Raw genomic sequence first — 57,671 nt, 5'->3', positions numbered from 1 at the left:
GCCGAACAGCGGGGCGTCGAGCACTGCCTGAATCAGCAGATGCTCGGCGCTATTGCTGTGCAGGTAGCGCCACACATCATCGAGTTCAAAACTGTGGCTGGTGGACAGCGACAACACGATCGCATCTTCGCTCGCAGCGGCCTGCAATTCGAAGTTGAACGTGCGGCAGAAACGCTTGCGCAGCGCCAGGCCCCAGGCACGGTTGATGCGACTGCCGAACGGCGTATGGATGATCAGTTGTGTGCCGCCGGATTCGTCGAAAAACCGCTCCATCAGCAGGGTGTCCTGGGACGGCAAGGCACCCAGGGTCAGGCGCGCACGGGCCAGGTAATCCACCAACTGTTCGGCGCTGTCGAGGTTCAAGCCGAGGGTGTCGGTCAGCCAGTCGAGGGCCGGTTGCAAGTCGCCCGGTGTGGCGCTGAGCAAGTCATCGAGTTGCGCTTGCAGTCGGGCCACGGCGAATGACAATTCGGCACTGCGCCCCGGGGCCTCGCCGAGCCAGAACGGAATGGTCGGCGGCATGCCCTGGGCGTCTTCGACGCGTACTTTACCGCTATCGACTCGCAGGATCCGATAGGACGTATTGCCCAACTGGAATACATCGCCGGCGATGCTCTCCACCGCGAAGTCTTCATTGACGCTGCCGATGTTCAGCCCCTGAGGCTCCAGCAGCACGCTGTAGTCCGCGTTGTCGGGAATGGTCCCGCCGCTGGTCACGGCTGTCAGCTTGCTGCCACGGCGACCGCGCAGGGTGCGGGTCACGGCGTCGCGATGCAGGTAAGCGCTGCGGATGCCCTGACTGCCGTTGTAACCCTCGGCGAGCATTTGCAGCAGTGCCTGATAATGTTTTTCGTCGAGTTCGGCGTAGGGCGAGGCTTGGCGGAACATGTCCAGCAGTGCCTGTTCCGGCCATTCCTGGCAACTGACCTCGGCGATGATCTGTTGGGCCAGGACGTCTAGCGGCGCCTTGGGAATCTGCAAGGTGTCGAGCTCACCGCGACGTACACAGTCGAGCAGGGCGGTGCATTCGATCAAGTCGTCGCGCGTGGTGACGAACAACCGGCCTTTGGGCGTGCCACCGACCTGGTGACCGGAGCGCCCGACCCTTTGCAGAAATCCGGCGATCGAGCGCGGCGAGGCGATCTGGCACACCAGGTCGACGTCACCGATATCGATCCCCAATTCCAGGGATGCCGTGGCGATCAGCACTTGCAGTTCGCCGCGCTTGAGCCGTTGCTCGGCATCCAGACGAAACTCCTTGGCCAGGCTGCCGTGGTGGGCGGCCACCGCGTCTTTACCCAGGCGTTCGCTCAGGTGTCGGCTCACGCGCTCGGCCAGGCGTCGGGTGTTGACGAAGATCAGTGTGGTGCGATGTTCGCGGGCCAGCGCGGCGAGGCGGTCGTAGACCAGTTCCCAGACGTCGTTGGCCATGACTGCCGACAGCGGCACGGGCGGCACTTCGATGCCCAGATCCCGTGGACGGGCGTGCCCGATGTCGATGATTTCGCATGCGCGATCCCGGCCAACCAGATAGCGCGACACGGCTTCGATGGGTTTTTGCGTGGCGGACAAGCCGATGCGTGTCAGGGGTTCAGCGCACAGCGCCTGCAACCGCTCGAGGCTGAGCGCTAAATGACTGCCGCGTTTGCTGGCGGCGATGGCATGGATTTCATCGACGATCACCGTGCGTGCGGTACTGAGCATTTTTCTGCCCGAGTCGGAACCGAGCAGCACGTACAAGGATTCCGGCGTCGTCACGAGAATGTGTGGCGCTGTCTTGCGCATTGCCGTGCGTTCTTTTTGCGGCGTATCGCCGGTGCGTACGGCGGTGTTGATGTGCAAGGGGGGCAAGCCCATGGCGCGCAATTGTTCGGTGATGCCGGCCAGCGGATTTTGCAGGTTGATCTGGATGTCGTTGGACAGTGCTTTCAGCGGCGATATGTAGACCACCAGGGTTTCATCGGGCAGCCCGCCTTCAGTCTCCAGGCCTCGGTGGACCAGATCGTCGATCACCGCTAGAAACGCAGTGAGGGTTTTGCCGGAACCGGTGGGCGCGGCAGTCAACGTCGAGCGGCGCTGGCGAATCAACGGCCAAGCCCGTGCCTGGGCGGCGGTGACCGTCGGGAACGTAGCGCGGAACCAGGCGCTGACGGCAGGGTGAAAGCCTGCCAGAGCAGCGTCCGGGGGAATGGGCAGATTCATGGGTGATTTATGCGGGTGGGGTGGCGAAGATGCAAGTACCGCTCAAGACCTTCGCAGATGCTACTGGCTCCATCGCGGCAAGCCCGCTCCCACATTATTCTCTGTTGTTCACCGATATTGCATTCACAGAAGATCCCTGTGGGAGCGGGCTTGCCCGCGATGGGGCCATAAGCAACACCACAAATCCCGGGGATCTACACTTTACGGATGACGGTTGCGCACTAAACCCGCAAAATGCAACGATTCCGGCAACTATCAACGACATCGCCTACGGGTACTGTCGATACAGCCATCGTTCCAATCAGACTGGGCCTGCTGACTCTATGCGAATGCGCCTTATGTTACTGGGCGGCGGAAATGCCCTTGGGCAGGCGCTGATTCGCCTCGGTGCGGAGGAAGACATCGGCTTCCTCGCCCCCCGCCCACCGCAAGACGGCTGGGATGCCGCGAGCTTGACGCAATTGCTCGACGACACCCGCCCGGACGCGCTGATCAACCTCGCCTATTACTTCGACTGGTTTCAGGCGGAGACGGTCAGCGAACAGCGTCTGGCCGGGCAGGAGCGCGCGATCGAGCGACTGGCCGAACTGTGCCAGCACCACAACATCGTGCTGGTGCAACCATCGAGCTATCGCGTATTCGATGGCTCCCGGGCGACCGCCTACAGCGAAAAAGATGAACCCGTACCCCTGGGCTTGCGCGGTCAGGCCTTGTGGCGCATCGAACAAAGCGTCCGTGCCACGTGCCCGCAGCATGTGCTGCTGCGTTTCGGCTGGCTGCTCGATGACAGCCCCGATGGCGCACTGGGGCGTTTCCTCGCTCGGGCGGAAAAGCCCGAAGCGCTGTTGATGGCCGACGACCGCCGGGGCAACCCGACGCCGGTCGATGATGCGGCCCGTGTGATTATTTCGGTGCTCAAGCAACTCGATTGTGCAGCACCGCTGTGGGGCACCTATCATTACGCCGGGCATGAGGCGACCACGCCGCTGGCATTGGGGCAGGCTATCCTCACCGAAGCCCGTAACCTGCATCCGCTGGCCATCGAAGCACCGACCGCCCAGGCTCATGCTGCGCGCCCGGATGCTGGCGAAGAACCGCAACACGCGGTGCTGGCTTGCAAGAAAATTCTGCACACGTTCGGGATCAAACCACGCGCCTGGCGTGCGGCACTCCCGGGCTTACTGGATAGGTTCTATCGCCATGGCTGACGGCCCAGTTTTGATCACCGGCGGTGCCGGTTTCATCGGTTCGCACTTGACCGACGCATTGCTTGCCAAGGGGCATTCGGTGCGAATTCTCGACGACCTCTCCACCGGCAAACGCAGCAACCTGCCGCTGGACAATCCCAAGGTCGAGTTGATCCTAGGCGACGTCGCCGACGCCGATCTGGTGGCCAGGGCGATGGCTGGATGCAGCGCGGTGGCGCACCTGGCGGCGGTCGCTTCGGTACAGGCGTCGGTCGATGATCCGGTCAAAACCCATCAGAGCAACTTCATCGGTTCGCTCAACGTCTGCGAAGCCATGCGGCAGGCCGGCGTCAAACGCGTGTTGTTTGCCTCCAGTGCAGCGGTCTATGGCAACAACGGTGAGGGCGAGTCGATTGACGAGGACACGCCAAAAGCGCCGCTGACGCCGTACGCTTCGGACAAGTTGGCGAGCGAGCACTATTTCGATTTTTACCGCCGCCAGCATGGACTGGAACCGGTGATTTTCCGCTTCTTCAACATCTTCGGACCGCGTCAGGATCCCTCCTCGCCGTACTCCGGGGTCATCAGTATTTTTAGCGAACGAGCCCAGAAAGGCCTGCCGATCACCGTGTTTGGGGATGGCGAGCAGACGCGGGATTTTGTTTACGTCGAAGATCTGGTCGACTTGCTGGTGCAAGCCATCGAGAAACCGCAGGTTGAAGTAGGCGCCGTCAATGTCGGCTGGAATCAGGCCACCACGCTCAAGCAGATGCTTGAGGCGCTGGAAGCGGTGGTGGGAGAGTTGCCGCCAGTGAGCTACGGCCCGGCGCGCTCCGGTGACATTCGTCATTCGCGGGCGAACAACCGTCGGTTGCTGGAGCGCTTTACCTATCCAGAGCAGACACCCATGAGCGTCGGTCTGGCGCGATTGTTGGGACGCTGATTGTCCCGGCCAAAAAAAGGCGCCTTTCGAGGCGCCTTTTTTTTTGATCGTTCCCTGTGGCGCGGGAGCAAGCTCCCTCGCCACAAAAGCAGTCCACGTCTGTATTAAAACTTGTAACCCAGACCCACCATGTACACGAACGGGTCCACATCCACATTGACTTTGGCCCGGGTGCCCGGCGCCACAGCGTTGTTTTCCACGGTCGCCGTCGTGTCGATATCGATGTAACGCGCCTGGGCGTTGAGCATGATGTTGTCGGTAATCATGTAGTCGGCACCGATCTGGAACGCCATGCCCCAGGAGTTCTCCGCCTTGAAGTTGCTGAAGCCGTTGGCGCTGGCTTCGCTGCCGACGTGCTCGTCGTAGATCCAGGTGTAGTTGATACCGGCACCGACGTAAGGCTGGAACGCGGACTTATGGTCCAGCGGGTAGTACACGATGCTCAAGGTGGGCGGCAGGTGTTTCAGGGTGCCGAGTTTGCCGTTGGCCGCGCCCAGGGCGGTGCCTTTGAGCTTCACGTCATGCTCGAACGGCGAGGCTGCGAGCAACTCGATGCCCCAGTTATTGTTGAGCATGTAAGCGAAGTTCAAACCCAGCTGCGTGTCGCTGCTCATGGTGGCCTTGCCGCCCAGATCGGCACCTGCCAACGGGCCTTGGTCGACCTTGACGCTGGAGCTGTCAGCTTTCGGGTTAACGGTGATCGCACCGGCACGAACGATGATGTCACCCGCTTCGTGGGCGTAGGCGAGCGGGGCTGCGAGCGCGAGGGCAAACAGCGAAGCGCTGAGCAAGGACTTGTGCATGTGGGCTCCAAAGGACGTTAAAAGTTTTCGATGTCCAATGGTAAGGCGGCTAACAATCCGGTCTTTTGATACAGCTCAATGAAACGATGATGTCCTTGGTTTTTGTGGAACCTTTGTGAGCCCTATCGCGAGCAGGCTCACTCCTGCATTGGTCCTGCGCATCAACACAAATCCCCTGTGGGAGTGAGCCTGCTCCAGGCGCCGCTCCGACGATAGCTATCGACCCCTCAACACAAGACCACCTGATTCACTCCGGCAGCTCATACACATAAATCTTGTCCGCCTCCATCTGATACCCCGCATCCGCCAATTCGCTGGTGGAGGCTTTGACCTGCAACGCCCCCTCGATCCAGTACGGTTGGTACAGCTCATCCAGCTTCACGCCCACCTCGCTTTTCACATGCACGATCTGGTTCGACGGCGGTGGCGGGACGTGGATGCACGCGCCGAAATACGGCACCAGCAAAAACTCGGTGGTGCGCCCGTCTTCATTGACTTCCAGTGGCACGATATAGCCGGGCAGCCGGATGCTCTGACCGTCGAGACCTTTCACCACCGGCGCATTGGGCATGTCCTGCTTCGCCGCTGGTGCCGATTCGGCGGACAGCGCGTTGCTCATCTGCGACAGGTCGTGCAACGGCGTCATGTTGGGTACTTCAGGCGCGGCGTCCGGCGGGATCATTTCCGACCAGGTCAGGTCTTTCGGCTCGGCCGCCCACAGGGGCAGGGCGACCAGCATCAACAGCGCAAGCAGAGCGCGGGGCATATTCAGTCTCTTCATGGAGCATTCATAATCGGATCGACAGGCCATCGGCCAGAGATTGGCGATACGCACACCAGGCCGGCACGCTGCCCATCAACAACGCGGCGCCCAGAATGCCACCGAGCAGCGTCCATTCATATTCGCTTGGCCACGCCAATGGCAGAAACAACCCGTAATTTGCCTGCACGTAACCCTGGGCCGCCGCGATGCAGACGTACAGTAGCGCCACGCCGGCAATCACCCCGGACAAGGCGAGAGCAAACGCCTCCAGTACCAGCAACGATGCGATATGCCACGGCCGAGCGCCCACCGAACGCAAGATGGCCATCTCTCGACGGCGCTCGTTGAGGCTGGTGAGAATCGCCGTGAGCATCCCGATCAATCCAGTCAACACCACGAACAGCGAGACCACGAACAAGGCTTTTTCCGCCGTGCTCATCAAGCTCCACAATTCCTGCAACGCGACGCCGGGCAGGATGGCGAGCATCGGTTCACCGCGGAATTCGTTGATCTCCCGTTGCACGGCGAAGGTCGAAATCTTGCTGTTGAGACCCAGCATGAACGCCGTGATCGCTTGCGGTGTGAGGTCCATGTTGCGCGCCTGATCGGCACTGATCCGGCCTTTGCCCTGGGCCGGCACGCCGTTGTGCCAATCGACGTGAATCGCTTCCATACCGCCGAGGCTGATGTGCAACGTGCGGTCAACCGGGGTACCCGTGCGTTTGAGAATGCCGACGACAGTGAAGGGCTTGTCGTCATGTTTTACCAGGCTGATCACCGCCACGCCGTGGGCCAGCACCAGTTTGTCACCGAGCTTGTAGTGCAGCGCATCGGCCACTTCGGCGCCGAGTACCACTTCAAAAGGGTCGGTGGCGAACGCACGGCCATCCGCCAATTCCAGATGCTGTTGGCGACCGTATTGATAATGTTCGAAGTACGCGTCGGTGGTGCCCATCACTCGATAGCCGCGGTGAGAATCGCCCAGCGACATCGGGATGGCCCACTTCACTTTCGGGTTGTTGGCGAAGTGCTCGAAGCTGTCCCAGCGGATGTTGTTGGTTGCATTGCCGATGCGAAACACCGAATACAGCAACAGGTTTACTGAACCCGAGCGTGCGCCGACGATCAGGTCGGTACCGCTGATGGTGCTGGCAAAACTGGCCTTGGCTTCGGTACGAACGCGTTCGACGGCCAGCAACAGGCACACCGACAGGGCGATGGCGAAAGCGGTGAGGATTGCGGTGAAACGGCGGTTAGCCAGGCTGGCCATGGCCAGACGAAACAAATACATCTCAAACCTCTTCGGGCGTGGCGGCGCGATTGAGTTCGGCCAGCGACAGATGACGGTCAAACAGCGGCGCGAGGCTTTGGTCGTGGCTGACGAACAACAGGCTGGAGCCCGCTTCACGGCATTCGGCGAACAGCAGGCGAATGAAATTCTCGCGGGCGTCGTAATCCAGGGCTGACGTCGGTTCGTCAGCGATGACCAGCTCGGGCTGACCGATCAACGCGCGTGCGGCCGCCACGCGTTGTTGCTGTCCGATCGACAGGGAATCGGCACGACGGCTGAGCAGGTTTTGATCCTTCAGGCCCAAGTGGGCGAGGAGGGTGGCCGCCGCCTGATCGACGCTGCCGTGGCGCTGGATCGCCCGTTCGGCGCGCAGTCTGGAGAAGTGGCAGGGCAGTTCGACGTTCTCCCGTACCGAGAGAAACGGCAGCAGGTTGAACTGCTGAAAAATGTAGCCGGTGTGATCAACGCGGAACGTGTCGCGGGCGCCGGCACCGAGCTCGGTCAGTTCCTGGCCAAGCAAGCGGATGCTGCCGCGATCTGGTTTCTGCACGCCGCCGAGCAAGCCCAGCAGGGTGGTTTTGCCACTGCCACTGGGGCCTTTGAGGAACAGGGTTTCGCCCGGTTCCAGGCGAAAAGCCGGGATGTCCAGCAGCAGCGGATGACCGGGCCAGCTGAAGCCCAGGTCGGATAGTTCTATCAGTGGTTTAGTCATAACACCCATTTCATGAACGCAGATAACCCTGTAGGAGCAAGGGTGGAGTCAGAATTTCAGCGCAGCCGCCTTGGCCGTCACTTCAACACCTTGCTGCCCGCTCGGGCCGATCAGTTGTACCTGAATTTTCTGGGTGGCCGGGAATGTGTTGAAGATGTTCGCCAGGTCCAGAGATGTCAGCGCGCCCGGTGCCGAGCACGTGAAGTGGTAATGGGCGTGAATTTCGCTGTGGTCGTGATGATGCTCGTCTTTCGCATCTTTATCGTGGCCATCTTCATCGTGATCATCATTGGCGTGCGGCTTGTCACCAAACAGCGGGCTTTCCAGTTTCTGTGTCGCGACCACGCAGCCGGCAGCTTTTGGCAGGTTGAACAGGGTCAGCGGTTTTTCCAGTTGCGCCCGAGCGGCGGCGACTTTGGCCTTGTCAGCGTCGGTGGTGGCAACGTGTTCGAAGCCCACCAGATTCATTGCCGGGCTTTCGAGCTCCAGATCCAGGGTCTGACCATCCAGCGCCGCGTTCAAGCGACCGACGCCGTGCTCATGGGCGGCGAGGCTGCCGTGTTCATGGTCGTGATCATGTTCTTGCGCCGCATGGGCGACAGCCAGCGGTAACAGGGCAAACGGCAGAGCGAGCAGCAGACGACGCATGTGAGGATCCCCGGATAGAAAGATGAAGATATTGTTATGTAATCTTATAACGTAAGTGCGGAGAGTTTGCCCGGCTGCTTGGCGTTGCACAAGCCCCATGGGAGCATGCAGGGAAGAAATGTGCAGGAGCGAGCTTATGTTGCGTATACGCGGAAGCATCGGCGATTGGCCGGTGGATTTGACGCTGGAAATGGATGACGGCGATTGGGCGCGGCTTGGCGCGCAGTTCCAGGTCACCCAGCCCGAGGCCAGTGCAGCTGCGGCCACGGCGAAACCGGTCAATCAGGACGATGCGCTTTGGCAGATCACCAAGGATCTGCTGCGCAAGGCCGGGCAATTGAGCGGGCCGGACTTGCTTGAGCAACTGGAAGGGCTGACCGGGAGCGCCGCATCGGGCAAACGCCTGTTGGTGCGCTTGCGCCACTGTGCGGAGGTGAAGGTGACAAGCGGCGGGGATACGCCGCTTTATAGCTGGATCGAGCACCTGTAGGCGCACAGCTTGCTGGCGATGGTGATCTGAAGTACGCCATCGCCGGCAAGCTGTGCTCCCACAAAATCAATACAGCGCGGCAAACAACTTGCGGCGGTACGTGGTCACCAGCGGATGGTCATTGCCGAGCAGTTCGAACACTTGCAGCAACGTCTTGTGCGGCAGACCTTCGTTGTAACTGCGATTGCGGATGAACAGCTTGAGCAGTGCATCCAGCGCCGCGTCGTACTGCTGGCGGGCCAACTGCTGAATCGCCAGTTGATAGACGGCTTCGTCGTCCTGAGGATTTTTCGCCAGTCGGGCTTTCAGGTCCGCCGCATCGGGAAGGTCCTTGGCCTGGCCGAGGAACTGGATCTGCGCCTTGGCACCGGCCAGGGCGGCCTTGTGTTCATCGCTCTTCACTGCGTCGAGCACGGTTTGGGCTTCACCCAGTTCGCCACGCTCGGTCAGGCAACGGGCATACAGGATCAGCGCCTTGGCGTTGGTGTTGTCTTCGCCCAACAGCACAGCCAGCACCGCTTCTGCATCGGCAAAGCGACTGTCGTCGAACATCACCTGGGCTTGTTCGAACGGGTCGGCCGCAGCCGGTGGCGGCATCTGCACGTGAGGCTCCAGCATCGCGCGCACGGCGGATTCCGGCTGCGCACCGGCAAAGCCATCGACCGGTTGGCCATCCTTGAACAGCACCACGGTCGGCAGGCTTTGAATGCCGAAACGGGCGACGATGTCCTGTTCCAGATCGCAGTTGACCTTGGCCAGCAGCAACTCGCCCTGATAGCTCTCGGCAATGGTCTGCAGCATCGGCATCAGCACTTTGCAGGGCGCGCACCATTCGGCCCAGAAATCCACCAGCACGGGCTTGTGGAAGGAGTTCTCGATCACCGACTGTTGGAAATCGGCAGTCGTGGCGTCGAAGATGTACGGCGTTTCCTGACTCATGGGGGATCTCGTAAAAGCGTGGATGGGGCAACTATAAGGCTTGGCGGGGGGTGGCCGGAAGCGGGGGGTGACCGGGAGCGTTGTGTCGCCTGATCTGACGCTTCGCCGGCAGGCTGGCTCCCACCATGAATGCGGCCAACTGTGGGAGCCAGCCTGCTGGCGATGGCGTCAGACAGGGCGCCGCGCGTGGTACAGGCTCACATGCCGGAACTCCTCCGGCTCGGCCAGATCCGGCAGTGTCATGGCTTCCAGCATTTCGATGCGCTGATACAGAGGATGCCTGAAATCACGCACCCGCGAATCCGCGACCAATGCGTCCCGCCCGCGCGTCAGGAACTCGTCGAGCAGCGGCAGGTTCGCCCGGTCGTACAACACGTCGGCGACAAGGATCAGGTCGAAGCGATCGGCCTCGGCGAAAAAGTCCGTCGAGTAGCTGAGCTCTACGTCATTGAGTTCGGCATTCGCCCGACAGGCGGCAATCGCCAGTGGGTCGAGATCGCAAGCCACCACTTCGAGTGCCCCGGCCTTGAGTGCCGCAATCCCTGCCACGCCGGAACCCGCACCGAAGTCCAGCACACGCTTGCCCTCGACCCACCGCGGGTTTTGCGCAAGGTAGCGGGCCACGGCCAGGCCACTGGCCCAGCAGAAACTCCAGTACGGCGGCTCGTGCAGAATCCGTCGGGTTTCTTCCGGGCTGAAGGCTCGGTCCATCTTGTCACCGTCGATCAACCAGAGCTGCAGTTCAGTCCCGGGCAATGCGACCGGAACAAGCTGCGCATCACCGAGCAGTTCACCCAACGCGTGTTGCAGGTCGAGCGGTGCAATCATGGCGCTTTGACGAATTGCAGCTGACCCACGGTCTGAGTCGTTGGCTGCGTAATGACTTGCGACGGCAGATGCAGGATCAGCTGTCCGGACTGGCTGGCGCGGCCTCGCAGTTCCACCCGTTGACCTGCCGGAAAGGAATCCGGATTGAAGCGCAGGTGAAACGGCAGGATCTGGTTGGTGCCGATCAGGCTGGAACTGGCGAGCAATTGCTGCGGGCGATCCTTGCTGTCGATCACCAGCAGTGCCAGTTCGACTTCGGCGCCGGCCGGCACGCCTTGCAGGGTACCGCTCAGTTCACGCTGGTACGCCGGTAGCGGGCCGAGGTTGGCCGACTCCTGGGCTTTTTTCTGCGCAGCCTGCGGCGCCGGGCCTGGTGTCGGAGGCTGAGGCTTGGGCGCATCGCTGCTGCAGGCCACCAGCAGGCTGAAAAGACTGAGCAAAACGAGCGGTCTGAGTGACATTTGCGGCTCCAGCAAGGTGAAATCCATGGATCGATCTATATAGCCAGTCTGTATACCGCAAACCCTATGGCTTGTCTTGCCACCGGGATGCGCTACCATGGCCCTCCCTTTTTTTGTTGCCTGCCACCATGCACTGTCCCTTCTGCGGTGCCAACGACACCAAGGTCATCGACTCGCGTCTGGTCGCCGAGGGCGAACAGGTGCGCCGCCGGCGTGAATGCCTGGCCTGCGGCGAACGTTTCACGACGTTCGAGACGGCTGAACTGGTGTTGCCGCGCCTGATCAAAACCGACGGCAGTCGTCAGCCGTTCGACGAAGAAAAACTTCGCGCCGGCATGCAGCGCGCCCTCGAGAAACGCCCGGTCAGTGTCGAGCGCCTCGAATCGTCGCTGGTGCACATCAAACACAAACTGCGAGCCACCGGTGAGCGCGAGGTCAAATCCCTCGTGGTCGGTGAACTGGTGATGGCCGAGCTGCAAAAGCTCGACGAAGTCGCCTATATCCGCTTCGCTTCGGTGTATCGCCGCTTCCAGGACCTCAACGAGTTCCGCGAAGAGATCGATCGCCTGGCCCGTGAACCGGTAAAAGAATGACCACCTCTCCCGAACAGACCATCCTCGACGCTCACTACATGGCCCGTGCCCTGGAACTGGCGCGCAAAGGTCACTACACGACGCACCCCAACCCGCGGGTGGGTTGTGTGATCGTGAGTGACGGGCAGATCGTCGGCGAAGGCTGGCATGTGCGCACCGGTGAGCCCCACGCCGAAGTCCACGCCCTGCGTGCCGCCGGTGACAAGGCCCGTGGCGCCACCGCCTACGTGACCCTCGAACCGTGCAGCCACCATGGGCGTACGCCGCCCTGCGCCGATGCGCTGGTCAACGCCGGTGTGGCACGTGTGGTCGCCGCGATGCAGGACCCGAATCCGTCAGTCGCCGGTCGTGGCATGCAGCGTTTGGCCCAGGCCGGAATATCCGTCGAAAGCGGTGTGCTGGAAGGTGAGGCCCGAAAGCTTAATCAGGGTTTCCTGAAACGCATGGAACACGGCTTGCCGTTCGTGCGGGTCAAACTGGCCATGAGCCTCGACGGTCGCACGGCGATGGAAAGCGGCGAAAGCCAATGGATCACCGGTCCGGCGGCACGCTCTGCGGTTCAGCGTCTGCGCGCGGAGGCCAGTGTGGTTCTGACCGGCGCTGACACCGTGCTGGCAGACAATGCGCGTTTGACCGTGCGCGCCGATGAATTGGGTCTGGATGCCGAGCAAACCGCGCAGGTGATGAGCCGTCTGCCCTTACGTGTGTTGATCGATGGCCGCCTGCGCGTGCCGCTCGATGCGCCGTTCTTCAAGGCGGGCCCGGCCCTGGTGGCCACCTGCATGGCCATCGAAGAGCAATATGCCAACGGGCCGGAATGTCTGATCGTGGCCGGCAGCGATGGCCAGGTCGACCTGCGCAAACTGCTGGTTGAACTGGCGGCGCGCGGTGTCAACGATGTGCTGGTGGAAGCCGGCCCGCGACTGGCGGGTGCTTTTGCCCAGCAAGGCCTGGTCGATGAATTCCAGATTTTCATCGCTGGCAAGTTCCTGGGCTCTTCGGCACGCCCGCTGCTGGACTGGCCGCTCGCGCAAATGAAAGACGCGCCCGAGCTCAAAATCACCGAAATTCGCGCGGTTGGCGATGACTGGCGGGTCACTGCCATTCCTGTGCCAGCAGCGAGCGTATAATTCCCGGCCATCGCCACAGCGCTGGCCTGTTCTCGAGGAGGACTCCATGTTTACCGGCATCATCGAATCCATCGGCAGTATTCGTGCATTGACCCCAAAAGGCGGAGATGTGCGGGTACACGTAGAAACCGGCAAGCTCGATCTGAGCGACGTCAAACTGGGCGACAGCATTGCGGTCAACGGCGTCTGCCTGACTGCGGTTGAACTGCCAGGTAACGGTTTTGCGGCGGACGTCAGTCGCGAAACCCTCGACTGCACCGCCATGAATGATCTGAAAAGCGGCAGCCCGGTCAACCTGGAGAAAGCCCTGACCCCGACCACTCGCCTGGGTGGGCATCTGGTCAGCGGTCACGTCGATGGCGTGGGTGAAGTAGTGACCCGCACCGAGAATGCCCGGGCTGTGGAGTTTCGCATCCGCGCACCGAAAGAACTGGCCAAGTACATCGCCCATAAAGGCTCGATCACCGTCGACGGCACCAGCCTGACCGTGAACGCGGTCGATGGCGCCGAATTCCTGCTGACGATCATTCCGCACACCCTGAGCGAGACCATCATGGCGTCGTATCAGCCGGGTCGCCGGGTAAACCTGGAAGTGGACTTGCTGGCCCGTTACCTGGAGCGCTTGCTGCTGGGCGACAAGGCCGCAGAGCCAGCCGCCGGCAGCAACATTACTGAAAGCTTCCTGGCCCAAAACGGCTACCTCAAATCCTGACTCAAGGGGGTGCCTTGTGGCGCTCAATAGCATCGAAGAACTGGTTGAAGACATCCGCCAAGGCAAGATGGTCATCCTCATGGATGACGAAGATCGCGAGAATGAAGGCGACCTGATCATGGCCGCCGAGTGCTGCCAGCCCGAACACATCAACTTCATGGCCAAGCACGCCCGTGGCCTGATCTGCATGCCGATGAGCCGTGAGCGTTGCGAACTGCTGAAGCTGCCTTTGATGGCGCCGCGCAACGGTTCCGGTTTTGGCACCAAGTTCACTGTGTCCATCGAAGCCGCTACGGGCGTGACCACCGGTATCTCCGCCGCCGACCGTGCGCGCACCGTGCAAGCGGCTGCCGCGAAGGATGCGAAGGCTGAAGACATTGTCAGCCCCGGTCACATCTTCCCGCTGATGGCCCAGGCCGGCGGCACCCTGGCTCGTGCCGGTCACACCGAAGCAGCGTGCGACCTGGCGCGCATGGCCGGTTTCGAGCCAAGCGGCGTGATCTGCGAAGTGATGAACGACGACGGCACCATGTCCCGTCGCGCCGAACTGGAAGCGTTTGCCGCTGAACACAACATCAAGATCGGCACCATTGCCGACCTGATCCACTATCGGATGATCCACGAACGTACCGTTCAGCGGATTGCCGAGCAGCCGCTGGACAGCGAACTGGGCCAATTCAACCTGGTGACCTATCGTGATTCCGTGGAAGGCGACGTGCACATGGCACTGACCCTGGGCACCGTGTGCGCCGATGAACCGACACTGGTTCGCGTGCACAACATGGACCCGCTGCGCGACCTGCTGATGGTCAAACAGCCCGGCCGCTGGAGCCTGCGTGCCGCGATGGCTGCGGTCGCCGAGGCCGGCAGTGGCGTGGTGCTGTTGCTCGGGCATCCGCTCGATGGCGACGTGTTGCTCGCGCACATTCGCGAAACCGCCGATCAGACGGTCGTGAAAAAACCGACCACCTACAGCATTGTCGGTGCCGGTTCGCAGATCCTTCGGGACCTGGGCGTGCGAAAAATGCGCCTGATGAGTGCACCAATGAAATTTAATGCGATATCCGGTTTCGATCTGGAAGTTGTAGAATACGTGCCCTCCGAATAATGACCCGGAGATTCGTATTGCTGGCGTGTACCCGTTGTGGCGAGGGGATTCATCCCCGTTGGACTGCGTAGCAGTCCAAAAATAGGGGCCGCTGCGCAGCCCAACGGGGATAAATCCCCTCGCCACGGGGTGCATTTGAACAGCAATGCGGATTTTTCCGGCTGCGTATTCGTGGCTAATATCACTGAGGGATGCGTAAAAAACGCGTCCCGGCTCTTTAAGAGATCTAACGAATGACCCTGAAGACCATCGAAGGTACCTTCATCGCCCCTAAAGGCCGCTACGCTTTGGTAGTAGGCCGTTTCAACAGCTTCGTCGTTGAAAGTCTGGTCAGCGGTGCAGTTGATGCCCTGGTTCGCCATGGCGTGAGCGAAAGCGACATCACCATCATCCGCGCGCCTGGCGCCTTCGAAATTCCGCTGGTTGCGCAGAAAGTTGCTCAGAAAGGCGAATATGCAGCAATTATCGCCCTGGGCGCAGTCATTCGTGGCGGTACTCCGCACTTCGAATACGTGGCTGGCGAATGCACCAAGGGCCTGGCCCAGGTGTCCATGGAGTTTGGCGTACCGGTTGCCTTCGGCGTGCTGACCGTTGACTCCATCGAACAAGCCATCGAACGTTCCGGCACCAAGGCCGGTAACAAAGGTGCTGAAGCTGCCTTGTCCGCTCTGGAAATGGTCAGCCTGCTGGCGCAGTTGGAGGCCAAGTGATTAGCGACGAAAGCGATCGTTTCAACCCGCGCGATCCAAAGCCTGCGGATGCTGGTAAACCATCGAAAAGCGTCAAGCGTCGCGAAGCCCGTCAGCTCGCGACTCAAGCGCTGTACCAATGGCACATGGCCCGGCAATCGCTGAACGAGATCGAAGCGCAGTTCAGGGTCGATAACGATTTCAGTGATGTCGACGGTGCCTACTTCCGTGAAATCCTCCACGGGGTTCCGGCACAGAGAGACCGCATCGACGCCGCACTGGCGCCGTGCCTGGACATCACGATCGAAGAGCTGGACCCGGTTGAGCTGGCCGTACTGCGCCTCTCCACCTGGGAGCTGCTCGAGCGCGTCGATGTGCCGTACCGCGTTGTGATCAACGAAGGTATCGAGCTGGCGAAAGTCTTCGGTTCCACTGACGGCCACAAGTTCGTCAATGGTGTACTGGACAAGCTGGCTCCGCGTCTGCGTGAAGCTGAAGTGAAGGCGTACAAGCGCTAATCGGCGCTTGTACTGTCGGCACACAGCCATGGGCGAGTTTGAGCTGATCCGCAATTTCTTCGCCGCCGCGCCCTGTGCGCAAGGCGGCGAGGGCGTTGCTCTCGGCATCGGCGACGATTGCGCCTTGCTGGCTGTTCCCCCAGGGGAGCAGTTGGCCATTTCTACCGACACCCTCGTGGCCGGTGTGCATTTCGCAGATCCTTGCGACCCTTTTCTACTCGGCCAGCGTTCGCTTGCCGTCGCAGTCAGCGATCTGGCTGCCATGGGCGCCACGCCCGTTGCCTTTACCCTCGCCCTGACTGTGCCCACGGTAACCGCCGATTGGCTGGATGCGTATGCCCGTGGTTTAAACCTCATGGCCCAACGCTGCGGCGTGGCGCTGGTGGGCGGCGATACGACCCGTGGACCGCTGAGCCTGACCGTGACCGTATTGGGTCGCGTGCCAGCTGGCCGGGCTCACGTGCGCAGTGGCGCGAAGCCGGGTGACTTGTTGTGCGTCGGCGGTGAGCTGGGCAATGCCGCAGGCGCCTTGCCGCTGGTGCTTGGCCAGCGAACGGCCGAGGCAGCCATCGCCGATCCGCTGCTGGCGCACTATTGGTCACCACAACCGCAGCTTGAGTTGGGCAAAGCGCTACGGGGCAAGGCCACGTCGGCGCTGGATATCTCCGATGGCCTGCTGGCCGATTGCGGGCATATCGCCCTCGCGTCAAAGGTCGGCATTGAGGTCGTGAAGGACAAGTTGCCGTTGTCCAAAGCCCTGGTCGCCTTCCTCGGCCAATCGGGTGCCGAAGCCGCAGCCTTGAGCGGCGGTGACGATTATGTGCTGGCTTTCACGTTACCGTCCGTCGAGTTGCCGGCATTGCTGGCCGACGGCTGGCCCATCCATGTGGTCGGACGTGTAGTAACGGGGCATGGCGTCATGCTGCTGGATGCCGATGGACAAGACATCACCCCGCAAACCCGGGGCTACCAACATTTTCGGGAGACACCGTGACAGATCATCCCAAACAGGTCCCGGCGGAATTCGTACCGCCGTCGGTCTGGCGCAATCCATGGCATTTCCTGGCGTTCGGCTTCGGCTCGGGCACCCTGCCAAAAGCACCGGGCACCTGGGGGTCGTTGGTCGCGCTACCCTTTATCCCGCTATGGCAGATGCTGCCCGACTGGGGTTACTGGCTGATGCTGGGCATCACCATGCTGTTCGGCTTTTGGCTGTGCGGCAAGGTGGCCGACGATTTACGGGTACACGACCACGAAGGTATCGTCTGGGACGAGATGGTCGGCATGTGGATCACCCTGTGGCTGGTGCCCGAAGGCTGGTACTGGTTGCTCGCGGGGTTCCTGATGTTCCGGTTCTTCGACATCCTCAAGCCATGGCCGATTCGCTGGATCGACCGGCATGTGCACGGTGGCGTAGGGATCATGCTTGACGATGTATTGGCCGGTGTATTTGCCTGGCTGGGGATGCAAGGCCTGGTGTGGATTTTTGCTTGAGGGACTGATCAGGGGGACAAGGGATGGCTCGACGCGGTTTGGCGATGATTATTTTCGCACTGTTTTGCTCGCTGGTTCAGGCGGGCGAAACACCGACACCCTCTGTGATTCATCTGGCCAGCGAAGAATGGGAAGACTACACCGCTGCCGATGGCCACGGCCTGGCCTGGGACGTGTTGCGTGAAGTTTTCGAGCCCGCCGGCGTCAAACTGGACATCCGCTCCGAACCTTACACACGCTCTATCGGCCTGGCACAGCGCGGCGAAGTGGACGCTTGCGTCGGCGGTTATCGGGATGAAGTGAGCGACCTGCTTTATCCGCGCTGGAATTACGATACCGACCACATTTACGCCCTGGGGCTGGCGAGTAACCCGGCGCCGACGCTGGAAACCTTGGGCAATTACCGGCTGGCCTGGGTCCGGGGTTACCAATACCAGGCTTACCTGCCCAACGTGCATCGGTACAACGAAGTCATCCGTCGTACCGGGATCCTGTCGATGCTCACCCACGACCGCGCGGACTACTACATCGACGCGCTGACCGAGGTGGACTATGTGGTCAGTCGGGCCAAGGATCCGTCGCAGTTCCGCCGGACACATATCGCGGAATTGCCGCTTTACCTCTGTTTCGCCAATACACCTCAGGCGCGCTCCTTGATGGCGCTGTTCGATCGACGCATGGAACTGCTGGTCAATAGCGGCCAGCTGAAACCGATCTTCGAACGCTGGAAACAACCCTATCCATTCAACTCGAATTAACCCGTACCTGTAGCAGCTGGCGTTCGGTGGCCCCGTGGCGAGGGGATTTAGCGAAACGTCGCACCGCCCCGTTAGGCTGCACAGCAGTCGTAAATATTTTTAGGGCCGCTGCGCGACCCAACGGGGATAAATCCCCTCGCCACACGGCCGCCGAACGCAGGCTTCGCCAGCGGCTAAGGGGTTGTGCTGTATAGGTGTTGGGCGAGTGAGATCGAACATTTTGATTGTTATGCCCCATAATTCAGCCTAAGCGTCTGCTGGAACCTGCTGTTACAATGCCGCGTCTGCGAATCTCCAGTACCTTTAGATCAGGAGCACACCGGTGCCTGTCGTTTTTGTCGCCGCTTCCAAGCTGCCAACGCCTTTTGCGCAATTCACCATGCACGGCTTTCTCGATGAGGAAAACGGCCGCGAGCACGTCGTGCTGAGTCTGGGTGAATTCGACGATGGTGCCCCGGTACTCGGCCGGCTGCACTCTGAATGCCTGACGGGCGATGCCTTGTTCAGCCAGCGTTGCGACTGCGGTTCGCAGCTTGAGGCGGCGTTGCAAGCCATCGCCCGTGAAGGCCGTGGCGTATTGCTCTACTTGCGTCAGGAAGGCCGTGGTATTGGCCTGCTGAACAAGATCCGCGCCTACGAGTTGCAGGACGGCGGTGCCGATACTGTTGAAGCCAACGAACGCCTGGGCTTTGCCGCCGACCAGCGTGATTACGCCATGTGCCTGCCGATGCTTGAGCATCTGGGCGTGAAGTCCCTGCGACTGATGACGAACAACCCACGCAAGGTCAAAGCCTTGACCGACATGGGCATCGTGGTCGCCGAGCGCGTGCCGCTGCACACCGGGCACAACCCGCACAACAAACTTTACCTGGCTACCAAGGCCAGCAAGCTCGACCACATGATGGGCAACGAGCATCAGGGCGAGGTGGGTCGGGCGTGACGCGCGGTCAGGTCCGGCGGCGACTGTCCGTCAACTGGTGGCAATACCTGGCGCTGGCCTTGTTGCCACTGTTCGTGATCAACGGCGTCTTCGGACAAAGCGAGGCGATCCTCCCGGTGCTGGCAATGCCGATGTTCATTGCCGGTGTTGCCTCGATGTTTGTCAGCCTGAAATTTTTTGGTGGCTACAAGCACGGGCTGATCGCCACCCAGAAAGCCCTGGATACGCCTGAAGAGCCCGCCGCCTGGATTGCATTGGCCGCCAAGCGTCGTGTGGCGTTCCTGGCTGCATCGTTGCCCGCCTGGATCGGTGCCCTGGCGGTTTTCGTCGGTCTGGAAGCCGTGCCGCTGATGTTGCTGGCGCTGTCGACGATGGTGCTGTTCTACCTTTACCGTATTCCGCGTCAACTCGGCTGATGCTGCGTCATTGGCTGGCGGTTGTGTTGCTGACCGTCAGTGGCTCAGCTATTGCGGTAGAGCGGGTTGTCAGCCTTGCCCCATCCCTCTCGGAAATCGTCGTTGAACTGCATTCTGCCGACCTGCTGGTAGGCGTGCTGGATGCCGGCGAGCGTCCTGTCGAGATCGCGAACCTTGCTTCCGTAGGTCGCTACGGCCAGTTGGACATGGAGCGCCTGCTCAGTCTGAAACCTGACTTGCTGCTGCTCTGGCCCGGCAGCGTCGGCCCGGCGCAACGTGAACAGCTTGCGCGGTTGAACATCCCCACTTACGTAGCCGAACCCCATAACCTGGAGCAACTCACTCGGCAGATCGAGGCGATTGCCACACAACTTGGGCGACCCGAACGGGGCGTGGTGTTGGCAGCGAACCTGCGCCAGCGACTGGACTCCTTGCGTCAGCGCTACCGGCGGGATGAGCCGTTAAGAGTTTTTTATCAGGTATGGGATCGGCCGCTGTATACGGTCGGTGGCGGGCAGGTCATCAGCGATGCGCTGCAAGTGTGCGGGGCACGCAATGTGTTTGCCGACCTGGCGCTGCCTGCACCTCAGGTCAGCGTCGAGGCGGTCCTGCAGCGAAATCCCGACGTGATCCTGGCCAGTGATCAGGCGCAACTCGATGTGTGGAAAGCCTGGCCTCAGGTAGCCGCGGTGGCGCACGGGCAGTTGCTGCTCGTCACGGACAAAGGCCTGGAGCGACCGAGCGGCCAGATGATTGAAGCGACAGCGAAGCTGTGTAAGCTGATTGCGCCTGATCGCTGACCTGTGGCGAGGGGATTTATCCCCGTTGGGCTGCGAAGCAGCCCCAATATCTGACTACTCAATTTTCCTGTTAAACCGCATTTGCCGGTTTTGCGTCTGCTGCGCAGCCGAGCGGGAGCAAGCTCCCTCACCACAGGTGACTGCGCCAGTTTTTATATTTCCGGCGTCCAGGTCACCCCAAACATCCACGCCCGACCTTCCTCGTGATACCCATACTGACTGCCGTCATAGCTGTACAGCGCACGGCTGTACCCCTTGTCCAGCAGGTTATCCACCTTCAGCTCCAGCTGGATCTCGCGATTCAACGCCCAACTGCTGCGCAACCCTACCAACGCATATCCTCCCAGCGGCTGCAGGTTGTTTTCATCGTCATAGCTGCTGCTCACCGCCTGCCAGCTCGCGCCAAGACCCAGCCGATCAAACTGCCGATCCAGATCCAGGCTCAAGGTGCGCCGCGCCCGACGTGCGAGCGTGTGTCCACTGTCGCGGTCCCGAGGGTCGATGATCGCCACACCCAGGTTGCTCTGCCAGCCGAACAATTGCTGCTTTAATGCCGCCTCGAAACCGTTGATGCGTGCCGAGGCGACGTTCTGCGGTCGTGAATTGCTGCCGAAAATAATCGCGTCTTCAAGGTCCGTGCGATACAGCGAAGCTTCCAGGCGACTGGTCTCGGTCAACTGACTACGCCATTGCAGTTCGTAACTCTTCGAGGTTTCCGGCTTGAGATCGGGGTTGCTGAAATCCGGGTAATACAGGTCGTTGAAGGTCGGCGCGCGGAAGCCTTCGCTGTAGGTCAACAGCACATCGTTGTCCGGGTTCAGCGGCAGGGTGAGCGTGCCGCTCCAGCTGTTCTGGCCGCCGAATTGCTGGTTCTGGTCGCGGCGCAGTCCCAGTTCCGTCGAGAAACTGTCCGCCTGATAGCGATGCTGGATAAACGCCGCGCGGTTCCAGCGACTGTCTTCGTCGAACGGCGTGCTGCTGTTGATACGGTCTTCGTACCAGTCGCCGCCAAGGATCAGGCTGTTGCGATCGTCGAGCGTCAGGTCGTTCTGCCAGTTCACCGAATCGCGGTAGGTGTTGAACACGCTGCGCTCATCGCTGAGTTTATCGAGGGTCTTTTCGCGGTTTTCGCTGTGTCCGAACTCGATGCGGGTTTTCCACAGGTCATTAACCCGAGCGTCCACGTAGCTGCTAATGCTGCTCACGGCAAAATCGCTGTAGGGCTGCTGCTGGACTGACTCGAACGTGTCCAAGTCGAAGCGGCCGAACGGATTGTCGAACTCACTTTTTCCACGGTTATCCAGCACGTTGGCGCCAATTTCGATGTCATCGGTGAGGGCGTGACTCAGGCTCAAACTGACCGATCTATTGCGGTACTCATCGTGATCACCATCGCTGGGATACGACTCGTGGGTGCGATTGATCCCGGCCGTTTCATCGAGGCTAGCCCCAAGATTGAAGCGGGTCTTTTCATCGCCCCCGGACAGTCCGAGGCTGCGCTCCCAGGTCTGGTTGCTGCCAAAACCAATGTGCAGGCGCGGTTGCAGGCCTGGTTCGGTGCCCCGGCGGGTGAAAATCTGAATCACCCCGCCAATCGCATCGCTGCCATAAATCACCGAGCGGGAGCCGCGCAGTACTTCCACGCGCTCGACCTGTTCGATGTTGATGTGCTGCAGGTTACTATCGCCGGAGGTCGAGTTGCCGATGCGTTGGCCGTCCACCAGTACCAGGCTCTGCGCCGATTTGGTGCCGCGGAGGTAAATCCCCGGCAGGCTGCCGCGCCCACCGGTTTGTCCGACTTGTACGCCCGGCACGCGACGCAGCAAGTCCGTGACGCTGTTCGGTTGCAGGCGGTCGATGTCTTCGCGGGTGAACACGGTGTTGGCGGCGCTGCTGTCGTTACGGGCCTCGACCTGGCGATTGGCGCTGATCAGCACATCAGGCAGTTTAAGGGTCTGGTCGCGTTCGAAGGTATCGGCCAAGAGTTGACCGGCCGGCAGCAGCGTCAGCGTCAGAGCGAGGCGGGAAAGTTTCATAGGTAATCCGTTGGTATTTTTCGATGCGCGCAAATCAAATGTGGGAGCGAGCCTGCTCGCGATGACGGTGTGTCAGTCAACATCTGAGTCGACTGACAGTCCGCCATCGCGAGCAGGTTCGCTCCCACAGGGTGTTGCATGTATCCAGAGATTCAGATGTTCAGCAGCGCCAGGCGCTGACGCACCGAAGCCTCGATCCCGGCCTCATCCAGCCCACACTCAGCCAGCATCTGCGCCGGCTTCGCGTGCTCGACGTAGATGTCCGGCAAGCCCAGGTGCAGCATCGACTTGAGGATATTCTCGCGCGCCAGGAATTCGCTGACCGCACCACCGGCGCCGCCCATGATCGCGTTCTCTTCGATGGTCACCAGCAACTCGTGACTGCCGGCGATCTCGCGGACCAGCGCTTCATCCAGTGGCTTGACGAAACGCATGTCGACCACGGTGGCGTCCAGGGTCTCGGCAACTTTCAACGCTTCGGCCAGTTGGACGCCGAACACCAGCAAGGCGACTTTACTGCCCTGACGGCGAACAATGCCTTTGCCGATTTCAATCGGTTCGAGGTCTTTTTCGATGGTGGCATTCGGACCGTTGCCGCGCGGATAACGCACGGCTGCCGGACCGTTGTACAGGTGGCCGGTGCTGAGCATCTTGCGCAGCTCGTTCTCGTCGCTCGGGGTCATGACCAGCATGCCGGGGATGCAACGCAGGAACGACAGATCGAAACTGCCCGCATGGGTCGGACCGTCTTCGCCCACCAGACCGGCACGGTCGATGGCGAACAATACGTCGAGGTTTTGCACCGCGACGTCATGAATTAGCTGGTCGTAGCCCCGTTGCAGGAACGTCGAGTAGATCGCCACGACGGGCTTGGCGCCCTCGCACGCCATGCCGGCGGCCAGGGTCACGGCGTGTTGTTCGGCAATCGCCACATCGAAATAGCGCAGCGGGAAGCGTTCGCTGAACGCCACCAGGTCGGAACCTTCCTTCATGGCCGGTGTGATGCCGACCAGACGCGGATCGGCAGCGGCCATGTCGCACAGCCATTCACCAAACACGCCTGAGTACTTTGGTCCGCCGGCTTTCTTCGGCGCAGCGGCCGGGGCATCGACCGGTTCGAGTTTGGTGATGGCGTGGTAACCAATCGGATCGACTTCCGCCGGGGCGAAGCCTTTGCCTTTTTTGGTGACGACGTGCAGAAACTGCGGGCCTTTCAGATCGCGCATGTTGCGCAGGGTGGCGATCAGGGTCGGCAGGTCGTGGCCATCGATCGGGCCGATGTAGTTCCAGCCCAGTTCTTCGAACAGCGTGCCGGGAACCAGCATGCCTTTGGCATATTCTTCTGTACGGCGGGCGATTTCCCAGGCGCCCGGCAGGCGCGACAGGACCTTTTTGCTGCCCTCTCGCATGCTGGCGTAGGTGCGGCTGGAAAGGATTTTCGCCAGGTAGTTCGACAGTCCGCCGACATTGCGCGAGATCGACATGTCGTTGTCGTTGAGGATCACCAGCATGTCGGCGTTCACTTCCGGCGCATGGTTCAGCGCCTCGAACGCCATACCCGCGGTCAACGCGCCGTCGCCGATCACGGCGATCGCCTTGCGATCACTGTTCTGCAGGCGGGCGGCAATGGCCATGCCCAGCGCTGCGCTGATCGAGGTGCTTGAATGGCCGACGCCAAAGGTGTCGTACTCGCTCTCGGAACGACGCGGGAAAGCAGCGACGCCGTCCTTCTGGCGCAGGGTGCCCATGCGCTCGCGACGGCCGGTGAGGATTTTGTGCGGATAAGCCTGATGACCCACGTCCCACACCAGCCGGTCATCCGGGGTGTCGAAAACGTAATGCAACGCGATAGTCAGCTCGATGACACCCAGGCCGGCACCGAAATGCCCGCCGGTCTGACCGACCGTATAGAGCAATTCCAGGCGCAACTCATCAGCCAGGGTTTCCAGCTCGGCTTCGCCTAACCGGCGCAGGCCGTCCGGCGTGTTGGCACGGTCGAGCAGGGGCGTGGTCGGGCGCTTGCGGGGAATCTCATGAAACGTCGTGGGCATCAGGCGAATCGTTATAGGTATAAAAGATGCGGCAGTTTACCTGATGCATCGCCCCCTGCCCACGCGTTGGTTTTAACTTGGCGGATACGCCTTCAGCTGCGCCGCTCGACGATATAGCGCGCCAGGTCGCGTAACGGCTCTGCATCCGCGTCAAACGGTCGCAGTGCGTGCAGCGCCTGATCGCGCAATTCCAGGGCGTAGGCCTTGGCTGCATCGAGGCCCAGCAGGGCCGGGTAGGTCGGTTTGTCGCGGGCGATGTCCGCTCCCTGGCGTTTGCCCAGGGTTTCGGTATCGCTTTCGACGTCGAGAATGTCGTCCTGAACCTGAAAAGCCAGGCCGATGGCCTGTGCATAAGTCTGCAAGGACTTCAGTTCGCTCTTCTCGGCACGGCCGCTGGCCAGGGCGCCGAGTTTGACGCTGGCCTCGATCAATGCCCCGGTTTTGTGCCGATGCATATATTCGAGGGCCTTCTGATCGAGCTTCAGGCCTACCGAACCGAGGTCAATGGCTTGCCCGCCGACCATGCCCTCGGGACCGGCTGCCAATGCCAGGGCGCTGACCATTTGCAGGCGGATCTCGGCATCGAGCGTGCTCAAACGCGGGTCGAGCAGGGCGCTGAAGGCCAGGCTCTGCAAACCGTCACCGGCAAGGATCGCGCACGCTTCGTCGAATTTTTTGTGGGTCGTCGGCTGGCCACGACGCAGATCGTCGTCGTCCATGGCCGGCAAATCGTCGTGAACCAGGGAATAAGCGTGAATCAGTTCGACCGCACAGGCTGCGCCATTGGCTTGTTCTGCCGGACCTCCCAATGCTTCGCACGCGGCATAGGCCAGCAGCGGGCGAACGCGTTTGCCGCCATTCATCACGCTGTAGCGCATCGCTTCGTAAAGGCGTGCAAGCTCAGGGCTCGGCGCGTTGAACAGGAGTTCCAGTGCTGCGTTGACCCGAGCCTGGCTGGTCGCCGAATACGCTGCAATCATTCTGGTTGTTCCGCGTCGAAGGGTTCCTCGGCGAGCTCGCCATCGCGCTCGAGCAGCACTTGAACCTTTTGTTCAGCCTGGGCCAGCGCTGCCTGGCAATCGCGGGTCAGACCGATGCCTTGCTCGAAAGCCGTCAGCGAGTCTTCCAGCGACAACTCGCCGTTCTCCAGTCGCTCTACCAGCGTTTGCAGGTCAGCGAGGGATTGTTCGAAATCCAGTGCAGCTTTTTTGCGGGCCATGGCGGCTATTTCCGGTTGACGTTAAACCGGCGCGACACTAGCAGACATGGGGGGTATGGGCAAATGAGCAGGGGAGTTTGAGCCTCCGTCCCGTGCTGAAAACAACCCAGTGGCGAGGGCGTTTACTCCCGCTGGGTCGCGTAGCGGCCCCAAAACCATCCAACTGACTTTCTCAGGAATACCGCAGTAATTAATTTACGCCTGCTGCGCAGCCGAGCGGGAGCGAGCCCTCTCGCCACAGGTTGTCTGTCGCTCAAACATCATCGGGATCATTTATCTTGTATCGAGTATTGCGCCCGCCACCCGGGAGCCGTTTCAAATAACCCCTCTCCAGTAAGTCGGTGAGATGACGAGTTGCAGTCGCTTTGGACACCTTCGAAACAGCCTGATATTGAGCTGCGCTGATTCCATCCTCGAAACCTCGCTCCCCACCATCCAGCAAGCGGTTCAGTACCTTGATCTGCTCGGCCGACAGCCTGGACTCCCGATGCGCCTGCCAGAAGCGCGATTTGGCCAGCACCGATTCGATTCGGGCGATGGCCTGCTGCAGGCTACGCAGCAGGGTCTGTAGAAACCACTCCAGCCACTCGGTGATGTCCGATGTGGCTTTCTGACTGTTTTCCAGTACGCGGTAATAGCCGGAGCGATCTTCAAGGATGCTCGCTGACATGGCGTAAAAACGAATGGCTTGGGCTTCGCCCTGTGCTAATGCCAGGTCGGTGAGGGTTCGCGTCAGTCGGCCATTGCCGTCGTCGAAGGGATGCAACGTCACGAACCAAAAATGCGCGATGCCGGCTCGCAGCAACGGATCGAGGTCCGTCTGGGTTCGACTGACTTCAAACCAATCCAGAAAGGTATCGAGCTGCAGCTCCAGTCCCAGACGGGGCGGTGCTTCGAAGTGAATAGTCGGTCGGTCGAGTCGTCCGGACACGACTTGCATCGGTTCATCACCGCGTAACGTGCCAACACGGATCCTGCGCGGCGCAAATTCGATAGGCTGGTCCGGAAAGAGCCACCCATGCCATTTCAGCAAGCGCTCCATTGTCAGTTGATCCGCAAAGCTTTGAGTGGCGTCGAGCATCAGCTGCGCCAGCCCTTCGCTGCGTTGGCTGACACAATCACCCTCGACCTGCTCCAGCCCCAATCGCCGCGCCAGGGACGATCGCACCGAACCGACATTCAGCTGTTCACCTTCGATGGCGGATGACGTAACGATGTTCTGCAGCAACGCATCCAGCTCACTTTGCGCGCTCAGCGAACTGCCCACCGAGCTGGACATACCCATCAACCGTCCTTGGGCCTGAATACACTCACGCAGCAAAGGCGACAGGCGTTCAGCTTTCCAGTTGAAATTCGGCCAATCAGGCTGCTGCCAGATCCATTGAGGTGCCATGAGGTCGCTTCTCTTAAGGAGATGAGCCGAATACAAAATTATTCGGCTCATGCGGTGAGCCGAATATGACGCCTAATCGGCTCATCGTCCAGTCACGAGAGTGACCCGCGCCGCAAATCAACAGGCATCCGATTGTTAAAAAACCATCACATCGCTAACCTTCACCCAATAACGACCCGTCAGTCACGGGTCACTCTGACGAAACACAGTTTTTATCTGTTACGCGCCGAGGATCAGGCGCAAGGTTTCGTTGTGCATGGCAGGAGGCGTTACATGCGTTCCTTTCTTTTACTGCTGATCGCCTGGCTCGGCGCGACCGCCGCCAGCGCCGAGCCGACGGCCGGGTTGTCCGAGCCGGTGGGCGGCTGGCGCTATAACGGCCTGCTCGATCGCAGTGAATACCCACAAGTTGCCTACCCGACGCCGCCTATTGACCGGGGCGTGCAGCGCAATCGCACGATGATCGAGGGGCAGCTCAAGGCGATCGGCACTCAGCGTGGGCCGCACACGCTGGCGGTCAACGGCAATCCGCTGAACCTGTACACCGACGATCAAGGGCGTTTTGCCCGGCCTTATGCGTTCGGCGCAGGGTCCAACAGCGTCGAAGTGCGCAGTGCCGAAGGCCAGTCACTCAAGCGCGTTCAATTCTATGAAGCCAACAACCTGCGTACCCCTGCGCGTATTCGCGTGGTGCTGGGTTGGGATGATCCCAAGGCAGAACTTGATCTGCACATCATTACTCCTGACGGACAGCACGCGTTTTTCGCCCATACGGCGTTGACCAACGGTGGCGGCCTGGACCCGGATGGCGTCGATGGCCCCGGTCCGGAAATGTTCACCATGACCGCGCCGATGCATGGCACTTATCTGGTTTACGTGAACTATTGGGGCAACTTTGGCGGCGAAGGCTATAACTTCGATGAGGCCAGCAACCAGAACGAAGTGATCACCTCGCAAATCAACCTGGTGCTCAACGAAAACACCGTCGACGAAAAACGCGAAACCTTCATCGTGCCGTTACGCGCGATAGGCGACCTGCTGCTGGTCAAGACTTTCAACTATTAAGCCTCCCGCACCCCGGGTGAATTGTGCTTTGTGAACAATGAGCGTGAACATGAGCGATAACACTGTTACCCCGCCGGCCCCCACTCCCCGTCGCTGGCCGGCGCTGCTGGTCGGGCTGTGCCTGGTGGCGGGTGTGGCGGCCGGGCTCGGCTGGTTCATGCACAAACCCAAGGCGCCGGTGGCGCAGTTGGCCAGTGACAAGCTGGGCATGAGCCGGCCGGACGGGCTGCTGGAAACCCATTCCCTGAGCCAATTGCCCAAAGACCTGCTGGCGGTGCCTTTCCTCAAGGAAACCCTGACCGAAGATTTCGTCTTCTATTACGAGACCCATGCCGATCGGCTCGGTTTGATCGGCAGTCTGCGGCGGATCATTTACGAGCACGACCTGAAGTTGCAGGACAGCCTGATCGAACAGCTTTTCGATCAGCCGGCAGACGTAGCGCTGTGGCGCGGGGCGGACGGTCGCCTGAAAGACTTCCTGCTGGTGATGGATCGCGGAGGCCTGGCCAAGGTGCTGGAGCCGTTGGCGAAAGTGGCGCTGGATGATTCACAGTTGAGCAGACTCAGCGACGTGAAAGTCGGTGCTGACGACGTGCCGCTCTACCAACTCACCTACAACGCTGGCAAGGCCCTGTTGTTTGCCTCCCATGGCGACAAACTGGTGGTGCTGTCCAATCCGGCCAAACTGTATGACCCTGAAAACGGCGCGACGGAAGAACCCGGCAGCGTTTCAATCAAGGCCATCGCCGCATTGCTCAATGGCGAAAAACTGTTCCCGGAAGCCTTTGGCCTTCAACCCCGCGCGCCTGAGGTGAAGCAGCGTCTGTCGGTCAATTCCAGTGTATTGGCCATGGGGTATCAACGCTTCATCCCGAACTTCGCCGGCCTGCGTTTCGACATGGACGACAAGGGATGGCACAGCTTCCTGGCAATGGACGAACTGGACAACCAGCCGGACTTCGATTTCAAACCGATATGGCAAGCCATGCCCATGGGTGCGAGTGCTTGCGTGACGTTGCCGCTCGCGGCCGAGCAGCAGAAACCGTTGCTGGTGAAGCTGGGGGCCGACGATAAAGTGGCCCAGGCGCTGACCGAACACATGGCGGGCGCTGCCGGCCTTTGCTGGTACGCCGATTCGCGGCTGTACACGCCGCTGCTGGTCGCCAGCCTCGACGACGATGACAGCGCCAAGCTCGACGGCGACCTCGGTAACCTGTTCGGTTCGATGGTGGGTGCCTATGAGCCCAATGTCGAAGAACACGCGTTCCCGGTGGTCGAGACGCAGAACGGCCCTGTTCATCAGTGGCAGCGTCAGGTCAGCTCCAACTTCGGTCCCTACAAAGCCAAGGAGGCTGAGAATCCGGAGGCGATTTCCGGCAAGGCCTTCATGAAAGTCAGCCTGGCCCGTCACGGTTCGACCCTGCTGTTTTCCCTCGACGACAAGCTCGTGGACAAAGCCCTTGGCACCCTCGACAAGCGCTTCCCGCCGATGGCCGATGTGGTGCCGAAAGACCTGCTGATACCGGTCTACTTCGGTCCGGATTCCATGGCGCAGCTGATGCAACAGGAAACCCTCGACAGCCTGCCGCAGGACATGGAGCCGGTGTTCTACAACGCCGCGCAAACCTACCTGATTCCGAAACTGCGCACGCTCGGCGGGTACGGCAAATATGCCCTGACCTTGCCCGAGGGCAGCGAACCCGATGGCCACTGGCAATGGCTGCCGCTTGAATGGAAAGCCCTGTGACCGCACTCATCCGAGGCCTTGGCCTGCTGGCGATGTTGCTGGGCAGTCGGGTATTCGCCCTTGAGGCGCCGCCGCTCGATGTGCAGCAATCCCAGGTATTTCGCGCCTGGTTCGTACGCATCGCTCAAGAGCAACTGACCCAGGGCCCGAGCCCGCGCTGGTATCAGCAGGACTGCGCCGGACTCGTGCGCTTTGCCGCCAATGAAGCGCTGAAAGTCCATGACGACAAATGGCTGCGCAGCAACGGCTTGTCCAATCGCTACCTGCCGCCCGAACTGCAATTGAGCGAGGCGCAACGCAGTCTGGCCCAGCAATGGCAGCAAGGCGGCGGCAAGACCGGGCCGTACGTCAATGCGATCAAGCTGATCCAGTTCAACAGCCACCTGGTCGGTCGCGACGTTGCCCAGGCAAGGCCTGGCGACCTGATGTTTTTTGACCAGGGTGACGACCAGCATTTGATGATCTGGATGGGCCGCAACATTGCCTATCACACCGGCACCACCACCCCGACTGACAACGGCATGCGCTCCGCGAGCCTGCAGCAACTCATGACATGGAAGGACACCCGATGGATACCCGACGCAGCCAACCCCAACTTCATCGGCGTCTATCGACTGAATTTTCTCTCCCAATGATCGGTGCCCGCATGCTGCGTTTTCTGCCTTTGCTGTTGGTTCTGGTATTGCCTTTTGCGGCGGTTCACGCCGAAGACACCGTCGAGCCAAGTGGCTACACGCCGGTGGCCGGTGAAAGTTTTTTCCTGCTGGCCGACAGCAGTTTCGCCAGCGATGAGCAGGCCATGGTGCGCCTCGAAGCGCCGGGTCGCGACTATCGACGCTTCCGCATGGAGCCCTACGGTGGGGCGGATATCCGGGTGTATCGGATCGACAAGCCGCTGGATTTCCTCAAACGCCAGAAGAACCTGCACCGCGTGGTCAGCGATGGCCAGTTCAAGGGCGAAGGCCTGTCGAACACCCTCGCGTACCTGTGGGACAACTGGTACCGCAAATCCCGGCGCGTGATGCAGCGAGCGTTCTCCTACGAGTCGCGCCAACACGTCACCGAGGAAGTGCCGGAACTGAAGATGGGCACCGCCATCGCCGCGCCGACCCCCTACGATGCTCAGCCGCAATTCGCGTTGATCCCGGGCCTGCCGGTCGTCAGTCAATTCCGCTATCCATTGTGGGAAGCCAAACCCATCCAGCCGCCGGCCGGTGTGAACCTGGCCGGTTCTTCCAGCGAGTTCGTCAGCGTTGCGCCGGGTAACGTCTACATCCCGTTGGGCAACCTGAAACCGGGCCTGTACCTGGTAGAAGCGCTGATCGGCAAATACCGTGCGACCACCATGGTGTTCGTCTCCAACACCGTGGCCGTGAGCAAAATTGCCGGTGATGAATTGGTGGTGTGGGCAGCACGCAAACACGAAGGCAGCTCGGTGCCCAAGGTCAATGTGCTGTGGACTGATGGCCTGGGCGTCATGAGCAGCGGCGCTACCGATACTGATGGTTTGCTCCGCTTGAAACACGTCAGCCCTGAACGCTCATTCGTCATCGGCGAAGACGAAGAGGGCGGGGTGTTCGTCTCCGAGAACTTCTATTACGACAGCGAAATCTACGACACCAAGCTCTACGCGTTTACCGACCGACCGCTGTATCGACCGGGAGATTGGGTGTCGCTGAAAATCGTCGGGCGCGAGTTCAAGAATGCCCGGGATTCGGTGCTGCCGACCGCCGCCGACGTCAACGTGACCGTGCTCGATGCCACCGGCACCGCCTTGCAATCACTGGCCTTGAAGCTTGATTCCAAGGCTGGAACCCAAGGGCGTTTCCAGTTACCGGACAACGCAGTGGCCGGCGGTTATGAACTGCGTTTCAGCTACAAGGATCAGGCATACAGCAGCGCCTTCCGCGTCGCTGAGTACATCAAGCCGCACTTCGAAATCTCGCTGAACCTGGCCAAACAGGATTACCGCACGGGCGAGCCGGTGAAAGGCAGCCTGGTGCTGCTGTACCCGGACGGCAAACCTGTGGCGAATGCCAGGTTGAACCTGAGCCTGCGCGCCCAGCAACTGTCGATGGTCGACAACGAACTGCAATACCTCGGACAGTTTCCGGTAGAGCTGACCAGCACCGAATTGACCACCGACGCCAAGGGCAACGCGACCCTCGACCTGCCCGCTGCCGAGAAACCCAGCCGCTACATGCTCACCGTGTTCGCCAGTGATGGCGCGGCGTATCGGGTCAAGACCACCAAGGAAATCCTCATCGACCGTGGCGCCGCGAGTTTCCGCTTGAGCGCGCCGCAACGCTTCAGTGCGGTGGGCGACAAGGTGGCTTTCAACTACATCAACGAAGGCGGCAGCGAGTCAGGCAAAGCCGTTACGCCGGGCAGCTACGGCTGGGTGCGACTGGAGGATCAGTCTACGGGTGAAGGCAAACTCGCCACGACGGACAAAGGCTTCACATTGGCCTTCGATCGTCCGGGCACTTACAACCTCACGTTGAAAGATGATCACGGCCGCGTCGTCGGCGCCACCGGGCATTCGGTCACCGGCGAGGGCGTGAAAGCCCTGCCCGGCACCGTGGAAATCGTTCTCGATAAACCCGAGTACAAGGCCGGCGATGAAGCCCTGGCACTGATCACGTTCCCTGAGCCGGTCAGCGATGCGCTGCTGTCGCTGGAGCGCGACAAGGTCGAGGCCACGGCGTTGCTGTCCAAGGGCGGCGACTGGCTGAAGATGGAAAAACTCAGCGAGACCCAATACCGCGCGCGCATCCCGGTGAAAGATAACTTCGCCCCCAACCTGACCTTCTCGGTGCTGTACACCAAGGGTGGTCAGTACAGCTTCCAGAACGCGGGCATCAAGGTGGTTGCGCCACAAATCGATGTTGCCATCGCCACGGATAAAGAGGCGTATCAGCCGGGCGACACCGTGACCGTGGACCTGACCACGCAGTTCGCCGGCAAAGCGGTTCCAGCTCACCTGACAGTGAGCGTGGTCGACGAAATGGTCTACGCGCTGCAACCGGAAGTCGCGCCAACCATCGACCAGTTCTTCTATCACCCGCGCAGAAATAACGTGCGTACCAGCGCCAGCCTGTCCTTCATCAGCTATGACGTGGCGTTGCCGGGCAGCCCAGGTGCACCGGGCAAAGCCAATCGCAGCGAGCGTGGCGTAAAAGTGCTTGAGCGGCCGCGTCGCGAAGATGTCGACACCGCGGCGTGGCAGCCGGAACTGGTGACCGATGCCAACGGCAAAACCCGCTTTACGTTCGTGATGCCGGACTCGCTGACCCGCTGGCGCATCACCGCGCGGGCGATTGCCGATGACGGCCAGGTCGGCCAGAAGAAACAGTTCGTGCGCTCGGAAAAACCGCTGTACCTGAAGTGGAGCGGCCCGACGAATTTCCGCAACGGCGACAAGCCGGATCTCGGTGTATTCGCCTTCAGCCAAACTGAGAAACCGGTCAAGGCTGAGCTGGTGATTCATTACGGCGGCACTGATCAACGTGTCCCCGTGACGCTGAACAACGGCATCAACTACATCGCGCTTCCGGCATTCGCGCTGACCCGCGGCGAGTGGACCGCCGAGCTGGTGCAGGACGGCAAAATCGCCGACGCCCTGGCCGTGCACCTGAGCGCGACCGGTGATGGCTGGCAGGTGACACAGAGCCAAAGTCTGGAGGTGGCCAGCGGTGATACGCCCCTGACGTTGCCGGCAGACGCCAGTGATATTCGCCTGCGCCTGGATGACAGTCCGCAAGCGCTGTTCCGCGCGGCCCTCGATGATCTGTTGAGTTATCCGTACGGTGGCGTCGAGCAGACAGCCAGTCGTTTGTTGCCGCTGAGCATCGCCTATCCGACCTTGGCGTCGAACCCGCAGATTCGCGATCGCTTGCGGCTGATCATGCAAAACAGCCGTCTGCGCCTTGTGCAAATGGCCGGACCTTCCGCGAGCTTCACCTGGTGGGGCATGGACGGCGAGCCGGATGCCTTCCTGACCGCCTACGCCTATTACGCCGACTGGCACGCCAGCCAAGTGCTGGAGCTCAGTCTGCCGCCGGAGCATTGGCAGCGCGTGCTGGAGGTGTATGCGAAGCAGGCGAAAAACACGCCGCTGTTGCAACGGGCGCTGATTCTGTCCTTCGCCAAACAGATGCAATTGCCGGTCAACACGTTGCTCAGTGGCCTGATGGATGACCTGGCGAAAGCGGGCGAGGGCAACGCCGCTAATCTGATGGAGGACGGTGACGACAGCCTCGTCATGAGCGATCCGGATTCGGCGCTCGGCCTGGCGGCGGCGCGTTCATTGACGGCCTCGTTGGCCAGGCAGTCGAAGGTTGCTTTGCCGGACGCATTCAGTCTACAACTGCCGGATGCACAACAGCGCCTGGCGGTCAGTTCACAGCCGTTCGCCGAAGCCTTGAACCTGTCGCTGCAACCCTTCGATCAGGCACACGCTCAAGCGTTGTTGCAACGCTTGCTGCCACAGCAATCGACGCTGGAACGTGCCCTGGCGCTGACCTGGTTGCAGCGCAGCATCGAGCAGGCATCGCCCACGATTGCACTGGCACCGGGTGAAGGCTGGAAGAAGGAGCACGGCGCTACCGGTGAACTGTACTGGACGTGGCAGGGCGCCTCTTCAGTGCCTGCGGTGCTGACGTTGTCCGGGACGCAAGAGCGTCCATTGCGGGCGGCCTTGAGCTACCGGACCCAACAACCGCCAGTCGATCCGATGGCCGTGACCATCACCCGTCGCCTGTCCCGACTGGTGCCCGGAGATGAAGCCTTCAACTTCAAGCTGGAAGCCGTCGGTAACCAACCGTTGTCCAGCGACAGCCTGTATCTGGACGAAGTCATCCTCACCAGCAAAGCCGGGAAGCCGCTGCGTTACGGCATGCTCGAAGTGCCCCTGCCGCCGGGCGCCGATGTTGAGCGCACCACGTGGGGCATCAAGCTCATGGGCAAGGCGGGTACCGAGCCCTCCGCGCTGGAGAAGGCGCGTTTCGAGCCGGGGCAAATGGCCTACGCGATTCCGATTGATGCATTGAGCGGTGAACTGCGCCTGCGGCATCTGGTGCGCTTCTCGCAAAAAGGCCAGTTCAACCTGCCGCCCGTGCGTTTCACCCAGGTCTACGCGCCACAGCATCAGGCTCAGGAACAGAAACCGGCGCTCGGCCAGGTCACGGTCCACTGACATGCCCCGGGTTCTGGTCGGGTGGCTGATGTGCTTGATCTCTGCGCTGGCAACGGCGCAGGACGAGCCACTGCGCCTGGCCTTCAACGGGGAATTGCTGTCCTTGAACCGGACTCAAGTGATCGCCCGCGAGCCGTTGCCTGCTGATCTGCAAGCGCCGTTGGGCAGTGTGTGGAAGCTATTTGTCTATGCCTGGCTGGTGGACACCGGCGCGCGGGAATCTGCGTACGAGTGCCGCGGGCAGTCGAAGGAAGAAGTTTACTGCTGCACTGCCGGTGGAAAGATCGGCCGCGATCAAGCGCTGGTGAAGTCGTGCGGCTTGTATTTTGAGCCGACGCGGTTGGGCATCGTCGGCGCGCAGTGGCGCACGTATTGGCAAGCGCGACAGGCGCCGGAATGGTTGCTGAACTTGCCGTCGTTGCAACCTGCCAAGCGAGTATCCGTGACTGAATTGCTGAAAGTACTGGCGGTGATGCCGGCGCAGGATCAAGCGCGGCGGGTGCTGCTGGACGTTGTGTTGAATGCCGCTGACGGTCGTGTCGTCGGTGAACTCGGCGGCCGGTTGCGGGTGAAAACCTGGAGCTGGTTGGGGGATCAGGACCCTGCGTCGCGTCAGGGCGGGTTTGCCGGTTGGACAGCGGATGGCACGCCGATCTGGGCCGGTGGTCGTGGCACCAGCCAGATGGTGCTTCGTCATTACGGTGCGGCGTTGGCGTCGGTGTTGCCGGTGGGTTGGCCAGCCGAGGCGGGACGATGCGTCGAGGTCGGGCTGTTTTCACGCTATCCGATCAAGCGTGTGCTGGTGGGGGATCGGGAGGTTTCTTCCGGGGCGCTGCAGGGTGATTATCGCGTCGAATTCAGCAACGGCAATCAGCTTGATATCCACAGCGATGGCGAACTGTTTTTGCTGAACAGCCAACTGGTCGCCCGTGTTGACCGCGAAGAATACGTCGCCCGCGTGCTACAGCGAGAAGCCAGACCCGAGCCCGCTGAAGCCGCCAAGGCACTCGCCGTCGCGATCCGCACGTATCTGCTGCAAAACGCTACGCGCAACGGCGAGTGCCTGAGCATCGACGACAGCAGCAGTCGCCAACGCGTCGCCCCACGCCCGGCCACCCTCGAATCCCGCGCCATCGCGGCATGGACCAGTGACCTGGTGCTCGCGGGCAGCACCGTCACCTACCATTCCGACGCACCTGGCCCCGACAAACTCTCCTGGCAGCAAGCCGTCGAACAAGCCAATGCCGGGCAACGCTACGACGCCATCCTGCTGCACGCTTACCCGCGTGCGAGCCTGAGCCGCTGGGACAATCCCGTCGCCTCCTGCGAAGCGTTGCCCACCGCCCAGGACTGGTTGCAAAACCAGCGCCGCGGCTGGCGCCCACGTCTTGAAGGCGAAATCGGCTACAACGAAGTCAGCACGTTCGCCGTGTGCCGCCTCGCATTTGGCCGACCCTACGTCGACCGCGAACGCCAGCGCATCTACGTGCGTGGCGTGCTGTCGCTGCAGGATCGACTCGACCTGACCCACGAATACTTGCACCTGGCCTTCGAAGCACATCCCAACGGCCAGGATGAAACCTACATCGAAGGGCTTGCCCGCCACCTCTTGCTGGAATAGGCCATGAAACTCCGTTATCCACAGGTCTTCCTGTTCCTCTGCTCCTTCTGCGTGGGCACCACAGCCTACGCCGCCGACAACGCCGTCAAACTCGACACCCCCGTCGGTGGATGGCGCACCGGCGCCGTCGAGGGGGAAGGTGAAAACTTCCGCCAGACCGTCAACTACCCCGCATCATCGGTCAACACCCCGGCAGGCCAGGCCAACACGGCACGCATCACCGGCCAGATCAACACCACGCCCAAGTCCGCCGAGCCCGGGCGGCTGATCGTCAACGGCGTCAGCATGCCTCTGAAAATCGATGACGCTGGCCGCTTTGATCGGCCGTTCTCATTCCCCAACGGCAGCAACAGCGTCGAGGTCCGCAGTCCTGACGGCCAGCAACGGCGTCGTACACAATTCCTCAACAGCAGCGGCGGCGCCACCCCGGCCAAATTACGGGTACTGCTGGCGTGGGACAGCGACAACACCGACCTGGATCTGCACCTGGTCACCCCCGACGGCGCACACATCTGGTACGGCGACCGCGTCGCCCCCAACGGCGCCGCACTCGATGTCGACGTCACCACCGGCTACGGCCCGGAAATCTTCGCCATGCCTGCACCGATCAAGGGGCAGTACCTGGTGTATGTGAACTACTTCGGAGGCGGTTATCGCAGTGATGAAGACGGGCAGGAAGACGCGGTTCAGCCGCTGACGACGGCGCAGGTGACGGTGATAACGGAAGAGGGGACGCCGAACGAAAAGATGGAGACGTTTCTTGTGCCGATGCGGGCGGTGGGGGAGTTGACGTTGGTGAAGGGGTTTAGTTATCCGTGATGAGCGGGCAGCCTTAGCAGTAGTCTGCCGTTGCCTGTGAACCAGACAGGCGCGGCGTAATCCCGGTCGTTATCCAGGTTCACTTCCATGGTGAGCCAGACGATTCGGGCTTCAGCGCAATCTTGCAGGGGATCACTGCCAGCTATAACGGTCGAGAATACTTGACGCAGGCTTTTCTATTTTCGGGTAATGGCATGTGCGGTTAGCATCTAGGCACTTCGCAGTGGCGTCACGCCAGTTTGCAGTGCAAGGAGGATCGTCCCTGTCGCGGGATTGATCAGCAAGCCGCCCGGTAGCCCCACCAGAAGAAGAAAAATCAGAAGGAGCGTTTATGTCCACGTCCACCCCCGCCACCCGAGCGGACTTTGAACACCTCGATCAGATTGATGAACTGCGCAACTCCCGTGAGCGTTTCGACTTGCCGGAAGGTGAGATCTATCTCGATGGCAACTCATTGGGCGCGATGCCGGCCCACATCCCGGCGCGCATCGAGAAGGTGCTCAAGCAGGAATGGGCCCAAGGCCTGATCCGCTCCTGGAACGATGCCGACTGGTACCCGGCGCCACAGCGCACCGGGGCAAAAATCGCGGCGTTGATTGGCGCTCAAGGCCACGAAGTGATCGTCGCCGATTCGACCTCGATCAACCTGTTCAAGGTGCTGGTCGCCGCCACGCGTTTGCGTCCCGGTCGCAAAGTCATCCTGGCTGAGCGCGGTAACTTTCCGACTGACGTTTACATCGCCGATGGCGTGGCCGAACTGACGGGAAGCTCGCTGCGCTGCGTCGAGCCGGACGACATTCTCGATGCCCTGGATGAGGACGTGGCGATTGTTTCGCTGACTCACGTCAACTTCAAATCCGGCAAGCGCTACGACATAGCACGCATCACCGAGCGGGCACATGCTGTCGGCGCGCTGGTGGTCTGGGACCTGTGTCACTCGGCCGGTGCCATGCCTGTCGCGCTGAACGAGGTCGACGCCGATTTCGCCGTGGGTTGCGGCTACAAGTACCTGAATGGCGGGCCGGGTGCGCCGGCATTTGTGTTCGTTGCCGAGCGGCATATTCCCCACATTCGCCAACCGCTCACAGGTTGGCACGGACATGCCAAACCTTTCGATTTCGACCACCATTTTCGACCACACCCCACCATCGACCGGATGCTCACCGGCACCGCGCCGCAACTCGGTGTGTTGGCGCTGGAAGCGGCGCTGGAGGTATTTGACGGCGTCGACCTCAAGTTGCTGCGGCAAAAAAGCGTGGCGCTGGGCGACCTGTTCATCTCGCTGTGCGATCAGCATTTGGCCGGGCTGGGCATCGAATTGCGCTCCCCGCGTGATGGCGAGCAGCGCGGCAGCCAGGTGTCGTTGGCGCATGACCAGGCCTATGCGGTAATGCAGGCGTTGATAGCGCGCGGCATCGTCGGCGACTTCCGTGCGCCGGACATCCTGAGATTCGGTTTTGCCCCGCTGTACATCCGCTATGTGGATATCTGGGACAGCGTGGTGGCCCTGCGTGAAATCCTCGAACAAAAAGAATGGGATCGCCCGGAGTTTCTGGCCCGCAAGTCAGTGACCTGAGCCCCTCCCACCGATTCGGAGCAAATGTGCAATGACAAAAACAACCAGCACCTTCGAACACTTGATAGACCGTGAAAAAGGCTTGAAGCAAAGCCTTACAAGCGGCCAGTTGTCGATGATCGCCATTGGTGGTGCCATCGGTACGGGGCTGTTTCTGGGCAGCGGTTTCGCCATCGGTTTTGCCGGTCCCAGTGTTCTGGTGAGCTATGGCATCGGCGCCTTGATTGCTCTGTTGTTGATGGGCTGCCTGGCAGAGATGACCGTGCGCCATCCGACGTCGGGGTCGTTCGGTTCTTTCGCCGAGTTTTACGTGGCGCCCTGGTTTGGTTTCGCGATTCGCTACGCCTACTGGTCGTCGATCGTGTTCGCGGTCGGCACCGAAATCACAGCCGCGGCGATGTACATGAAGTACTGGTACCCGGACGTGCCCGGCGGCTATTGGATGGTCGCGTTTTCCATGGCCCTGATCCTCGCCAACGCGTTCAGCGTCAAGGTGTTTGGCGCCATCGAATACGTGTTCTCGCTGATCAAGCTTTGCGCCATTGTCGTGTTCATCCTGTTGGGTGCCTACGTGGTGTACGGCGCGCCGGCAGACACGAGTATCGGCTTTGCCAACTACACCAATGACCGGGGTTTCTTCCCGAACGGTTGGTGGGGCACCTGGGTGGCGGTGATCGTCGCGTTCTTCAGCTATCTGAGCATCGAGATGATTGCGGTGGCAGCGGGTGAGGCCAAGGACCCGCAACGTGCGGTAACCCGTGCGTTCCGCATCACTGTGGTGCGCCTGGTGGTGTTCTACCTGCTGACCATCGCGCTGGTACTGGCGATTGTGCCATGGGGTCAGAACAGTGGCGGTCAGAGCCCGTTCGTGACGGTGATGGCGGCAACGGGTGTGCCTTACGCGGGCGCCGTGTTCAACGCGGTGATTCTGATTGCTGCGTTATCGGCAATGAACAGCCAGCTCTACATCACCACGCGCTTGATGTTCAGCCTGTCGAGGGCAGGGCAGGCCCCGTCGGTGTTTGGTCGCCTCAACAGTAAAGGGGTGCCGCTGCCAGCGTTGTTGCTGTCCTCGGTAGGGATCGGTCTGGCCACGCTGTTGTACCTGGCCTACCCGGAAAAAGCCTTCACCTTGATGATGTCCATTGCGATGTTTGGCGCGATGTTCACCTGGGCCGGGATTTTTCTGACGCACCTGTTCTTCCGCCGTCGTCAGGCCGGGCAACCGTTGGCCTTCAAACTCTGGGGCTATCCATGGACCAGTCTTGGCGGATTGCTGCTGATGCTGGCGGTCATGATCACAACACTGTTTACCGAAGAGTTTGCCCCGACCTTGCTCTGCGGCATTCCGTTCCTGGTGGTGATCCTGCTGATCTACTTCCTGCGTTTCCGGCGCAAGGCCCCCACGCTGACGGATGAGCCCAAGCCGCTGCCACTGCAACGTTGAGTGGCTCCGCCTGACCAGGGACGGTCCGGCATTTTCTTTCTGTTGATGCGTTGACCAGGCACTCCTGTGCCTTGGCCAACTGCGCGCGCCGATTTTTCGGCTCGCTTCAAAATCGGGGTTGTCATGAATCACACCAGAACCAGCGTTCTGTTGTTGGCCAGCGCCTGCGCGCTGCCTTCGTTCGCAGCTCAGTCAACGGCACCTGGGCGCGGTTTTATCGCGGACAGCGGCGTCGAGGTATTGCTGCGCAATTCCTACTTCAATCGCAGCAAGGAAGACGGTCGCCGCGATGCCCGCGACTGGACCCAAGGCGTGCTTGGTCAGTACTCCTCCGGCTTCACCGAAGGCACCTTCGGCGTTGGCGTGGATGCTTTTGCGTACCTGGGCTTGAAGCTGGATGCGCCTGCCGACAAGTCCGGCACCGGCAACCTGCCGGTGCAGGACGACGGTCATCCGGCGGACAACTACTCCAAGGCTGGCGCGGTGCTGAAGATACGACTGTCCGAGAGCATTCTGAAATACGGCGAGCAGCGACCGGAAACCCCGGTGTTCGGCGTCAGCCATTTTCGCATCGTGCCGCAGACCGCCACGGGTCTGTCGCTGATCAGTCGCGAGGTTGAAGGGCTTGAAGTGCAAGCCGGGCATTTCACGTCCGGCACCAGCCCGGTCACCACCAACGCCGACGGTGATCTGTGGGCGGTGATGGCAGGCGTCACCACGCCTTCGGCTGACTACCTGGGGGGTAGCTATCAACTGTCGCCGGGGCTGACCGTCAGCCTGTACGGCTCGCGTTTCGAAGACATCTGGAACCAGTACTACGCCAACCTCGAGAGCCGTACCGACGTCGATGCGCTGAACCAGTTCGGCCTCGGGCTGACGGTTTATCGCACTGTGGATGAAGGCCGCGCCAAGGCCGGTGAAATCGACAACACCAGCCTCGGTCTGTCGACCTTCTGGCGCAGTGGAGCGCACCGCTGGCTGTTGGGATTGCAGAAGATCGATGGCGACACGCCGTTCGATTATCTGGGCGTCGGTGACACAGACCGCAATGGCCGCAATGGCAACGATCAGGGCGCTTCGATTCAGTTACCGAACGCCGCTCAGTTTTCCGACTTCAACGGCCCGCAGGAAAAGTCCTGGCAAGTGCGTTACGACCTGTCACTGGCCGCGTATGGCGTGCCTGGTCTGTCGGTCATGGGCCGTTATGTGCGCGGGTGGGGCATCGACGGCAGTCACATCGCCGCCACGGGTCCCTATTCAGGGCGTTACGGCGATGATGGCAAACACCATGAAACCAATCTGGAAGTTCGCTACGTGGTCCAGTCCGGACCCGCCAAAGGCTTGAGCGTGCGTGCGCGACAAGCCTGGCACCGGGCGAACAGTGACCAGGGTTCAGGCGATCTGGATGACTTCCGCCTGATCACCGATTACCCCATCGACATTTTGTAAGGCCGGCGTATGGCGCCGGCAGGCAGTTCTTCAACGATCCACAACGATTGGCAATGACCTGTACTGCCCAACCGGGCACAACCTCTGGAGTGAACAATGAAAACAATGCGACTCCCCAACCAACCCCGTGTGCCATTCCTCAGAGGCGCGCTGACGACGTGTGTGATGCTGGGCCTGTGGAGCAGCGTGCAGGCTGACAGCTCTGCACCGGTGAACATCACTGACCCGTTCGTCAAACAGCAGACCGCACTGTCCGTGGACAAGATTCCGGCGATGCCGGCGCCGGGCAGCTATGGCATGGACAAGGCAACGGGCAAGTTCACCCACCCGGTGGCCACGCCCTTCAGTCACGAAGGCGAGCCCTTTGCCGGTGAGCTGGATTACTGGGACACCAAAAGCTACATCAAGAACATGACCGTCGAGGCGTACTACCCGATCACGGTCGAGCCGTTCCACACCTGGCAGAACATCGTCGACTTCGACGGCAAGCGTTACCTTTATCAGTACGTGCGCCGCAACATGAAGGTCTTCGACATCACCCACCCCAAAGACGTGAAACTGGTGTTCACCAAGGGGTCGACCTGGGGGCCGGACGGTCCAGGCGCGGAAGAAAACCCGTATGCCCCGGACGATATGTTTGGCGCGGCCACGGTGCAGTGGAACAAGAAGCTGGGCAAATACATCATGGTCCAGTCCTTCGAAGTGCGCCGCTTCGGCGTGTTGAATGACAAGTACCGCGAGCCCGACAAGGTCGAAGCCATTCGCAAGTCCAAGCACCTCAAAGGCTTCAAGGTCTATGAGATGAACGGGCCACTGCCGGACGACTGGAAACTGATCGCCACCCGCACCACCGACATCGAGCATCCCGATGCGCCGATCGGTGAACAACAGGGTTCCGGCGTGCGTGATATTCCTGCGTATTTCGGCGGCGACGTGATGTACGTGGCCGCAGCTCCCAGCGATAAATATGCACTGACCGAATACCCCAACGATCTGTACAACGCCGGCTACCAGTCCTGGGACATGTCGGACCCAGGCAACCCGAAACTCTTGCAGATGCTCACGGTGCCAGGGCAAATCGTCGGCGATCCTAAACACGAGGCGGTGTTCAAGGCCAACCCGCGTGCGGGCAACCGGGCTTCGTGGATGGGCGCGCGGATGTCGCTGTTTATTCCGAAAACCGTCGAGCAGGGTGGCAAGTACGGCTACGCCGCTATGGGCGGGATGGGGCTCTATGTGGTCGACATCACCCAGGCCGACAACATGAAAGTGGTCGGACATCTGGAGTTTCCGGTGAGCGTAGCGGGCACTGAAGGCGACAATATCGACGTCTCGCAAGTGGAGAAAACCGGGATCATCTACTTCAGTGGCTACCCACTGTCGGAAGACTGCTTCGAGGCCAAAAAGGATATTTTTGCGGTCAACGTGAGCAACCCGCAAAAGCCATCCATTGAGTACGTGCTGCCGCGCCCTACGCCACCGAAGGAGGCCGCGTTCACCGATTATTGCCAGCGCAAAGGCAGCTTCGGGCCGAAACGTTCGGGCTACTACACCCAGCCAGGGATTTCCCGTGAAGGCATCCTGCCGTACGCGTTCTACAACGCCGGCGTGCAAGTGTTCGACGTGCGCGAGCCGGGCAAACCCACCATCGGTGCGTACTTCGTGCCGCCGTTCGATACCAAAAACGTGGCGAGTTACGCCATGGGCAACCTGACCCACGGCACCTACACCGAATACGACCGCAACCTGATCTGGGTCTTCACCAACCATGGCTTCTACGCGCTGTCGACGCCGTTGCTGGGCAAGCCGAATTTCGACGCGCCGAGCAAACCCTGGCCAGCCCGCGACTGAATACGCGGTAACTGACGACTCACAATAAAAATAAATAAGAAAAGTCTGGCGGTGGCTCGGTATCGAGCCATCGACCAGCGCTTTCGCAGTGTCCGGAGTTTTTCATGCGCAAACTATTGCTCGCCCTTCCATTGATGAGTGGCGCCTGTTACGCGGAGTTCAAGGTGTCGGGGGTCGTTGACCTGACGTACGAAGTGGCGCACTCGGGAGGCGATACCGTGGATCGGCTGACGGGTGCGGGCCTGAGTGCCAACCGCATTCAGTTCAGATGGACGCAGGAGGTGACCGATGACATCAAGCTCAATGCTGTCTATGAAGCCATGTACAACCCCCATTCCGACGATTCGACCGGTAAGCGTGAAGTCTATTACCAGGTGATCTCCGAACGTTGGGGCACCCTCAGCGCCGGCCGCCAGGATACGCCGTCGGCCAACAGCTACGGTTATGCGGACCCGCTGTACGGCAACGACTACAGCTTGATCAACAACGTCCAGGTGTTCTATGCGCCTTGGCGAGAGGACGATTCGCTGATGTACATCAGCCCGCGTTTCGCGGGCTATCAGTTTCGCGCGATGGCCACCTTGGGTGAGAACGATGGCAGCCGGGACGGCGTGGTCTACAGCACGAGCGTCGATTACTGGGCTGACAGCCCGTGGTACTTCGCCGCGGCCGTTGATCGTAAGTACCAGCGCAACTTGTGGGACAAACACACGATGGAGCAGGCGACGGACGCCTACTTCACCGTGGTCTACACCATGGGCACGACCGACCTGACAGCCGTTTATCACCGCTATACCGGTTACTACGCCTATGCGCCGTGGGTGGATTTCGAGTCCAACGGCAGCGACCTGCAATTGGGCATCCGCCACAACTTCTGGGATACCCAGAACATCGCTGCCAGCGTGGTCTACAAGGATGATCGCAAGAATGAAGCGTTGAGTGACGCCAGTGGTATCAACCTGGCGTACATCTACAACTTCAACAAACAGACCGACCTCTACGCCGTATACGGTTATGTCCATCACAACCGTGATTCGGAAGTGCGTTACCCGGTCAGCTGGAACCTGGAAAGCCCGCTGCGCAATGAAAATCCCGAAGGTTTGCAGATGGGTGTGCGGTACAAGTTCTGAATGTCTGATGATGCCAAGGGCGCCGCGAGGCTGTCGCTGATCAGTTAAAAAGGCAACGCTGAGTAAACTGTGGCGAGGGGATTTATCCCCGTTGGGCAGCGCAGCGGCCCCAGAGATGGGCCTGCTGCGCAGTCCAACGGGGATAAATCCCCTCGCCACAATAGTGACAGCGTTGCGAATCGCGGGCACAAAAAAAGCCCCGCTGCGATCGCTCGCAGCGGGGCTTTTTACCGCTTTAACACTTAGAGCCCGAAGAACGCCTCGGCATTGCTGCCCAGAATGCGCGACTTGCTCTGCTGATCCAGTTCCGGGTGATCGATCACCCCGGAACCGATACTTTGCTCGCCAAGCGGGAAGGGTGCGTCGGAACCGAGCATCACCCGGTCGCTGCCCATCACGTCCACCAGTAACTTCAGTGAGCGGGGATCGAACACGGCGGAGTCGACGAAGAAGCGTTTGACGTAGCTCGACGGCAGGTTCGGGCAGTCTTCACGGACGATGTCGCGATGTTGCCAGGCGTTATCAACTCGTCCAAGCAGGAAGGCAAACCCGCCACCGCCATGGGCAAAGCACAGGCGCAGCGATGGCGGAATGCGCTCGAAAGCGCCGGAGAGAATCAACGACAAGATGCCCAGCTGGGTTTCCGCCGGCATCGCCACCAGCCACGGCAGCATCCACTTGCGCATGCGCTCGCCGCCCATCATGTCCCAAGGGTGCACCAGCACGGGAATGCCGTCCTGCGCGCAGTGGGTGAAGAACGTCACCAGGCCTTGATGGTCGAGGTCCTGATTGCCAACGTGGTTGCCGATCTGCACACCGACATGGCCGGCGGCCTTGGCTCGGCTGGCTTCTCGGCAAGCAGCGTCGATGTCCTGCAATGGCACTTGAGCCAGGACTTTGAGACGGCTGGGTGCTACAGCTGTCATTTCCAGCGCACGGTCGTTCATCAATTGCGTCCAGGGCAGGGCGCGTTCGATGGGCGCGTCGTAAGCGAACATCACCGGTGTGGCGCACATGATCTGTACGTCCAGGCCCTGTTCGTCGAGATGCTCTATCCGACGGTTCATGTCCCACAACACGTCGTGCACCGGGCGGAACGGTTTGTCGCCGATCATGATCTGGCCGGTGCGTCCGCTGGTGTGCAGCCAGGGGCCGCGGTCGCTGCTCAGGCGAGCGGCCTCAGCCTGGCTGATGGTGGGGAAAAAATGGGAATGCATGTCGATTTTCATGGGCGCTTGACTGCCTCGAGAGTGCGGTGCCAGGTCTGCCAGTCACGACCGGGGTGGATTTCGCCGCAGCCATTGCAGCGCCGTTCGGCGTCACTGGTGGCGTAGAACTGCTCGTAGACAGGAGGCAGGTCGTTGACGATGCTCTGCAACTGCAACTCATAGCGTTTGACCAGCGTGCCGCAATGGGCGCAAGACCATTGCAGGGCATCGAACTGCCCCTCGGGCCGGGCTTTTTCAATCACCAGGCACAGGCTGCCCGGTTCTGGGCGCTGCGGTGAATGGATCACGTGCGGGGCCATCAGGTACATGTCGCCTTCGCGCAAATCGATGCGTTCGTATTGCCCCCGGTCCCAGATGTTCAGGTACGCGTTGCCCTTGAACTGGTAAAAGAATTCTTCCACGGGGTCGTCGTGGAAATCGGTGCGCTGGTTAGGGCCGCCGACGACCGTGACCATGGTGTCGCTGTCTTTCCACAACTGACGATTGCCCACCGGCGGCTTGAGCAGGTGTGCGTATTCTTCGATCCAGCGATCGAAGTTCAGGGGTGGACTGAAGTGATGCTTGTCCATCTTGTTGTCCTTAGCGATTGAGGGGGGCGTAGGCAACGCCTTTGATTTCGATGCGCAAATGCGGGTGTGGCAATTGGTGCACGGCCACGGTGGTGCGGGTGGGGCCGGTTTCGTCGAAGTACTGCGCGTAAACCTGGTTGTAACCGTCGAAATCGTTCATGTCGACGAGAAAGCTGCTGATCTCCACCAGGTCCGCAAGACCTGCGCCTTCACTGTCCAGAATGTCGCGGATGTTCTCGATCACGGCACGGGTCTGCGCGCGAATGTCGAGACGCGTGGTGCCCATGGCATCGACTTCCACGCCTTCGAAACTGTTATCGGGACGGCGTGAGCTGGTGCCTGAGACGTAGAGAAAATCACCGGCTCGCTTGATGTGCGGAAAGCGTCCGCGAGGGGTGGCCTTGCCGGGTACGACGGTGGATCGGTTGGTGCTCATTTCACATCTCCTGGCCGAGCTGCAACGCTGAAACCGCACTCGCCAAAACCGGCAATCTCCACACTGACGTGCGCACCGGGGCTCAAGGCCTCGGCAGCGGTAGCCGCGCCCGCCATGATCAAGCTACCGGCGGGCAGAGCTATTTCGGCCTTGGCCAACAACTGTGAAGCTTGTACCAGGCTGCGCAATGGATGCCCGAGGATGGCGGCGGTAGATCCGGCCTGAACCACGCGGCCATCAATGCGCATCAGCACCCCGGCGTTGACCAGGCCGGCGAAGTCTTTCGACCAGGCACCGACCACCAGACCGGAGGAAGAGCAGTTGTCGGCAACCACGTCTTCAAGGCTGAACTTGAATGCCTGGTAACGTGAGTCGATGATCTCGATGGCAGGGGCAACGGCTTCGAGATAATCCACCGCTTCGAGCGCGGTCAGCGGGCGGTCAATGGTGCGTCGGGTGAGAAAGCACACCTCCGGTTCGACCCTTGGATGGATGAAGCGCTGAAGGTCGACGACAGCGCCATCCTCTTCGAGCATGGCATCGGTCAGCCAGCCCCAGATCAGACTGTCGACGCCCATCTGGATCATTTTTGCGCGGCTGGTGAAACCCAGCTTGAGGCCGATCATGCGTTCGCCGTCATCGTAGCGACGCTGCATCGATGCGCGCTGAATCAAGTAGGCCTCGTCGAGGCTGAACGGACTGTGGTTGCTGAATTGGGCCAGTGGCTCGGCTTTACGTGCCGCCTGATCGAGCGCGTTGGCGATGTAGGCAATGTCGGTGCTCATGGGCGTTGCTCCTTGCGCGAATTCAGAAGGTCCAGTGCCACGTCGACGATCATGTCTTCCTGGCCGCCGACCATGCGTCGCCGGCCCAGCTCGACGAGAATATCCACAGCGCTGATGCCATATTTGTGCGCTGCCATTTCAGCGTGGCGCAGGAAACTGGAGTAAACGCCGGCATAGCCCAGGGCCAGGGTTTCGCGGTCAACGCGTACCGGGCGATCTTGCAAAGGGCGCACGATATCGTCGGCGGCGTCCATCAGGGTGTAGAGGTCGGTGCCGTGATTCCAGCCAAGGCGTTCGGCGGCCGCGATAAACACTTCGAGCGGAGCATTGCCGGCACCGGCGCCCATGCCGGCGAGGCTGGCATCAATGCGGTCACACCCTTCCTCGACCGCCACAATGGAATTGGCCACGCCGAGGCTCAGGTTGTGATGCGCGTGCATGCCGGTCTGGGTCTCAGGTTTGAGTACGGATTTCAAGGCCTGGAAACGCTCACGGATGTCCTGCATGCCCATGGCGCCGCCGGAGTCGACGACGTAGATGCACGTGGCACCGTAGCTCTCCATCAAGAGCGCTTGAGTGGCCAACTGCTGCGGGCTGATCATGTGGCTCATCATCAGGAAACCGACGGTGTCCATGCCCAGTGAGCGGGCGTATTCGATGTGTTGCCGTGAGACGTCGGCTTCGGTGCAATGGGTGGCCACGCGCACGATCCGGGCCCCGGCCTGATAGGCGCTTTTCAGATCGTGCAGCGTGCCGATACCTGGCAGCAGCAACGTGGCGACCTTGGCGTGAGTCAGTACATCACTGACCGCTTCGATCCATTCCAGATCGGTGTGGGCGCCAAAGCCGTAGTTGAAACTTGAACCTTGCAGGCCGTCGCCATGGGCCACTTCAATCGAATCGACACGCGCCTTGTCCAGCGCGCGTGCGATGGCTTGCACTTGATCCAGCGAATATTGGTGGCGGATCGCATGCATACCGTCACGCAGGGTGACGTCCGAAATGTAGAGTTTTTTGCCGGGATTGAACGTCATTGCAATTCTCCTCGAGCGCTGAGCATTGACTGCGCCATGCGTTCGGCGGTGGCCAGGGCGGCGGAGGTCATGATGTCGAGGTTGCCGGCATAGGCAGGCAAATAGTGGGCAGCGCCTTCGACCTCGAGGAACACCGATGTCTTTAATCCGCTGAATTGTCCGTGACCGGGAATCAGCAGCGGGGTGTCGGCGCTGATGACATCGAACTGGACTTTTTGCTTGAGGCGGTAACCCGGCACATAGGCCTGTACCGCCTGAACCATTTCTTCTACAGAGGCCTCGACCGTGGCCTGATCGACTGACTCGGACAGCACGTACACGGTGTCGCGCATGATTAGCGGCGGCTCGGCCGGGTTCATGACGATGATCGCCTTGCCCTTGGCTGCACCACCGATCACTTCAATCGCGCGTGACGTGGTTTCGGTGAATTCGTCGATGTTGGCGCGAGTGCCAGGACCGGCGGATTTGCTCGCAATCGAGGCAATGATCTCGGCGTAATGCACGCGGGCGACGCGGGAAACGGCGGCCACGATCGGGATCGTTGCCTGCCCGCCACAGGTCACCATGTTGACGTTGAGCTGATCCAGGTTGTGCTCCAGATTGACGACCGGCACGCAGTACGGGCCGATGGCCGCCGGTGTCAGGTCAATCAGGCGAATCCCGGGTTTGGCATCGCGCAGCAGGGCTGCGTTGTAGACGTGAGCGGTGGCCGAGGTGGCGTCGAAAACGAAGTCGATGTCGGCGAACTGCTCCATGTCGATCAGTCCCTCGACACCCTGATGGGTGGTCGCCACACCCATGCGCCGGGCGCGGGCCAGGCCGTCGGAATGCTCGTCGATGCCGACCATGACCGCCATCTGCAAGTGGCGGGCGTTGCGTAAGACTTTGATCATCAGGTCGGTGCCGATGTTGCCGGAGCCGACGATGGCGATGTTCAGTTTTTGGCTCATATGGGGTTCTCCGGTCACGGTTGCAGGTCGAAGGCGGCGGTGACACTGCCCAGTCCCTGGATGTGAGCGGTAAACACATTCCCCGGCTGTGCAGCGACCATCGGGCCCAAGGCGCCGGTCAGCAGAATGTCGCCGGCGCGCAACGGGGTGCCGAAGCGCACCATGGTGTTCGCGAGCCACACGGCGGCATTCAACGGGTTGCCCAGGCACGCGGCACCGGCGCCCACTGACACCGGCTCACCCCTCAGGGTCATGCTCATGCCGCAGCGCACCAGATCCAGTTGCGACAACTGCACCGGTCGGCTGCCCAACACGAACAGGCCAGAGGAGGCATTGTCGGCGACGGTATCAACCAAGCGGATATCCCAGTTGGCGATGCGGCTGCCGACCACTTCGATGGCCGGTAGTGCGAACGCGGTGGCGCGGATCAGATCGGCGATCGTGTGGTGCTCGTGGCACAGGTCGTGCTCCAGCACCAAGGCAATTTCCGCTTCTACCTTCGGCTGATGGGTGTCCAGCCAGGCAATGGGCTGATCGTCACCGCGAGCCATGCTGGCGAACAGCTGGCCGAAGTCCGGCTGATCGACGCCGAGCTGCTGCTGGACAGCGCGGGAAGTAAGACCGATTTTGCGTCCGACAGGGCGCTGGCCGGCTTCGATAGCGGCGGTGGTGTTGTACTGCTGGACGGCGTAGGCGAGTGCGACTGGGTCGGCAGAAGGGTTGGCGGCGAGGGCGCTGGCGATCAGTTCACGAACCGGCGCGCACGGTTGCCCGCCGCGTTCGGCCTGGCGCAGCTGACTGGCCGCTTCGATAAGAGCTGCATGCATGGACGAAACTCCGGGGCTCAAGGGTTGACGCAGATGGTGGTGATTTGCGAGTAGAAATCCAGGGAATGACGGCCGCCTTCGCGACCCAGGCCCGACAGGCGCGTGCCGCCGAATGGCGTACGCAGATCGCGCAAGAACCAGGTGTTGACCCAGACCATGCCGACCTCGAAACGCCGCGAAACCTTGTGGGCACGCTTCAGGTCGCGGGTCCACAGGGCGGTGGCCAGGCCGTAGGCTGAGTCGTTGACCCGTTGCACGACTTCGTCGTCGGTGTCGAATGGAGCAATGTGGCAAACCGGACCGAACACCTCTTCACGCACGCAACGCGCGTCGTCGCCGAGGTCGGTCCAGATGGTCGGTTGCACGTAGGCGCCGTTGTCGCGCTCGTCACCAAAGCTCGGTACTCCGCCTCCGGTGACGACCGTCGCGCCTTCAGAACGGGCCAGTTCGAAGTAGCTCAAGACCTTGTCGCGATGCTTGTGAGAAATCAGTGAACCCATGTTCACCCCGTCTTCATCGGGATAGCCGATCTTCAGGGCCTCGGCGCCAGCTTTCATGGCCGCGACAAAACGCTCGTAGATCGGCTGCTCGACATACACCCGCTCCGAGCACAGGCAGACCTGTCCGGAGTTGGTGAAACTGGAGCGCAATACACCCGCCACCGCCGCGTCGAAATCACAGTCGGCAAACACCACGGCTGCGTTTTTGCCGCCGAGCTCGAATGACACATCCCGCACGCCTTCGGCGGCAACTTTCATGATGGTTTCACCGGTGCGCGACTCGCCAGTGAAGGTGATGGCATCGACATCTTTGTGACGGGTCAGGAACTCACCGGCCGAGCCGGGCCCGAAACCGTGTACCAGGTTGAAAACACCGGCGGGCACACCGACCTCGTGCATGACTTCAGCGAGCAGGGTGGCGGTGGACGGCGAGTCTTCCGAGGGTTTGATCACCACCGAGTTACCACAGGCCAGCGCCGGGGCGACTTTCCAGGTCATCAGCAGCATCGGCAGGTTCCACGGCGAGATGATCGCCACTACGCCATGGGGTTTGCGCACCGAGTAGCTGAATACGTCGTTGCCATCGGCGGCACGCATCTCGAAACACTCACTGCCAGCCTGATTGATCAGCTCTGCGAAGGTGCGGAAATTGTGAATGCCACGGGCGATATCCAGGGATCGAGCTTGTTGCACCGGGCGGCCGGTGTCGGCAACTTCAGCGGCAACAAAGTCTTCAAAACGGCGTTCGATGGCGTCCGCGATACGTTGCAAAACTGCTGCCCGCTGACTGGCGCTGTAATCGCCCCACGGGCCGGACTGCGCGGCTTTTGCCGCCGCGACGGCGCAGTCCACCATTGACTTGTCGGCCTCACAGACATGGCTGAGCGTACGGCCATCAATGGGCGATATGTTGGGGAAGGTCTGCTCGCCAGCGACGAATTCGCCCGAGATGTAATTACGCAGCAACTGCAAGGGTGCAGACACATCAACCTCCGGAAAACATGGGTAGTCGGAGGAAGTGTAGGGAGAGTGGATATTAGTGAATAATAAAAATGTGGCGTCTTACTATGTCGATATGGAATACCAGAAGCGAGCCTTCAATGGGGCACTTGCTGGCGCTCATCAGACTCGCAACGGGCCTGATTCAGGCACTCACGAAACAGCCGGGCTGCGGGTCCCAGGGCGCGCGCGTTGGAGAAGAAACAGCCGATATCGCCAAACTGCAGAGGAGCGCCCAGGTCGAAAGCCTTGAGCAATCCGGCGCTGACAAATTGTTGAGAAGCTTCGTAGGGCATCAACGCCACGGTCTGCTGATCCTGCATCAGCGTGATGTTGGTCAGGATCGACAACGACTCCACCACGTTTCCCGGAGTGGCCAGTTCGGCCTGCGCAAACAGCATGTCGGCGGTGCGCCGCAGCAGCGAATCGCGGGTCGGCAGTACCCAAGGATACTCATGCAAATCCGCCAGACTAACGGGCGAACGTCCGTGCAATGGATGGTTGGCCCCCGCGACCACGCTCAGCTCTTCGGCGTACAGCACTTCAACGTCGAGCATCGGTGATTCATTGCGCCAGCGCCAATCGTCAGGCACTCGGCCCACCACCAGATCGACTTCTCCCACCGCCAGCGCCGGAAACAATTGATCCATTTGCCCGACCCGCAACGACACCAGCACGCCGGGCGCCTGCTGCTTGAGCAACTGCATGGCCCTTGGCAGCAACGATGTAGAAGCCGAGATCAATGTACCGACCATGACGTGCCCGGAAGTCCCTTCCTGAAAGGCATTGACCTCGTCGGTCAGCGAGCGCAACTCCGCGAGAAGCGACTTGGCCCGACGTACCACCAGCTCACCCAGTTCGGTGGCCGTGACGCCACGATTGCCACGGATCAGCAACGGCGCATCGAAGTACGACTCCAATTCGTGAATGATCTTCGTCACCGCCGGCTGAGTCAGATTGAGTGCCTGCGCAGCACGCACCAGCGAACCACTTTGCAGCACCTGATCGAACACCACCAATTGGTAAAACTTGAGCTTGCGCGCAACGGAGATCGTGGTGAACTTCATGCAGAGCCTCGAGTTACGCTTGGGTGCAGCGAGCAGCCTGAACCATGGGCAGTGGGTGTGCGGGAGGGCGCTATAGTAATCACAATCAGATGAGGGCGGGGAAGGGGGCGGTTGCTGGTTTGGAGGGAAGGGGGTTTTTCAGGCATTAAAAAGCCGGCTTGTGGGCGGCGTTATTGTTTGAGTGTGGCCTTATTTTGCTGGGGTGTGTGGGGATTACTATTTCTGTCCCCCCATTTATCCCCCCACTGCACCAATGCGTGCGCTTATCCGTTCAAGCTCGTGGCTGGCGTCGTCGCTGTCTGCACTTATGCAGTCGAGCTCCCATTGGGTTGTGATTTTGAATACGTTGCAATTTGCCGGCGAGTAATACGTGATATTACTCCCTGGCTCCATGATAATCCCCTCAGCTCGCATAATGGGATTCCTCCAAATGGAACTGATCGACAACATCAACACCCTGTTTGGTGAAAGCCTAAAGGGTACGCTCAAGCCGGGCTCGAAGCTGAAGATTGCCGCCTCGTGCTTTTCGATCTACGCCTACGTCGCGTTGAAGAACGAGCTGGAGAGCATCGACTCCCTGGAGTTCATATTTACCTCGCCGACTTTTGTGCTCAACGAGGTGAGCGACACGATCAAGAGGGAACAGCGCGAGTTCCATATTCCCAAGGCCGAGCGCGAGCGCAGCACCACTGGAAGTGAGTTTGAAATCCAGCTGAAGAACCAGCTCACCCAGAAGGCGATAGCCAGGGAATGTGCTGACTGGATTAAACGCAAGGCCAAGTTTCGCTCCAATCGAGGCCAAGCGCCCATGCAGCCCTTTGCGGGCGTGCAAGGCAAAACCGGCGACAGCGTCTACATGCCTTTGCAGGGCTTCACTGCCGTGGACCTGGGTTACCAGCAGGGCAACGCCGTATCGAACTTTGTCACCAAAATAGATGAGCCAAGTGTTACCGCGACTTTTCTCAATCTGTTTGATCAGATCTGGAGCGACACAAGCAAACTGGAAGATGTGACCTCACGACTGTGCGACCACATTGCCTCGGTTTATCAGGAGAATGCCCCTGAGCGCATCTACTTCTTGATGCTCTACAACATCTTCCGTGAGTTTCTGGAAGACATTAATGAAGACGTGATGCCCAATGACCGTACCGGCTACCAAGACAGCCTGATCTGGCAGAAGCTGTTCAACTTCCAACGTGACGCCGCCACCGGTCTTATCAACAAACTCGAAACCTACAGCGGCTGCATTCTTGCCGACAGCGTTGGCCTGGGTAAAACCTTCACTGCGCTGGCGGTGATTAAGTATTACGAGTTGCGTAACAAGTCGGTGCTAGTGCTCTGCCCGAAGAAGCTGGCCGACAACTGGCTGAACTACAACCGCAATCTTAAAACCAACATCTTCGCCAAGGATCGTTTCAACTACGACGTGCTCTGCCACACAGACCTGACCCGCACCCGTGGCGAGTCGTTGGGCATTCCGCTGGATCGCGTCAACTGGGGTAACTACGATCTGGTGGTGATCGATGAGTCGCACAACTTCCGTAACAACGACATCTATAAAGACAAAGAGACCCGTTACCAGCAGCTGATGAATAAGGTCATTCGCCAAGGCGTGAAGACCAAGGTGCTGATGCTCTCGGCTACCCCAGTCAACAACCGTTTCAGCGATTTGCGCAACCAGTTAGCCTTAGCCTACGAGGGCGACAGCGACAACCTCAGCAAGAAGCTGCGCACTGAAAAGGACATCGACAGCATCTTCCGTCGCGCCCAGGCAGCCTTCAATGTTTGGACCGGTCTGCCACCGGAAAAGCGCACTGCGGCGGCGATTCTCAGCACCCTTGATTTCGACTTCTTCGAGCTACTCGACAGCGTCACCATTGCCCGCTCACGCCGACATATCGAGACTTTCTACAACACTGCCGATATTGGCAGTTTCCCTGAGCGCCGCAAGCCGCTGTCGTTTCATTGCCCGTTGACTTCGCGTAATGACGTCATCGGCTTCAACGAGATCTTCAACCAGCTGTCTCTGCTTAAGCTCGCCGTGTACGCGCCAGTTAGTTATATCCTACCCAGCCGGCTGAAAAAATACGAAGAGAAGTACGACACCGAAGTGGATGGTGGAAAGGGCAAGCTGAAGCAGGTCGACCGCGAGAGAAGCCTGCAAGCGCTGATGACCACTAACCTGCTCAAACGCCTTGAAAGCTCGGTAGAGTCTTTTCGCCTGACCCTGAAAAATCTGCAAAACACGCATCGGAACGCGCTGGATAAAATCGCCACTTTCAAGAAAACCGGCCTTGTCAGCGATTTCGCCGACGTCACAGCGGCCTTTGAAGATGCCGATTTTGACGACGACAACTTGCCGTTGCCTGGCGACATCACAATTGGTAAGAAGATTCAGATCAGCCTGGAAGACATGGATGTGCCGTCCTGGGAGCAAGACCTGCAGGGAGACCTGATCTTCATTGAAGAGCTGCTGGCTGAAATGGCCAAGGTTACACCGGCCGACGACGCCAAGCTGCAGCACCTGAAAACCCAGATCACCAGCAAATTGGCCTCGCCGATCAATCCTGGCAATCGGAAGGTGCTGATTTTCACCGCCTTCGCCGATACCGCCAATTACCTCTACGACAACCTGGCTGAGTACCTGCTGAGCACTCAACAGGTGCATTCCGGCAAAGTCACCGGCAGTGATGCGCCCAAGTCCACCCTTGGAACTATGCCAGGCAGCCGCCAGACTTATGACTTCCAAGGTTTGCTGACACTGTTCTCGCCGCGTTCGAAAGAAAAAGCGCTGATTTACCCGGACGAGCTGCGTGAAATCGACATTCTCATCGGCACTGACTGCATCTCCGAAGGTCAGAACCTGCAGGACTGCGACTACCTGATCAACTACGACATTCACTGGAACCCGGTGCGTATCATCCAGCGCTTCGGCCGTGTGGATCGTATTGGCTCGCAGAATGCCAGTATCCAATTGGTCAACTACTGGCCAGACATTAGCCTCGACGAGTACATCAACCTCAAAGAGCGAGTTGAAAACCGCATGATGATCGCTGACGTTACGGCCACCGGCGACGACAACGTGCTCAACGCCCAGGCCAACGACGTGGCCTACCGTAAAGAGCAACTGCGACGTTTGCAGGATGAAGTGATCGAGATGGAAGATATCAAGACCGGCGTTTCTATCACCGACCTTGGTCTCAACGATTTCCGCATGGATTTGCTCAATTACATCAAGGCCAATGGTGAGCTGAGCAGCGTCCCTAGCGGTATGCATGCGGTGGTCCCGGCGCAGCCTGCAGCGGGCTTACTACCCGGCGCCATATTCACCCTGCGTAACCGCGCCTTGGACGGCAAGTCGCATGGCGTTAGCCTCGACCGGCAAAACCGTCTATATCCGTATTACTTGGTCTACATCGGTAACGATGGCCGCATTATTCACGACTACACCGAGGCCAAGCGTTTGCTGGATCTGGCACGTAGTGCCTGCAAGGGCCACGATCAGCCGATTCGTGACGCCTACCAACTGTTCAATCAGGCAACTGAAGACGGTCGTAATATGCACGCCTACTCCAACCTGCTCGACCAAGCGATTCGCTCGATGATCGACGTGAAGGAAGAGAAGGATATCGACAGTCTGTTCAGCGGCGGTAAGACCACCGCGCTGGTCGACACCATCGCTGGGCTGGATGATTTCGAGCTGATTACCTTCATCGTTATTCAGGGCACGGTATGAGCCAGGCTTCAGTTACGCCTGCACTGTTTAGTTTTCCGCCGCAGGCCAAGGTTGGCCGCGTGGTGGCGAAGAGCAAAATCTACGAGCGTGGTTTTGTCAGCTCGACACTGCGCGATAAATTCGTTGCCCAGGTCGAGCAAATCACCTGGCAGTACAAGCTGGCCCCGGAAACCATCAATCTGCCGGCGCGGGGCGGTGTGGTAGAAATTCAGATCTTCGACATCGCACTGAAAACCGCCGAATTCGATGAAGAAGTACTGCGCGCCATCGACCGCGCTATCCCACTGCCGATCATCTTTCAGTTGCACCATAAGCAGCGCACCCGCATGGTGGCGACCTTTAAACGTCCCAGCGAAGCCGATGCCAGCAAGCGGGTCATCGATGGCTACTTCGCCGGAGCTTGGTTGGCGGCTGATGCCGAGCGTCAGCCCTTGCCGGTGGCGCTAGATCTGTATGGCCTTTACGAACAACTGCTGCGCAGCGTGCTGCCGCATCCAGCGAGGCCCAGAGAAA

At 60.4% G+C, this 57,671-nt stretch carries 51 protein-coding genes (2 of these 51 running past the window's edge); 28 read left to right on the top strand and 23 right to left on the bottom strand.

The features are described from left to right. A protein-coding gene (locus H7698_RS23185) for a DEAD/DEAH box helicase (protein WP_194692907.1) crosses the window boundary here: on the bottom strand, window positions 1–2,202 show its 5' portion. It extends 2,103 nt beyond the left edge of the window; only the first 2,202 of its 4,305 coding nucleotides appear in the window; its start codon is at window positions 2,200–2,202; its stop codon lies off the left edge, out of view. A gap of 323 nt (window positions 2,203–2,525) precedes the next feature. Here H7698_RS23185 and H7698_RS23180 point away from each other — a divergent pair, with 323 nt between their 5' ends. Together H7698_RS23180 and H7698_RS23175 are read left to right on the top strand one after the other, a co-directional pair. Next, window positions 2,526–3,410, top strand: coding sequence for a sugar nucleotide-binding protein (locus H7698_RS23180; RefSeq protein WP_162438859.1), 885 nt, complete (start codon window positions 2,526–2,528; stop codon window positions 3,408–3,410). Next, entirely contained in the window at window positions 3,403–4,332 is a 930-nt protein-coding gene (locus tag H7698_RS23175) for an NAD-dependent epimerase/dehydratase family protein (protein ID WP_194692906.1), read from the top strand. Before H7698_RS23180 ends, H7698_RS23175 begins: the two co-directional genes overlap by 8 nt. Window positions 4,333–4,436: 104 nt before the next feature. Here the strand turns inward: H7698_RS23175 and H7698_RS23170 are convergent, their stop codons facing one another. The 5 genes from H7698_RS23170 to H7698_RS23150 all read right to left on the bottom strand — a co-directional run bounded on the left by H7698_RS23170 (window position 4,437) and on the right by H7698_RS23150 (window position 8,549). Beyond that, on the bottom strand, window positions 4,437–5,135 hold the full coding sequence (locus H7698_RS23170) for an OmpW/AlkL family protein (RefSeq protein ID WP_162438861.1): 699 nt from the start codon (window positions 5,133–5,135) through the stop codon (window positions 4,437–4,439). A gap of 247 nt (window positions 5,136–5,382) precedes the next feature. Beyond that, on the bottom strand, window positions 5,383–5,901 hold the full coding sequence (locus H7698_RS23165) for a DUF3299 domain-containing protein (protein ID WP_162438862.1): 519 nt from the start codon (window positions 5,899–5,901) through the stop codon (window positions 5,383–5,385). 22 nt (window positions 5,902–5,923) lie between these two features. After that, entirely contained in the window at window positions 5,924–7,189 is a 1,266-nt protein-coding gene (locus tag H7698_RS23160; protein WP_194692905.1) for an ABC transporter permease, read from the bottom strand. A gap of 1 nt (window position 7,190) precedes the next feature. Further along, on the bottom strand, window positions 7,191–7,901 hold the full coding sequence (locus tag H7698_RS23155; protein ID WP_162438864.1) for an ABC transporter ATP-binding protein: 711 nt from the start codon (window positions 7,899–7,901) through the stop codon (window positions 7,191–7,193). A 48-nt stretch (window positions 7,902–7,949) separates the two neighbouring features. Further along, the gene (locus tag H7698_RS23150) at window positions 7,950–8,549 is read right to left on the bottom strand and encodes a DUF2796 domain-containing protein (protein ID WP_194692904.1); all 600 of its coding nucleotides are present in this window, start codon (window positions 8,547–8,549) and stop codon (window positions 7,950–7,952) included. A gap of 136 nt (window positions 8,550–8,685) precedes the next feature. Here H7698_RS23150 and H7698_RS23145 point away from each other — a divergent pair, with 136 nt between their 5' ends. Continuing rightward, window positions 8,686–9,039 (top strand): hypothetical protein, encoded by a 354-nt coding sequence (locus H7698_RS23145; RefSeq protein WP_194692903.1) that lies wholly within the window; start codon window positions 8,686–8,688, stop codon window positions 9,037–9,039. 66 nt (window positions 9,040–9,105) lie between these two features. On the opposite strand, the gene trxA is transcribed toward H7698_RS23145, so the two are convergent. The 3 genes from trxA to H7698_RS23130 all read right to left on the bottom strand — a co-directional run bounded on the left by trxA (window position 9,106) and on the right by H7698_RS23130 (window position 11,267). Continuing rightward, window positions 9,106–9,978, bottom strand: coding sequence for a thioredoxin (gene trxA / locus H7698_RS23140; protein WP_194692902.1), 873 nt, complete (start codon window positions 9,976–9,978; stop codon window positions 9,106–9,108). Between the two features lie 168 nt (window positions 9,979–10,146). Continuing rightward, entirely contained in the window at window positions 10,147–10,806 is a 660-nt protein-coding gene (locus H7698_RS23135; RefSeq protein WP_194692901.1) for a class I SAM-dependent methyltransferase, read from the bottom strand. Beyond that, complete coding sequence (locus H7698_RS23130; RefSeq protein WP_162438869.1) at window positions 10,803–11,267, bottom strand: YbaY family lipoprotein; 465 nt, start codon at window positions 11,265–11,267, stop codon at window positions 10,803–10,805. The genes H7698_RS23135 and H7698_RS23130 overlap by 4 nt, the downstream gene beginning before the upstream one ends. A 128-nt stretch (window positions 11,268–11,395) precedes the next feature. Here H7698_RS23130 and nrdR point away from each other — a divergent pair, with 128 nt between their 5' ends. The 12 genes from nrdR to H7698_RS23070 all read left to right on the top strand — a co-directional run bounded on the left by nrdR (window position 11,396) and on the right by H7698_RS23070 (window position 20,425). After that, the gene (gene nrdR, locus H7698_RS23125) at window positions 11,396–11,860 is read left to right on the top strand and encodes a transcriptional regulator NrdR (protein WP_003228656.1); all 465 of its coding nucleotides are present in this window, start codon (window positions 11,396–11,398) and stop codon (window positions 11,858–11,860) included. After that, window positions 11,857–12,990, top strand: coding sequence for a bifunctional diaminohydroxyphosphoribosylaminopyrimidine deaminase/5-amino-6-(5-phosphoribosylamino)uracil reductase RibD (gene ribD / locus H7698_RS23120; protein ID WP_194692900.1), 1,134 nt, complete (start codon window positions 11,857–11,859; stop codon window positions 12,988–12,990). Before nrdR ends, ribD begins: the two co-directional genes overlap by 4 nt. A 46-nt stretch (window positions 12,991–13,036) precedes the next feature. Next, window positions 13,037–13,702 (top strand): riboflavin synthase, encoded by a 666-nt coding sequence (locus H7698_RS23115; protein WP_162438871.1) that lies wholly within the window; start codon window positions 13,037–13,039, stop codon window positions 13,700–13,702. Window positions 13,703–13,718: 16 nt separating this feature from the next. Beyond that, window positions 13,719–14,810 carry a bifunctional 3,4-dihydroxy-2-butanone-4-phosphate synthase/GTP cyclohydrolase II gene (gene ribBA, locus H7698_RS23110; RefSeq protein WP_162438872.1) on the top strand — a complete coding sequence of 364 codons (1,092 nt, stop codon included), beginning with the start codon at window positions 13,719–13,721 and terminating at the stop codon, window positions 14,808–14,810. Window positions 14,811–15,043: 233 nt separating this feature from the next. Continuing rightward, the gene (gene ribH, locus H7698_RS23105) at window positions 15,044–15,520 is read left to right on the top strand and encodes a 6,7-dimethyl-8-ribityllumazine synthase (RefSeq protein ID WP_003185938.1); all 477 of its coding nucleotides are present in this window, start codon (window positions 15,044–15,046) and stop codon (window positions 15,518–15,520) included. Beyond that, window positions 15,517–16,017: a transcription antitermination factor NusB gene (gene nusB / locus H7698_RS23100; RefSeq protein WP_162438873.1), complete on the top strand. Its 501-nt coding sequence runs from the start codon at window positions 15,517–15,519 to the stop codon at window positions 16,015–16,017. Before ribH ends, nusB begins: the two co-directional genes overlap by 4 nt. 28 nt (window positions 16,018–16,045) lie before the next feature. After that, window positions 16,046–17,011, top strand: coding sequence for a thiamine-phosphate kinase (thiL, locus tag H7698_RS23095; RefSeq protein WP_194692899.1), 966 nt, complete (start codon window positions 16,046–16,048; stop codon window positions 17,009–17,011). Further along, window positions 17,008–17,511, top strand: coding sequence for a phosphatidylglycerophosphatase A family protein (locus tag H7698_RS23090; RefSeq protein ID WP_056743666.1), 504 nt, complete (start codon window positions 17,008–17,010; stop codon window positions 17,509–17,511). Before thiL ends, H7698_RS23090 begins: the two co-directional genes overlap by 4 nt. A 23-nt stretch (window positions 17,512–17,534) precedes the next feature. Beyond that, complete coding sequence (locus tag H7698_RS23085; RefSeq protein WP_194692898.1) at window positions 17,535–18,269, top strand: substrate-binding periplasmic protein; 735 nt, start codon at window positions 17,535–17,537, stop codon at window positions 18,267–18,269. A gap of 322 nt (window positions 18,270–18,591) precedes the next feature. Then, window positions 18,592–19,209 (top strand): GTP cyclohydrolase II, encoded by a 618-nt coding sequence (gene ribA / locus H7698_RS23080; RefSeq protein ID WP_162441029.1) that lies wholly within the window; start codon window positions 18,592–18,594, stop codon window positions 19,207–19,209. After that, complete coding sequence (locus H7698_RS23075) at window positions 19,206–19,625, top strand: MFS transporter (RefSeq protein ID WP_162441030.1); 420 nt, start codon at window positions 19,206–19,208, stop codon at window positions 19,623–19,625. Before ribA ends, H7698_RS23075 begins: the two co-directional genes overlap by 4 nt. Next, complete coding sequence (locus H7698_RS23070) at window positions 19,625–20,425, top strand: cobalamin-binding protein (protein WP_194692897.1); 801 nt, start codon at window positions 19,625–19,627, stop codon at window positions 20,423–20,425. Before H7698_RS23075 ends, H7698_RS23070 begins: the two co-directional genes overlap by 1 nt. Before the next feature lie 152 nt (window positions 20,426–20,577). On the opposite strand, the gene H7698_RS23065 is transcribed toward H7698_RS23070, so the two are convergent. The 5 genes from H7698_RS23065 to H7698_RS23045 form a co-directional block, all read right to left on the bottom strand. Further along, window positions 20,578–22,461 (bottom strand): TonB-dependent receptor domain-containing protein, encoded by a 1,884-nt coding sequence (locus H7698_RS23065; protein WP_194692896.1) that lies wholly within the window; start codon window positions 22,459–22,461, stop codon window positions 20,578–20,580. Window positions 22,462–22,613: 152 nt separating this feature from the next. Further along, window positions 22,614–24,512: a 1-deoxy-D-xylulose-5-phosphate synthase gene (dxs, locus tag H7698_RS23060; RefSeq protein ID WP_162441033.1), complete on the bottom strand. Its 1,899-nt coding sequence runs from the start codon at window positions 24,510–24,512 to the stop codon at window positions 22,614–22,616. A 92-nt stretch (window positions 24,513–24,604) separates the two neighbouring features. Then, the gene (gene ispA, locus H7698_RS23055) at window positions 24,605–25,492 is read right to left on the bottom strand and encodes a (2E,6E)-farnesyl diphosphate synthase (protein WP_162441034.1); all 888 of its coding nucleotides are present in this window, start codon (window positions 25,490–25,492) and stop codon (window positions 24,605–24,607) included. Continuing rightward, window positions 25,489–25,731: an exodeoxyribonuclease VII small subunit gene (locus H7698_RS23050; protein WP_003228627.1), complete on the bottom strand. Its 243-nt coding sequence runs from the start codon at window positions 25,729–25,731 to the stop codon at window positions 25,489–25,491. The genes ispA and H7698_RS23050 overlap by 4 nt, the downstream gene beginning before the upstream one ends. A 253-nt stretch (window positions 25,732–25,984) precedes the next feature. Next, complete coding sequence (locus H7698_RS23045) at window positions 25,985–27,124, bottom strand: Fic family protein (RefSeq protein WP_194692895.1); 1,140 nt, start codon at window positions 27,122–27,124, stop codon at window positions 25,985–25,987. 273 nt (window positions 27,125–27,397) lie between these two features. Between H7698_RS23045 and H7698_RS23040 the strand changes: the two genes are divergently transcribed. The 11 genes from H7698_RS23040 (at window position 27,398) to H7698_RS22990 (ending at window position 45,026) form a co-directional block, all read left to right on the top strand. Continuing rightward, window positions 27,398–28,189, top strand: a complete 792-nt coding sequence (locus tag H7698_RS23040) for a YfaP family protein (protein WP_194692894.1) — start codon at window positions 27,398–27,400, stop codon at window positions 28,187–28,189. 49 nt (window positions 28,190–28,238) lie between these two features. Continuing rightward, window positions 28,239–29,936, top strand: a complete 1,698-nt coding sequence (locus H7698_RS23035; RefSeq protein WP_194692893.1) for a DUF2138 domain-containing protein — start codon at window positions 28,239–28,241, stop codon at window positions 29,934–29,936. Further along, the gene (locus H7698_RS23030) at window positions 29,921–30,571 is read left to right on the top strand and encodes a DUF1175 family protein (protein ID WP_162439621.1); all 651 of its coding nucleotides are present in this window, start codon (window positions 29,921–29,923) and stop codon (window positions 30,569–30,571) included. The genes H7698_RS23035 and H7698_RS23030 overlap by 16 nt, the downstream gene beginning before the upstream one ends. Continuing rightward, window positions 30,568–35,133 carry an alpha-2-macroglobulin family protein gene (locus tag H7698_RS23025; RefSeq protein ID WP_194692924.1) on the top strand — a complete coding sequence of 1,522 codons (4,566 nt, stop codon included), beginning with the start codon at window positions 30,568–30,570 and terminating at the stop codon, window positions 35,131–35,133. The genes H7698_RS23030 and H7698_RS23025 overlap by 4 nt, the downstream gene beginning before the upstream one ends. A gap of 1 nt (window position 35,134) precedes the next feature. Next, window positions 35,135–36,754 (top strand): DUF2300 domain-containing protein, encoded by a 1,620-nt coding sequence (locus H7698_RS23020; protein WP_194692892.1) that lies wholly within the window; start codon window positions 35,135–35,137, stop codon window positions 36,752–36,754. Window positions 36,755–36,757: 3 nt separating this feature from the next. Further along, window positions 36,758–37,573, top strand: coding sequence for a YfaP family protein (locus H7698_RS23015; protein WP_194692891.1), 816 nt, complete (start codon window positions 36,758–36,760; stop codon window positions 37,571–37,573). A gap of 331 nt (window positions 37,574–37,904) precedes the next feature. Further along, window positions 37,905–39,149, top strand: a complete 1,245-nt coding sequence (gene kynU / locus H7698_RS23010) for a kynureninase (protein ID WP_194692890.1) — start codon at window positions 37,905–37,907, stop codon at window positions 39,147–39,149. 31 nt (window positions 39,150–39,180) lie between these two features. Continuing rightward, complete coding sequence (locus H7698_RS23005; RefSeq protein WP_194692889.1) at window positions 39,181–40,596, top strand: amino acid permease; 1,416 nt, start codon at window positions 39,181–39,183, stop codon at window positions 40,594–40,596. A gap of 123 nt (window positions 40,597–40,719) precedes the next feature. Then, window positions 40,720–42,045, top strand: coding sequence for an OprD family porin (locus tag H7698_RS23000; protein WP_194692888.1), 1,326 nt, complete (start codon window positions 40,720–40,722; stop codon window positions 42,043–42,045). Between the two features lie 96 nt (window positions 42,046–42,141). Continuing rightward, window positions 42,142–43,896 carry a hypothetical protein gene (locus H7698_RS22995; protein WP_208525816.1) on the top strand — a complete coding sequence of 585 codons (1,755 nt, stop codon included), beginning with the start codon at window positions 42,142–42,144 and terminating at the stop codon, window positions 43,894–43,896. 104 nt (window positions 43,897–44,000) lie between these two features. Next, a complete protein-coding gene (locus tag H7698_RS22990) occupies window positions 44,001–45,026 on the top strand; it encodes a porin (protein WP_194692887.1) in 1,026 nt (341 codons plus the stop codon). A 242-nt stretch (window positions 45,027–45,268) separates the two neighbouring features. On the opposite strand, the gene H7698_RS22985 is transcribed toward H7698_RS22990, so the two are convergent. The 9 genes from H7698_RS22985 to H7698_RS22945 form a co-directional block, all read right to left on the bottom strand. Beyond that, on the bottom strand, window positions 45,269–46,243 hold the full coding sequence (locus H7698_RS22985) for an amidohydrolase family protein (RefSeq protein WP_235992920.1): 975 nt from the start codon (window positions 46,241–46,243) through the stop codon (window positions 45,269–45,271). Between the two features lie 8 nt (window positions 46,244–46,251). Then, a complete protein-coding gene (locus H7698_RS22980; protein WP_194692885.1) occupies window positions 46,252–46,824 on the bottom strand; it encodes a 3-hydroxyanthranilate 3,4-dioxygenase in 573 nt (190 codons plus the stop codon). A gap of 10 nt (window positions 46,825–46,834) precedes the next feature. Beyond that, window positions 46,835–47,260 carry a RidA family protein gene (locus H7698_RS22975; RefSeq protein ID WP_194692884.1) on the bottom strand — a complete coding sequence of 142 codons (426 nt, stop codon included), beginning with the start codon at window positions 47,258–47,260 and terminating at the stop codon, window positions 46,835–46,837. Beyond that, the gene (locus H7698_RS22970; protein WP_194692883.1) at window positions 47,257–48,045 is read right to left on the bottom strand and encodes a 2-keto-4-pentenoate hydratase; all 789 of its coding nucleotides are present in this window, start codon (window positions 48,043–48,045) and stop codon (window positions 47,257–47,259) included. The genes H7698_RS22975 and H7698_RS22970 overlap by 4 nt, the downstream gene beginning before the upstream one ends. Beyond that, window positions 48,042–49,079 (bottom strand): 4-hydroxy-2-oxovalerate aldolase, encoded by a 1,038-nt coding sequence (gene dmpG, locus H7698_RS22965; RefSeq protein ID WP_194692882.1) that lies wholly within the window; start codon window positions 49,077–49,079, stop codon window positions 48,042–48,044. The genes H7698_RS22970 and dmpG overlap by 4 nt, the downstream gene beginning before the upstream one ends. Next, window positions 49,076–50,029, bottom strand: coding sequence for an acetaldehyde dehydrogenase (acetylating) (locus tag H7698_RS22960; protein ID WP_194692881.1), 954 nt, complete (start codon window positions 50,027–50,029; stop codon window positions 49,076–49,078). The genes dmpG and H7698_RS22960 overlap by 4 nt, the downstream gene beginning before the upstream one ends. Before the next feature lie 14 nt (window positions 50,030–50,043). Next, window positions 50,044–50,856, bottom strand: a complete 813-nt coding sequence (locus tag H7698_RS22955) for a fumarylacetoacetate hydrolase family protein (protein WP_194692880.1) — start codon at window positions 50,854–50,856, stop codon at window positions 50,044–50,046. 17 nt (window positions 50,857–50,873) lie between these two features. Beyond that, a complete protein-coding gene (locus H7698_RS22950; protein ID WP_208525825.1) occupies window positions 50,874–52,328 on the bottom strand; it encodes a 2-hydroxymuconic semialdehyde dehydrogenase in 1,455 nt (484 codons plus the stop codon). Window positions 52,329–52,453: 125 nt separating this feature from the next. Next, window positions 52,454–53,422: a LysR family transcriptional regulator gene (locus H7698_RS22945; RefSeq protein ID WP_194692878.1), complete on the bottom strand. Its 969-nt coding sequence runs from the start codon at window positions 53,420–53,422 to the stop codon at window positions 52,454–52,456. Window positions 53,423–53,852: 430 nt separating this feature from the next. Between H7698_RS22945 and H7698_RS22940 the strand changes: the two genes are divergently transcribed. After that, window positions 53,853–57,158, top strand: a complete 3,306-nt coding sequence (locus H7698_RS22940) for a helicase-related protein (protein ID WP_038443682.1) — start codon at window positions 53,853–53,855, stop codon at window positions 57,156–57,158. Next, a protein-coding gene (locus H7698_RS22935) for a DUF4391 domain-containing protein (RefSeq protein ID WP_038443681.1) crosses the window boundary here: on the top strand, window positions 57,155–57,671 show its 5' portion. The gene runs 164 nt beyond the window's last position; the window shows 517 of its 681 coding nt (coding positions 1–517); it begins with the start codon at window positions 57,155–57,157; the stop codon falls past the right edge of the window. The genes H7698_RS22940 and H7698_RS22935 overlap by 4 nt, the downstream gene beginning before the upstream one ends.

Origin of the sequence: Pseudomonas sp. p50(2008) (genome assembly GCF_015351605.1) — a bacterium.
Classification (GTDB): domain Bacteria; phylum Pseudomonadota; class Gammaproteobacteria; order Pseudomonadales; family Pseudomonadaceae; genus Aquipseudomonas.
The sequence above is the reverse complement of the archived record's forward strand: the minus strand, read 5'-3'. Positions and strand labels throughout refer to the sequence as shown.

Excerpts from the sequence above, each read along its gene's own strand:
- H7698_RS23160 (WP_194692905.1), bottom strand. The coding sequence starts at position 7,189 with ATGTATTTGTTTCGTCTGGCCATGGCCAGCCTGGCTAACCGCCGTTTC.
- H7698_RS22940 (WP_038443682.1), top strand. The coding sequence starts at position 53,853 with ATGGAACTGATCGACAACATCAACACCCTGTTTGGTGAAAGCCTAAAG.
- H7698_RS23165 (WP_162438862.1), bottom strand. The coding sequence starts at position 5,901 with ATGCCCCGCGCTCTGCTTGCGCTGTTGATGCTGGTCGCCCTGCCCCTG.
- H7698_RS23175 (WP_194692906.1), top strand. The coding sequence starts at position 3,403 with ATGGCTGACGGCCCAGTTTTGATCACCGGCGGTGCCGGTTTCATCGGT.
- kynU (WP_194692890.1), top strand. The coding sequence starts at position 37,905 with ATGTCCACGTCCACCCCCGCCACCCGAGCGGACTTTGAACACCTCGAT.
- H7698_RS22985 (WP_235992920.1), bottom strand. The coding sequence starts at position 46,243 with ATGCATTCCCATTTTTTCCCCACCATCAGCCAGGCTGAGGCCGCTCGC.
- trxA (WP_194692902.1), bottom strand. The coding sequence starts at position 9,978 with ATGAGTCAGGAAACGCCGTACATCTTCGACGCCACGACTGCCGATTTC.
- H7698_RS23035 (WP_194692893.1), top strand. The coding sequence starts at position 28,239 with ATGAGCGATAACACTGTTACCCCGCCGGCCCCCACTCCCCGTCGCTGG.
- H7698_RS23150 (WP_194692904.1), bottom strand. The coding sequence starts at position 8,549 with ATGCGTCGTCTGCTGCTCGCTCTGCCGTTTGCCCTGTTACCGCTGGCT.
- H7698_RS23170 (WP_162438861.1), bottom strand. The coding sequence starts at position 5,135 with ATGCACAAGTCCTTGCTCAGCGCTTCGCTGTTTGCCCTCGCGCTCGCA.
- thiL (WP_194692899.1), top strand. The coding sequence starts at position 16,046 with ATGGGCGAGTTTGAGCTGATCCGCAATTTCTTCGCCGCCGCGCCCTGT.
- H7698_RS22955 (WP_194692880.1), bottom strand. The coding sequence starts at position 50,856 with ATGCATGCAGCTCTTATCGAAGCGGCCAGTCAGCTGCGCCAGGCCGAA.
- H7698_RS23130 (WP_162438869.1), bottom strand. The coding sequence starts at position 11,267 with ATGTCACTCAGACCGCTCGTTTTGCTCAGTCTTTTCAGCCTGCTGGTG.
- H7698_RS23050 (WP_003228627.1), bottom strand. The coding sequence starts at position 25,731 with ATGGCCCGCAAAAAAGCTGCACTGGATTTCGAACAATCCCTCGCTGAC.
- H7698_RS22980 (WP_194692885.1), bottom strand. The coding sequence starts at position 46,824 with ATGGACAAGCATCACTTCAGTCCACCCCTGAACTTCGATCGCTGGATC.
- H7698_RS23085 (WP_194692898.1), top strand. The coding sequence starts at position 17,535 with ATGGCTCGACGCGGTTTGGCGATGATTATTTTCGCACTGTTTTGCTCG.
- ispA (WP_162441034.1), bottom strand. The coding sequence starts at position 25,492 with ATGATTGCAGCGTATTCGGCGACCAGCCAGGCTCGGGTCAACGCAGCA.
- H7698_RS22945 (WP_194692878.1), bottom strand. The coding sequence starts at position 53,422 with ATGAAGTTCACCACGATCTCCGTTGCGCGCAAGCTCAAGTTTTACCAA.
- ribD (WP_194692900.1), top strand. The coding sequence starts at position 11,857 with ATGACCACCTCTCCCGAACAGACCATCCTCGACGCTCACTACATGGCC.
- H7698_RS23025 (WP_194692924.1), top strand. The coding sequence starts at position 30,568 with ATGATCGGTGCCCGCATGCTGCGTTTTCTGCCTTTGCTGTTGGTTCTG.
- nrdR (WP_003228656.1), top strand. The coding sequence starts at position 11,396 with ATGCACTGTCCCTTCTGCGGTGCCAACGACACCAAGGTCATCGACTCG.
- dxs (WP_162441033.1), bottom strand. The coding sequence starts at position 24,512 with ATGCCCACGACGTTTCATGAGATTCCCCGCAAGCGCCCGACCACGCCC.
- H7698_RS23030 (WP_162439621.1), top strand. The coding sequence starts at position 29,921 with ATGGAAAGCCCTGTGACCGCACTCATCCGAGGCCTTGGCCTGCTGGCG.
- H7698_RS23145 (WP_194692903.1), top strand. The coding sequence starts at position 8,686 with ATGTTGCGTATACGCGGAAGCATCGGCGATTGGCCGGTGGATTTGACG.
- H7698_RS23135 (WP_194692901.1), bottom strand. The coding sequence starts at position 10,806 with ATGATTGCACCGCTCGACCTGCAACACGCGTTGGGTGAACTGCTCGGT.
- H7698_RS22970 (WP_194692883.1), bottom strand. The coding sequence starts at position 48,045 with ATGAGCACCGACATTGCCTACATCGCCAACGCGCTCGATCAGGCGGCA.
- H7698_RS23005 (WP_194692889.1), top strand. The coding sequence starts at position 39,181 with ATGACAAAAACAACCAGCACCTTCGAACACTTGATAGACCGTGAAAAA.
- H7698_RS23000 (WP_194692888.1), top strand. The coding sequence starts at position 40,720 with ATGAATCACACCAGAACCAGCGTTCTGTTGTTGGCCAGCGCCTGCGCG.
- ribH (WP_003185938.1), top strand. The coding sequence starts at position 15,044 with ATGACCCTGAAGACCATCGAAGGTACCTTCATCGCCCCTAAAGGCCGC.
- H7698_RS22995 (WP_208525816.1), top strand. The coding sequence starts at position 42,142 with ATGAAAACAATGCGACTCCCCAACCAACCCCGTGTGCCATTCCTCAGA.
- H7698_RS23155 (WP_162438864.1), bottom strand. The coding sequence starts at position 7,901 with ATGACTAAACCACTGATAGAACTATCCGACCTGGGCTTCAGCTGGCCC.
- dmpG (WP_194692882.1), bottom strand. The coding sequence starts at position 49,079 with ATGACGTTCAATCCCGGCAAAAAACTCTACATTTCGGACGTCACCCTG.
- H7698_RS22975 (WP_194692884.1), bottom strand. The coding sequence starts at position 47,260 with ATGAGCACCAACCGATCCACCGTCGTACCCGGCAAGGCCACCCCTCGC.
- H7698_RS23045 (WP_194692895.1), bottom strand. The coding sequence starts at position 27,124 with ATGGCACCTCAATGGATCTGGCAGCAGCCTGATTGGCCGAATTTCAAC.
- H7698_RS23180 (WP_162438859.1), top strand. The coding sequence starts at position 2,526 with ATGCGAATGCGCCTTATGTTACTGGGCGGCGGAAATGCCCTTGGGCAG.
- H7698_RS22990 (WP_194692887.1), top strand. The coding sequence starts at position 44,001 with ATGCGCAAACTATTGCTCGCCCTTCCATTGATGAGTGGCGCCTGTTAC.
- H7698_RS23065 (WP_194692896.1), bottom strand. The coding sequence starts at position 22,461 with ATGAAACTTTCCCGCCTCGCTCTGACGCTGACGCTGCTGCCGGCCGGT.
- H7698_RS23020 (WP_194692892.1), top strand. The coding sequence starts at position 35,135 with ATGCCCCGGGTTCTGGTCGGGTGGCTGATGTGCTTGATCTCTGCGCTG.
- H7698_RS23070 (WP_194692897.1), top strand. The coding sequence starts at position 19,625 with ATGCTGCGTCATTGGCTGGCGGTTGTGTTGCTGACCGTCAGTGGCTCA.
- H7698_RS22960 (WP_194692881.1), bottom strand. The coding sequence starts at position 50,029 with ATGAGCCAAAAACTGAACATCGCCATCGTCGGCTCCGGCAACATCGGC.
- H7698_RS23040 (WP_194692894.1), top strand. The coding sequence starts at position 27,398 with ATGCGTTCCTTTCTTTTACTGCTGATCGCCTGGCTCGGCGCGACCGCC.
- H7698_RS23115 (WP_162438871.1), top strand. The coding sequence starts at position 13,037 with ATGTTTACCGGCATCATCGAATCCATCGGCAGTATTCGTGCATTGACC.
- H7698_RS23015 (WP_194692891.1), top strand. The coding sequence starts at position 36,758 with ATGAAACTCCGTTATCCACAGGTCTTCCTGTTCCTCTGCTCCTTCTGC.